Raw genomic sequence first — 57256 nt, 5'->3', positions numbered from 1 at the left:
GTCAGATAAGCCCGCTGCGCACGGTCATACAGCCAGACGCTGCCTTGGCCGATCAGCACAATGCTGAACAACATGATCAATAGCAGACCGCTGCCTAGCCGACGACCAATCGAATTCACGCGCCAGGCCCAACGAATACATAACCTTGGCCACGCCGGGTTTCGATAGAGCTACGGCCCAGTTTGCTGCGTAGATGGTTGATCTGCACCTCAATCACGTTGGAATCACGCTCATCTTCGTAATCATACAAGTGCTCCGAAAGCCGAGCTTTAGACAACACCTGCCCCGGGTTGAGCATCATATAGCGCAGCAATTTGAATTCAGTGGCAGAGAGCTCCACCACCGGTAACGAAGCCCCGCTCACCTGTTGCGTGCCCTCATTCAATGCCAGGCCGCCGGCATGCAACAACGCGCTGGGCTCGCGCCCGTGAGCACGACGCAGCAGCGCCTGAAGCCTCAGCAACAATTCTTCGTTATGGAAAGGTTTAGTAAGGTAGTCGTCAGCGCCTGCTTGCAAGCCTTCGACCCGCTCGGTCCAGGCACTACGCGCAGTAAGGATCAGAACAGGTAAACTCAATCCATGTTGACGCCACTGCCGCAGCACCTCCAGCCCACCCATGCCAGGCAGGCCAAGATCGAGAATCGCCAGGTCATAAGGCTCTTGTTCACCCAATATGGCCGCGTCTCGCCCATCAGCGCGCCAATCTACTGCGTAACCAGCGCGCTTTAAGGTCAATCCAAGGGAATCCGCCAGTGCTACGTTATCTTCGACCAGCAGTATCCGCATCAATCATCCTCTTCTATCTCGAGTAACTCGCCGCTAAGGGCGTCATACTCGAGCTCCATCACTACGCGCTGGCGAGTGATGATGTCAATTTCATAAACATAACGACCGTCCTCAGCTTCCAGCTCAGCACCCAGGAAGCGGCCGGGATAGCGTATTAGCGCATCATCAATAAACTGCTGGAGCGGCGCAATACGCCCCATTTCAACCAGTTCCAACACCTCGTCCTGGCCGATATCATCGGCAAGTGACCAAGGGCTGCACAGCGAAAAGCCCAGCACAAGAAGGCTGGGCCGTAGCAGCGCAGTATCAATCATCCTGCTTATGTTCAAGTACTTCACCATTGCTGGCGTCCAGATCAACATCCCACTCCTGGCCTTGGGCGTCTTTGATTTCGACCTGATAAACATAGCGACCGTAGTGCTTGTCCAGATCAGTATCGGTGATAGTGCCAGGCTGCACGCTTAAGGCTTTTTCGTTCAGTTCATCAAACTTCTTGATGGTACCCTGTTCGATCAAGGAATTGGCTTCGTCCAAGCGTACATCATCATCTGCCATTAGCGCCCCGCTGCCCAAGCCGAAAAACATTGCACTGGTCAGTAAAATGGCTTTATTCACCTTATTCATCTGAATTACCTCTATCGTTTTAGCGTGTAGATGAAGAGTATAGTCAGTAGCTGAAGCCAACCTTAAAATCATCGCCGCATCCATCCGTACCGCAAAGGAACCGCTCAGACATGCCTGCAATTCATGTTTCCGCTCCCGCATTAACGCTGCGCGCGGGCCATCGAGCCATTGAGCACATACGAAAAAATGGCCTACAACCAGCAGACGTGCATATGATTCCCGGGGCCGCCGGCGGGCCCAAAGCGCTAGGCATCCAGGGTCTGGATCTGGCCCTATTTGGTGAGTGGCTGCCACGCGCGCCACAAATGCGCAGCCTAATCGGCGCTTCCATCGGCAGTTGGCGCTTTGCCAGCGCCTGCATGCCCGACCCGGTCGCGGCGCTGCGCCAACTGGGCGAGCTGTATACCAACATGCGCTTTCCCAAAGGCGTGAGTATCCAACGCATCAGTGCGGCATGCGGTGAGATGTTGGATGAGCTACTCGGTGGCGAGTTCGACAGTATTCTCAGTAACCCGAATTACCATCTTAATATCGTAGTAGTAAAAAGCCTTGGGCTGCTGCAGCACGACTCGCGCACCCGACTCGGGCTTGGCTTGAGCGGCGTGATTGGCGCCAACTTGTTGGGCCGCCGCCACCTTGGTCGATTCTTTGAGCGCGTGATTCTGCACGACCCGCGCCAGCGTCCGCCACTGGATGACTTGCAGGACTTCAAAAGCAGTCACGTTAACCTCACGCCAGATAACCTGCGCGCCGCCCTGCTTGCCTCAGGCTCCATTCCCATGGTGATGGAAGCAGTACGAGAGATCCCCGGCACCGCGGCGGGTGTATACCGCGACGGAGGCCTGCTCGATTACCACCTGGACCTGCCCTACCAAGCCCCCGGAGTTGTGCTCTACCCGCACTTCCTAGACCGTGTTGTGCCAGGTTGGTTTGACAAAACACTACCCTGGCGCAAGGCCAACCCGCAGCAGCTGCGCGACGTGCTGCTGCTTGCGCCCTCACGCGAATATCTCGACAGCCTGCCCTATCGCAAGCTGCCTGATCGCAAGGATTTCAATCGCTTTGTGTACGATAACGATGGCCGGGAAAAGTACTGGCGCACGGCGATGAGCGAGAGCCAACGGCTAGGCGATGCGTTCCTGCAACTAGTCGAATCAGAAGATCTGATCAGCCACGTGCAGCCACTATGATCGAGACCCCAGCCTATTCTCGCTGCCCATTGTGTCAGGCCACGGCCGCGTGGTTCTACAGCGATGAAAAACGTCCCTACTATCAATGCAACGACTGCCTGATGGTTCACGTGCCAGCGCAATGGCATATGAGCCCAGCAGCCGAGCGCGCTGAATACGATCGTCACGAGAACCACCCGGACGATGCTGGCTATCGCCGTTTTCTTTCTCGGCTCGCCGAGCCTTTGCTAGAGCGGCTGCCCGCCGCCAGCCAAGGTTTGGATTTTGGTTGCGGCCCCGGCCCGGCGCTAGCCTGTATGCTGCGCGAACACGGCCACGATGTGGCTCTGCACGACCTCTACTATCACCCCAATCCGCAAGCGCTCAGTCAACGCTGGGGCTTCATTACCGCAACCGAGGTAGTCGAGCACTTGGCGCAGCCGCTGCTGGTATTGGATCAGCTATGGTCATGTTTGCTGCCGGGTGGCTGGCTGGGATTAATGACTAAGCGCGTCAGGGATCAAGAGTCTTTCAAAAACTGGCATTACAAAAGCGACCCTACGCATATCTGCTATTTCAGCGAACAGAGCTTTATATGGTTGGCACAGCGCTGGGGCGCCGAGCTGGAGGTTATCGGTGCCGATGTGGTGTTGCTGCGTAAGGCGCAGGACTAACCTGCTAGAAAGGAAGGTGTGGTGTTGCAGAGGTGACGCAAGCATCAGGGTGCGAATAGAGCTCACCCTGATGCTGTTAAAAACTAACTTACCACTTGGCACCACGCAGCTGATCGACACTCCACGCGCCGCCACCGGCAAAAAACAGATACAGAAACACGAAAGAAAACAGCGCTGCCAGCTCTCCACCGTTAGCCAATGGCCAAAGCGCCTGCGGCGCGTGGGCCAGGAAGTAGGCGAAAGCCATCAGGCCTGAAAGTAAAAAAGCCACCGGCCGTGTGAACAGACCAATCAGCACCAAAAAACCACCGACCAACTCCAGTGAGCCCGCCACACCGGACATGGAGAACAAATCAAACTCACCACGCTGCGCAACTGGAAACCCAAAGATCTTTTGCATGCCGTGCTGCATAAACAAAAAAGCAGTCACAATACGCAGCACGCTCAAAATGCGCGGCTGCCAAGTGGTTAAAATGGCGTCCATAGGGGGCTCTCCCGTTATTCTCGTTATGCAGCCTATCGAAGGCTGCTCAGCGCATATCATACGACCTCAGCATAAACTAAACGAGCCGCGACAAGCGGTTGACCACGCCCTCACCTCGCCTACACGCGCTTTATTCTACGTAGCCCAGGCAGGCACCGTGCCTAGCAGACCAAATAAGATCGCTCGCTTACTTATCGGCCATCCACTTGGCAACATCGTTACCCAAGGTATTGGTGCAGCGATACAGTACCGAGCAGGAGCCCTTGAAGCCTCCAGCGAAGCCGCCCGAAGAATTTCGCGTTTGACGGTAGGTATCTACCAACTGGCCATCTTCGTACAGCTCGGCAATGATCGAAACCGACTTTCGATGCCCGGTAAAGGCGTTACCCGCGCTAAAGGCATTGGCTACCTGCAACTTGAGCTGTTTACCCGTGCCTGCTGCTGGTTCACCGTTCAACGCCGACACCTGCCAGCCATTATCTCTAAGATACTTTTCTGTTGAAGATGAAAAACTGGATCCCAGTTGACCGCACTCAGAGAGGATGTTGCCCGGAATAATATCCTGATCTTGATAGTTGACTGTGCTGCTGACGGCTACGCTGCGGTCAGCAGCCATCGCACCAACACACGACAAGAACCCGATTAAACCCATACAAAAGACTGTGCGCTTCATATCAGTTACCCCTTTTTATAGTTATGCCACTCAGCGGAGTGGCCATTTCCTTATCGCTAGACTCTCCCGCTCAAGCATCTTACCGGCAGAACGCGAGGCTGTGCGCCACCGGCAACATTCTTTTGCCAAGAAGTGGATCAACGCCATTGCCAAAAGCGTCGTTTACCAGACCCTTTGATATTCCGAAGTGAGGGGCGTTGAGCTTTAGAGAAAGACGTCGGCAGATACGCGCAGCATGCGAGCCATTCCACCTCCACAACGTCGATAACTTGATTCACCGCTACCAAACCCAGAGGAGAATAAGCAGCCACCTGCCGATCAGCTACCGCAAGAATGCGCTCGCACAACCACTGTTCATCAAACCCGGCCCACTCACCCGCGACACTGCGCAGGTTGTCACACAACGCCGGAAAAACCTCGAGCCAGAGTATGTCTACCACCAGCTCGGGTGCCAGCTCAGAGGCCAATACTTGTCGGGCAATAAAGGTGTGCGTGCTAGTCGAGACTTCGGTATCCAGAAACAGCTCAGAGAAGGCCGACCAGAGTGGGATACGTTTCTCGATATCCATATCAGCCACGTCCAGGGTCAATACTGGTTGCTGTGCTCGCAGTCACAGCAAAAAACCCGAGTTACGTATGTTCTCGCTGAATAAGCCACCCACAAACCACAGACTACTAAAGAACCACATCACTACTGCAAATAACCTTATGCCTTCCGCGCTCCAGCGAGGTGCGAGAAAACTGATAAAAAACCAGGATCGCCAGCCTTCAAGCCACTGGGCTCCGCCCCAACTAATTACCCATTTCCAGAACAAGGAGCTGATGAGGTAGAGCAGAGTCCATTCTAAAAGCGTCATGATTTCTTAATGTGCGGTGTTCAGGATCACGGTTTTTTGCGGAAAAAAAACCATCAGGCTTCGTGCAGGAACGAGGGAATTGGGAAACGCGGAAAAACTAGCGGAGCGACTTGGGCACATAGCGCCAAGTTCAGTTACTACTGAGCACCCGGCGTGCGCCCTTAAACGTTCGTTGCCAAAAACTGGAACCCAACTCGTCCACCCTCACTACTCCACCTGTGCTGGGAGCGTGCAGGAAACGGCCTTCACCAATATAGATTCCAGCGTGATTAACCCGGCCGCCGTTCATAGCAAAAAGCAGTAAATCGCCCGGTACCAGTGCGCTTTCACTTGGATTGGCAGTGCGCATGGAAGTAAGGCCGGCGGTGGTACGCGGCAGGCTGACGCCAGCGGCTTCGCGGTAAACGTATTGAATCAGACCGCTGCAGTCAAAACCGGTATCGGGAGAACTGCCGCCGTACAGATAGGGAGTGCCAATCAGACTGAAAGCCTGAAACACCACATCGTTGCCGAGCACATCGGCGGAGTTGGAGCGAGCGATGTGCGGCAGTGGCGTGCGAACGTTAGGCTTCTGGATGGCTGCAGTTTCTACCGGCGCCCTCGGCGCACTGCTGCAACCTGCCAGCAGAGCAACAAAGATCAGCATCAGTAGAGCGCCTAACCGCATCCGCATACCTTTATATCGGTGACTTTGGTTTAAAAATGTACGTCTCAGCGCACGATGTCAAGATTCTACTTTAACTTGTTGCGCCAAGTCTCAGTGATTTACGGTAAAAGCCAACATTGCCGACAACTGGCACAATGGGCGACCACTCTCTTGCATCCATTGATTGAGCGCCGCCTGAGCCGCATTCTGATCGCGCTGACTGGTCGGCGCCTTATCAATAATGCCCTGAGCCTTAAGCGCGGCCACCACGTCTTCTGTGGCTACCCAGGTATCCTTACCGACCATACGCAAAAAGCGCGGTACCGATTGGCCGCCAAGCTGAGCACCGCGTTTAGCTAACATGCGCCATAAACCGACGATATTATCAGCGGGCCAATCGGCAATGAGCTGTCCCATGCTGCCGTGCTCTGCCCGCATGTCCAGCACCAGCTGCGCATTGCGAGGCACACTGCGCAGCTTACCGAGGTGGCGAATAATCCGTCTGTCGGTCATCAGCCGCTCAAGATGCTCGGCACTCATCAGCACGACTTTTTCTGGATCAAAGCCGAAAAATACCTCTTCAAACGCGGGCCATTTGGCATCTACAAGACTGTGTTTCAAGCCTGCACGAAATACTCGCAATGCCATGGTCGAGAGGTAGCGATCATCACTGATCTCGCGCAGAGCCGCGGGTGATCTTGGCGTAGGTAGGTGGGCCTCAAGCTCAGCCTTCGAACCAAAACGATTCAGGCAATAACTCTCCAACCAGCGATAATCCTGCACGGTCAAACTCCCCAGCAAACGCGAATCAGAGATTCATCACATTAAGAAAGCGCGGCGCGACAGTCTCGTCGATGCTCAGGCTGGCGAAATCAAATAGCTTGGTATCAGCCAATTGCGATGGCTGAACATGCTGCAGCGAACGAAACACGCTGTCGAGGCGACCGGGTGTCGCACGCTCCCAACCCTGCAGCATCTCTTTAACTACCTGGCGCTGCAGATTCTCCTGCGAACCACATAAATTACATGGAATGATCGGAAAGCCCTGCAGTTCAGAATAGGCGGTAATGTCCTTCTCATTGCAGTAAGCAAGCGGCCGGATCACCACGTTGCGGCCATCGTCTGAGCGCAGCTTGGGCGGCATCGCCTTGAGGTTGCCGCCGTAGAACATATTTAGAAAGAAGGTCTCAATAATATCGTCTCGGTGGTGACCGAGCGCCATCTTGGTAGCGCCGATTTCATCCGCAAAGGTATAGAGGTTGCCACGGCGTAGGCGCGAGCACAGTGAGCAGGTGGTCTTACCCTCTGGCACTTTCTCTTTAACAATGGAATACGTATCGCGTTCAAGGATGTGGTACGGCACACCCAGTTTACTTAGGTAAGCCGGCAGCACTTCTTCTGGGAAGCCCGGCTGCTTCTGGTCCATGTTAACGGCAACCAGTTCAAACTGGATGGGCGCCACTTTTTGCAGGTGAAGCAACACATCGAGCAAGGTGTAACTGTCTTTGCCGCCCGACAGGCAGACCATGATTTTGTCGCCGTCTTCAATCATGTTGTAGTCGGTCACCGCTTCGGCGGTTTGACGACGCAAACGTTTTTGCAGCTTGTTCTGATTAACGCTGAGACGGCTCATGGAGGGGTACACCGGTAGAGTAAAACGCGCATTTTACTGGAAACCGCCATACATAAAAACATCAGCCCCTGACGACTGAGCCGGCAGGGGCTGTTGATTGCTCTCAAACGCATTAGCGCAGGTACACAGGACCCACGCCAAAGCCCCAGAAAATAACCGATGTAGCCATCATGGCAACCAGCACCACCAAGCCAACGGCCATAATAGAACTTGAGAACAAAAAGCCTTCGTCGCTGGGAATGTCCATGAAAATCGGAATGCCCTGATATAACAGGTACACGGTATAGGCAGCGGCAGCAGTGCCTACCAGCATCCCCAGCCAGAGACTGGGGTAAAGCGCGGCCAAACCCGCGATGAACAGCGGTGTGGCGGTATAAGCGGCAAAAACCACGCAATCATTAAAGCTGGGGGTAGAGTCGTAGGTACGAGCCATCCAATGAATAAAAGCGCCCATCACAGCAACGCCGGCGAGCATCGCCAAATACGACAGCACTGTCATAGAGAGCGCGCTGGACTGAGTGAGCTTAACGGCCTCCTGCGTGCCAATGTACCAACCTACCTGAGTGGTGCCGATATAAGCAGAAACTACCGGGATGGCGGCAAGGATTAACACGTGGGTCAGATACATATGCCCAATGCTTTCGTCCTCGCCCTTGATTTCCTTCCATTCCTCGTCGGGATGGGTGAATAACCCCAATACATGGTGGATCATGGCCTGACCTCCTAATTATTATTCAGCCCCCGAGGATCGCTCGTGGAGCTACAGGCGCCAGAATCTCAGCACCCTGCACTGACTATAGCGAAAAATATAACGGACAAAACCGCTTTGCTTAGAGAGATTGGCGACTTCAAACTTTTCCGTAATAGCGTTGAAGAATTAGCATCGCCTGATTTAGCTCCTGCGCCCGTGCAGTATCACCGCCCCGGTCCGGGTGATGCACCCGTACTAGAGCCCGATAGCGTTGTTTTACTGCGCGTGCGTCAGTCGGTTCTTGCAGCTCCATTACAATCAATGCCTGTTGCAGCTCATCGGCAGTAACCATGCTCTTAGGCTGCCTACGCCAGAACCCATCGAGCAGACGTTGCACATCCTCGGCATGCGTTTCACGCCATTGCTGCCAATCGAGATAGTAGCGTCGCAGAGGGTCTTCTAATGCAATCCCTGGCGCAGATGCGTCGCGGGGAAGCAATCGAATATTCAGAGCATGAATGCTCAACGTCTGATCCAATTCCGCCAGCTGATCAGCCAGTTGGTACAGCATGTGAAACAGCAAAAAATGCAGCTGAAACAACCGCAGCGGATCTTGCAGCGCGCCTGGCTCAGCAAACAGCGAATCAGGGTAGCGTTCAGCCAGCTGGCGAATCAGTAAATACTCACCCAGCCCTTGCGGCGAGGCGTTCAACAATTCCAGCAGCGTTTCGCTAAACCCATTAGGGAGCAGCTCTTCAGGTTGTAGATCATCCATCACCGCAGTGTATCAGCACTTGCCGGCTGAACGACCCAAGCACAGGCGAGCCTCAGCAACTTGCGTAATCAAAGTGCAATCAAAGAGTAAGGGTCCTGTCACGAAATCTGCGTATCAATGTCACCTTCGTTCAATTCAGGAAAGGGATCATAAGATGAACAAGTGGATCATTGCCGCCACCAGCGCAGCCATGATGGCTGCGGTTGTCGGCTGTAAAAGCAGCAGTGATGACGACAGCAGCAGCCCGGAAACTCCGGAAGTAGTTACTCCCGAGACCCTCTCGCTAAGCTACCTTGGACGCTACAGCTCTGGTGTATTCGGGCAGAGCGCAGCGGAAATCCCCGCTTATGACCCGGCCAATCAACAAATATTCATCGTCAACGCGCAGAAAGGTGCGGTGGATGTGCTGGATGCCAGAGATATTGCCAACCCAGCATTGGTGAAGACGCTGACCGTCGAGAGCATTGCTGAAGGTGCCGTGGTCAACAGCATCGCATTTACAGCCGGCTATCTTGCCGTAGCAGTGGAAGCGGCCACCAAGACTGATCTGGGTTATGTTGCACTCTTTGATGCCACTACGCTGGAACTGCTTGGCTCCAAGCAAGTGGGCGCGCAACCAGACATGCTGACATTCACACCGGATGGCAAATACCTGCTGGTCGCCAACGAGGGTGAACCAAGCAACGATTACAGCGTTGACCCTGAAGGTTCCATCAGCATTCTGAGCATAAATGGTGACGAGCTGGTTGAGGTCAAAACAGCGGGTTTTGCTGCATTCAATAGTCAGGAAAGCCAACTAAAGGCCGCTGGCGTACGCATATTCGGACCTAATGCCAGCGTAGCTCAGGACATCGAGCCGGAGTACATAGCTGTTTCCGCTGACAGCAGCACCGCGTGGGTCAGTCTGCAGGAAAACAACGCCCTGGCCAAAGTGGATATCGCCAGCGCTACCGTTACCGACATTTTTCCGTTGGGCTACAAAGATCATGGCGGCGCGGGTAACGGCATCGATGCCAGCGACAAGGACGATGCCATCAATATTCGCACTTGGCCCGGCGTACTGGGAATGTATCAACCGGACGCTATTTATGCCTACGACGTAGCAGGCAGCACTTACCTGATCACCGCCAATGAGGGCGATGCGCGTGCCTGGGGCGAAGATGATGACGCCTACTGGGATGGCGATGTCAGCAAAGGCTTCGTTGAAGAATTCCGCATGAAAAGTCTGACCGATAGCCGAGGTTTTGCTCGCCGCGTGGGTGATGACCTTGCGCCGCAACTACATGCCCTGGCGGAGGGTGCGCTGATCAACCCGACGGTCTTCGGATATTGCGGCGCCACCATGACTGACCGTGGCGACTGCGGTGAAGACGAGAACCTCGGTCGTCTGACCGTTGCCTGGACCGACGGCTACCGCAAGGACGCCGACGGCAATCCGGTGATGTTTGATGCCACAGGGATTGAAAACCCCGCTGGCGATCGCCTGATGTACGACAACCTGTATGCCTACGGCGCACGTTCTTTTTCTATTCGAGATGAAGATGGCAATCTGGTTTGGGATTCTGCGGATCAGTTTGAGCAATATTTTGCCAGCGCCGACTGCATGCTGGGCAGCAACCGCGACATCCCCTGCGTCGATTACTTCAACGCGACTCACGATGAAGGCGACACCTTCGACAACCGCAGTGACAACAAGGGCCCTGAGCCAGAAGGCATCACTGTCGGCCATTTAGGCGACAAGACCTTTGCCTTTATCGGTTTGGAACGCATCGGCGGTGTAATGGCGTATGACATCACCGATCCAGCCGCGCCCTTCTTCGTCGATTACCTCAACACCCGCGAAGACTGGACCACCGAAGACCCTGAAGAGGTGCTCGCCAGCGTAGGTGATCTAGGCCCAGAAGGTTTGGTATTTATCAGCGCAGCAGACTCACCGAACGGTGAAGCCCTGTTGGTTATTGGTAACGAAGTCAGCGGTACAACTGCCGTCTTCCAAATCAATCAAGTAGTAGCAAAGTAGAGCAGGCCTCATCACAGCGGCTGGCCGTGCCAGCCGCTGTTTCTTGATCAAGCTACCTTTTCGGCCAAATGCTCCAACGCCAATACCCGCGCGTCTCGTACCCCCTGTAAAAACTCATCCCCCCAGCGCTTGATGTCGTTGTGCTGCACTATGCCAAACAATTCTTTAAGACGTGCCTCGCGCTCGGCCTTGCCCAGCGTCAGACCTATATAAAGCGTATCACGCAAATCGTGCGGATCATGTGGGTTGGTCAGCAATGCACCATGCAACTCAGCCGCCGCACCAGCAAACTCGGACAATACCAACGTACCCGTGCCTCCCAGCAGGCCCTGAGTCGCCACATACTCCTTGGCTACCAGGTTCAGGCCATCGCGCAATGGCGTAATCCACATCACATCCGCCATCAGGTAATAGGCAATCAGCTCCTTAAAGGGAACCGCACGGTAGAAAAACTGCACCGGCGTCCAACCGACCCTGGAGAAGCGACCATTGATGCGCCCCACTGCTTGCTCAATCTGGCCCAGCAACTCGTCGTAGATGGTCATCTCACGGGCTGCCGGCACGCAGATGTTGATCAGCGTGACCTTGCCGATCAGCTCGGGATGCGCCTCCAGCAGCGCTTCAAATGCCAGCAACTTGGCGTGGGTGCCCTTGGTGTAATCCAGGCGCTCCACCGAAAGAACGACACGCACGCTCTTCAACTGTTCACGCAGCTCATCAATTTGCTCTTGGCATTCGTCGGTTTGAGTGATGGCTTTAATCCGTCCAACATCCAGCCCTACCGGATGCGCGCCCAATCCAATCGGACGCCCGTGCACTGAAATCCTTGTGGTCATGCGATCCAAACCCACCGCGCAGCCGTAGGTCAGGTAACGGGGTGCACACCCCTTCTCTTCCAGCACCTCGACCGGCGCCACACCTCGCACCACGTCAACAAAGTTTTCCGACTGACGCGGAATATGAAAGCCGATGTAATCGCACTGCAGCAGGCTGCCAATGATTTCTCGCCGCCAGGGCAGCACGTTAAACACGTCCGCCGAGGGGAAGTAGGTGTGATGAAAGAAGGCAATATTCAAATCCGGGCGCAGGGGCCGCAGGAAGGCTGGCACCATCCACAGGTTGTAATCGTGCAGCCAGACCACTGCGCCATCTGCTGCTTCCGCTGCGGTACGCTCGGCAAACAGGCGGTTTACTTTGAGAAAGACAGCCCAGTCTTCCTCACGAAATATCGCGCGCTCCCAAAAAGTGTGCAGCGTCGGCCAAAAGGCTTCCTTGGAAAAGCGCTTGTAGAACACATCCACATCGTTCTTGCTCAGCGCCACCCGTGCCGCCACCAGGTTCGGATAGTGCTCCGCATCTACCTTGGTGTGCACTTCAAACGCTTCGCGCTTACGCGCATCATGAATCGACCATGCTAACCAGGAGCCCGGTTGGTCACCGCCGAAGAAGCTCAGCAAAGTGGGCAAAATGCCGTTAGGTGACGTAGGCGGGCGGCGCACCAGCTTGCCGTCCTCAATCACCTCCTCGTAGGGCAAGCGGTGGTAGACCATAACCAGATCAGCCTTGCCCTTGATTTGCAGATCACGCAGCTCTGAATCCACGCCCAGCGGGCCTAGAAATCCGAAGTGCGAGATCGCTTCGAGAATGCCGCCGCAACCACTCAAGCGGGCGTGCAATACCTTCGCGCGATCTCCGGTAGCCTCCAAAAGCGCGATTTCTGACTCACCGACGCACACGCCTTTGAAACCCTGTTCGTACATCGACAGGTCATTCAATGTGTCGCCCGCAACCAGCACCTCCTCCATCGCACCGCCAATATGATCGACCAAACGACGCAGGGTGGACCCTTTGTTGACGCCACGTGGCAGGCAATCCAGATACATACCAGCGGAGAAAAGCAGGTCACAACCCAAACCTTCCATCGCCTCGCGTACCTTATCGGTAACCGCGTCAGGCTCACAGAAATAGGAGCAGCGCCGCTGCTGCGGCACATCCTGTCGCTCCAGGCCGGGGAAGACTGACAGCCGTTGTGCGACCACCTGCTCGCCAGGCCAGTCGGCTTCTATATCGCTCTGTACCGGGTAAACCGGTTGTAGGGTTTCACCGTCGACTACCGTGGCACCAACATCGCAGATGATGTAATCAGGCCGCGGGATGGCTGGGTCTGACAACAGTGGCACCACTACTTCCAGCCCGCGCCCGGTAACAAATACCAGCGTAATACCGGGGTGCGCGTTGATCAGCTGATACAGCCGCTGACGGTTATCGGGGTCACCTCCAAGAAAGGTGCCGTCCAGGTCGGTTGCCAACATCATAGGTTCGTACTCCCTGTCACTACTGAATACATAGATAGCCTCCGACGCTCAGTTGCGCCCTGGCTGCTGTTCTTCATCATCCGTTGCGGGTTGCTGTACATCCGCGTGCAACGGATGTGCTGTCGATTCGTCTGCTCCAGAAGGTTCTAAGCCATCAACTTCTGAGTTACCTGCTTCTGCCCGCTCTCCGTCATGCCCTTCGTGCGTCGCATCTTCCAGCATCATTTCCAGTACAGCGTTAGAGGTACGCACCATGGGAATGTAATGCGCAGCCTCATCGACGATCCGGTCACGACCCTGGCGCAGCTGCCATAGGGCATAGAGCGCGCTGAGCGTAAACATCAGCGTAAAAAACAGCGGCAAGGCAATGGGGCTGGTCATGCTCATCAGCCAACCGGCCAACGCCGGGCCTATGGCTGCGCCCAGGCCGTGCAGCATCAACAGCGCTGCATTGCCGGACAAAATATCTTCTTGGTGTAAATGATCAATCAGGTGGGCCACCACTGCCGGGTAGACCGCGAAAGAGCCGGCACCGAACACCGCAGCGGCTACCAGCAACCACTGGCCAAAGGGCGCCAGCAACGCCATCAGCAAACCGCCACCTGCCGCTATTCCGCAGATCACCACCAGCGCTTTGCGTCTATCTATCTGGTCAGAAAGGCGGCCCATTGGCCATTGCGAAAGTGCGCCTGCGACGATCACCAGTGAAACGAAGCCCGCGATCTGCCCGGTATCCATACCCATACGCCCGGCATAGACCGCACCCAGCCCCCAGAAACCACCCATACCGAGACCGGAAAGCACGGCGCCAGCGCATGCCACTGGTGCAGCCTGCCAAAGACGCTTAAGCGATAGCGCAGGCGTATCGGAGATCACTGGCTGCACCAAGCGAGTAGCCGACACAGGCATCACCGCCACCATAATAAGAATGGCCGCGACCGCAAACAGGGTGAATGCCATGGGGCTGTCCCAACGCAGCAACTGTTGCGCCAGAGCCAAGGAGCCGAGGTTGACGGCCATATAGCAGGCAAATATCTGGCCGCGTCTTTCAGGCGGCGCCGTGGTGTTAAGCCAGCTTTCGATTACCGTATAAATACCGACGAGCGCAACGCCCGTCACTACCCTCAGTAGCAACCACATACCCGGGTTGACCCAAAGTACATGGATCAGCACACACGCCGCTTCTGCAGCCGCAAGAAAAGTAAACGCGCGCACATGCCCCATACGCCTAATCAAGCGTGGGCATAGCCAGGTACCAAGAATAAAGCCGGCAAAATAGGCCGAGCCAAGTAAGCCCAGCGTCTGGTCAGCAAAGCCTTCGGCACTGCCGCGCAAGGCCAGCAGGGTATTCAGCAGGCCGGTGCCCAACAACAACAGGGCGATACCGGTGAGCAGTGCCCCAATGGGCACAAGAAACTTGATCATGAAGCTGAAATCTCCCTTTGCAGGTGGTGGTCGATTTCAGGCAGGGTGGGTGTTAAATAACGTGCTTGTACATTTATAATTTATATTCAGCTGTAAACACCCTACCCCAGCTAGCCGCTGCTGACCAGCCTGCGCTTACACTGGCGACAGTTCAACTGCCCACCCGCAAGGCTTCTGTTGCTGATGCTTTAAGCGCTAAACTGAACCCAATTACCTTTTTACACAACGAACCGGTTTAACCCATGTCCAGCCTTAAAGAAGTCGCTCGTAAGCTTTGCGCTCCCTTGCTCAATCCGCTCGAAAACAGCGACGCGCCTTATCGCTACTTCCCAAAAAGCCGTGCCATTCTGGTGATCATGAGCTTGCTGTTCCTCGGCTTGGCAATCGGGCTGGCGGTATTCTTGCCATCGGGTATTGAGCTTACCTTCCTGATCCCCGTTACCGTGTTTGGCCTGATCGGCATATTGGGTTTGCTGGTTGCCTGGCTAGGTTCCGAGAGAGCCGTGGCGCGACTGTGGAGCAGCAAGTAGGGTTGAGCCCCCCAAAGGAGGCCGCATGACCGAAAAGAGATTATTGATAGTCGCGCACGCCCCTTCCGACAACACCCGTGCCTTGGTCGAGGCCGTGCTGCGCGGCGCGCGGCATAGCGACATTGAAGCCGTCGAGGTTATCTGCAAGCCGCCATTGGAAGCGGGTCCTGAGGATGTACTGCGCGCTGACGCCATCCTCCTCGGCACCACAGAAAATTTGGGATATATGAGCGGTGCCTTGAAGGACTTTTTTGACCGCAGCTACTATCCCGTATTGGAAGAAAAACAGGGCCTGCCTTGCGCGCTTTACATACGTGCCGGCATGGACGGCACCGGCACCCGCCGTGCGGTAGAGTCCATCGTCACCGGCTTACGCTGGAACTGGGTGCAGCCACCGCTGACGCTCAAGGGCGATTGGCAAGCAAGCTTCCTGCAACAGGCCGAAGAGCTCGGTCTGTATATGGCTGCCGGGCTAGACAACAACGTATTTTGACCCACTCTCACCCTCACGGGCGACAGTGCGAGGCTTCTGGCGCGGACTTTACGGCGGTATACTTTGAGCATGGACCGTATACTTGCCCGCCTTGAGGGCTGCTACCAGCTTGCTGAGCAGCACTTTTCCCGTGACTTTTCTCGCCCGGATATCGAACTGGATCTGCGCGGGCAGCGTGCTGGCGTGGCCTATTTGAATCAAAACCTACTGCGTTTCAACGGCCAGATGTACCGCGACAACAGTGAAGACTTCTTGCTACAGACGGTGCCCCACGAAGTAGCTCACCTGATCGCCCATCAAGTCTATGGCTCACGCATTCGTCCACACGGTCCAGAATGGCAAGCGGTGATGACCCAGTTGTTCAGACTACCGGCCAACCGCTGCCATAACTATGCGGTGTCCAAACGGCGCGGCACTCGCTACCTCTATCGCTGCGCTTGCCCAGAGCACATGCCCTTTACGCCACAGCGCCATGCCTGGGTCAGAAAGGGGCGCCAGTACCAGTGTCGGCGCTGCGGCGACCTGTTGCACTTCACCGGGCGACAACAGGCCTTGGCCGTTTAAAGGTATTTGAACGTCAGTGATCAGGGCGCGACTATTTCAGGCGCATCACCCGCACGACGTAACAATTCAATGTAGGGCCGTAGGGAGTATCCCAACTGTGGCTCAAGCGCATCTGCCCATTGCCGCATAGCGACGCGATCGAGCAGCAACTCGCCGGACTGCGGGATAAACAGAATGATGTTGCCCTCCTCCACTTCAACTTGCAGATAATTGGCCCCAAACAAACGGCGTAGGCGGCTGGCTGCATAGGGTTGACCGCTTTGCCCCAGCTGCCACTGGTTCACTACCAGAAGCCCACCCGGACGAAGCGCCGCTCGGCAGGCCGCAAAAAAATCGGCTTCAAGCTGTAGTCTTGCGATACCGCCCTCAAGATAAAGATCCAGAAACAGCAGATCGCAGCTGTGCTCTTGGCTGGCAATATAGGTTTCGGCACTGGCCACAACCACTTCAAGCCGAGAATCATTACTCAAGCCGAACCAACGCCGCGATAGCTCAACCACTTTTTCGCGCAACTCCACAGCGGTTATTTGCTGTGGCTGGACGTACTGCAACACCGCGTTTACTAAAGTGCCGCCGCCAAGGCCCATGGCTATCGCACGCGGCGCCTGGTGTTGCCAGAACCCTGCCAGCAACATGGCGCGGGTATAGTCATATTCCAACCAAGAAGGATTACTCACCAGCCCGCAGCTTTGCTCGGTTTCCGTGCCAAAATACAGGTAGCGCAACTCGCCCTGCTCGCTGACCCAGAGCGAACCAAAGTCATCTGTGCAGCGCTCAAGCTCTCTCTCGGCGCTGACCTTATTCCGACTCAAAACGTACTTATAAAAATTATTGATCCAGCCCATAGGCTGTTTAACCCCTATCACACGCGCTACCATTCGGCGGCACAAGCACATTGATTCCCACTTAAGTAGACCGCCCATGACCGCAATCTGGACACCCGACAGCTGGCGCAGTAAGCCCGTACTGCAACAACCCACCTACCCAGACCAGCAAGCGTTGCTGGCCGTGGAAGATACTCTGGCGAGTTATCCGCCGCTGGTGTTTGCTGGCGAGGCCCGCGAGCTGCGACGCCAGTTTGCTGAAGTGACACAAGGGCGCGCCTTTTTGCTGCAAGGTGGCGACTGCGCCGAAAGCTTTGCTGAGTTTTCCGCCCCCAAAATCCGCGACACCTTCAAAGTGCTGCTGCAGATGGCGGTAGTCATGACCTTCGCCGCTGGTTGCCCGGTGGTTAAGGTCGGTCGCATGGCGGGGCAGTTCGCCAAGCCACGTTCGGCTGACGACGAAACCCAGAACGGCGTGACTCTACCCGCTTACCGTGGCGACATCATCAACAATATCGCCTTCGAGGCGGCCGGCCGCGCACCTGACCCTCAACGGCTTTTGAGCGCCTATCACCAGGCCACCGCCACACTGAATCTGTTGCGCGCCTTTGCTCAGGGCGGCTTTGCCAGCCTCGATCAGGTACACCAATGGAATCTTGATTTCATCGCCAACTCCGCGATGGCCGATCGGTTCCAACTGCTGGCCGACCGCATCGATGAAAGCCTAGCCTTTATGCGTGCCTGCGGCTTCGACAACGCACACAGCCCGCAGTTGCGCGAAACCGCCTTCTTCACCGCGCACGAAGCCTTGCTGCTGAACTATGAGCAAGCTTTTACCCGTCGCGATAGCCTAACCGGCGATTGGTATGACTGTTCAGCGCACATGCTGTGGATCGGCGACCGGACACGTCAGCTGGATGGCGCCCACGTTGAATTCATGCGCGGTATCAATAACCCGATCGGCATCAAGGCCGGACCAACGACTGACCCAGACGATTTGTTGCGACTGATCGACCGCTTAAACCCGGATAACCGCGACGACCGCCTAAACGTGATAGTGCGGATGGGCGCCGACCAAGTAGAGCAGCACATGCCAGCGCTAGTGCGCGCGGTAGAGCGGGAAGGCAAGCACGTACTGTGGAGTTCCGACCCCATGCACGGCAATACCATGAAGGCCTCCAGCGGTTACAAAACCCGCGACTTTGCGCGCATTCTCACCGAGGTAGAACAGTTTTTTGCGGTACACCATGCCGAAGGCACATGGGCGGGTGGCATTCATATCGAGATGACCGGGCAAAACGTGACTGAGTGCATCGGTGGCGCTACACCGGTGACCGAGGACGGCCTATCTGATCGCTATCACACCCATTGTGACCCACGCCTGAATGCCGATCAGTCATTGGAGCTTGCCTTCCTGATTGCTGAAACCTTGAAAAAAGTTCGTCGCTGATCGTTTCGGCCCGACGTATCATTAAGCGACTGTAACAGGCCGCACGGCAACCCAAGGGTTGCTTGCGGCCGCCCTGTTCTGGACACCCTCATGCACGAACAAAGCAGCTTCCTGCTAGTCGCCGTGGTATTTCTGCTCGCCGCTGTAGTGGCTGTGCCGCTGGCCAAAAAATTACGTTTAGGCGCCGTTATTGGCTACCTCCTCGCCGGCGTGGTCATCGGTCCGTCAATGCTCAATTTGATTGATCACCCGGAGAACGTCAGTCATATCTCCGAGCTAGGCGTCGTATTACTGCTGTTCATCATAGGTCTGGAGCTATCGCCCCGCCGGTTGTGGCTCATGCGCAAAGCGGTCTTCGGTGTTGGGTTAGCGCAGGTCATGCTTTGCGCCAGCTTGATTGGCAGTCTTGCGTATGTGGGGCTCGATCAGCCCGTCAATACAGCTGTGGTACTTGGTTTAGGGCTGGCGTTGTCCTCTACGGCCTTTGGCCTGCAGATCATTGCCGAGCGCAAAGAGCTCAATAGCCCGCACGGCCGTTTGGCTTTCGCCATATTGTTGTTTCAAGACATCGCCGCCATTCCGCTGATTGCACTGATCCCCCTACTTGGCAGCGCGACCGGTGATGCGGGCGGCGAAAGCAATGTCGAGCAGGTCATCAAAGTTGTCGGCAGCATCGCCTTGATCGTGGTGGGTGGGCGTTATCTGCTGCGTCCGGTATTCCGGGTTGTTGCCAGAACCGGACTGCAGGAAGTCTCCACTGCCACCGCACTGCTGGTGGTCATAGGTACCGCTTGGTTGATGCAGAGCGTGGGGGTATCCATGGCACTCGGTGCCTTCCTCGCCGGACTACTGCTGGCAGACTCGGAGTACCGCCACGAGCTGGAATCCCAAATCGAACCCTTCAAGGGCCTGCTGCTCGGGCTGTTTTTTATCAGCGTGGGCATGACCGCCGACATAGGCCTGCTGATCACCAGTCCTGCTGCAGTACTTCTGCTGACCGCTCTGATTATCGGCTGCAAGCTACCTTTGATTTATCTCGTCGGCAGGGTCGCCGGCGGACTAAACCAGATAAGCGCTCTGCGACTAGGCGTCGTGCTAGCCGCTGGTGGCGAGTTTGCTTTCGTCGTATTCCAGATGGCCCGCGATCAACAATTATTCGACCAGCCAATGCACAGCATGCTGGTGCTCGCCATCACCCTATCGATGGCGGTCACGCCTTTAATCATTCTGGTGTTGTCGCAACTGATCAAACCCAAACCCACAACCGTTGAAGTACCCGAGGAGTATCAGCAAATTGATACCGATGAACCCCGGGTGGTCATTTCCGGCATGGGCCGCATGGGTCAGGTCATCGCCCGTGTGCTGCGCGCCCAAAGAATCCCCTACGTCGGCTTGGAGACTTCGGTAGACAGTATCGAAATGTCACGCAGCCTGAGTAGTGACATGCCCATTTTCTATGGCGACCCTATGCGCCCAGAAATACTGCGCGCAGCTCAGGTCGACAAAGCCCAGTTCTTCATCATTACCACAGATGATCCTGACGCCAACCTGAAAACCGCCGAATTGGTACGCCGCCTGTATCCGCACGTCACCATCTTGGCGCGCGCACGCAATCGACAGCACGTGCACCGGCTCATTGACTTGGGCGCATTAGCGGTTCGCGAGACCTTTCACTCCAGCCTGGAGATGAGTAAGCAGGTGCTGACCGGGCTAGGCCTGAGTGAGACACAGGCCAACTCACGCATAAAACGCTTTCGCCAGCACGATGAACAGGTTCTGGCAGCACAGCACAAGGTCTACGACGATGCCGCAGCGGTAATGCAGACTGCACGCGAAGCGCGCGCAGACCTGGAAAGGCTGTTTGACGCCGACCGGATTGAAGAAGACAGTATTGATGAGTTGTTGCAGCCAAAGTAGCCGTAATCTGCTCTGCGATGCGGCGGCCCCGCCTGCTACAATGGCCGCTCATCGTATTCAGGAATTCCAGCATGGCCGATATCGGACGTTACAATAGACTGCAAGTCGTCAAGCACACCGGTTTCGGCCTCTATCTCAACGGCGGCAATGATGGCGACATTTTGCTGCCCAATCGCTACATCCCCAAGGATGAACCCAGCGAGGTTGGTGATTGGCTGGATGTATTCATCTATTTCGATAGCGAAGACAAGATCATCGCGACCACCGAGCAACCAAAAGCCCAAGTAGGTGATTTTGCCAGCCTCAAGGTGGTTGCCAAAAACAACGTCGGACTGTTTCTCGATTGGGGCTTACCCAAAGACGTGCTGTTGCCCTACTCCGAGCAGAAAAAACCGCTGGAAGAAGGCAGTTATGCGGTGGTGCATTTGTACCTCGACAAGCACACCAGTCGCGTGATCGCCACCAGCCGACTTGACCGTTATCTAGACAAAACACCAGCTCGCTACAAGGCCGGAGAACAAGTCGAACTGCTGGTGGTAGAGCGCACCGACCTGGGCCACAAGGCAATCATTAATGGTCTGCATTGGGGTCTGATTCACAAAAACGAAGCCTTCAAGTATCTACGCGGTGGCCAGCATGAAACCGGTTACATTCGGGAGATGCGCGCGGATGGCAAAATCAGCCTCAGCCTGCAACCGATAGGCGCCGCAGCGGGCGACCAACTGCAGGACCAGATACTGCAGAAACTACTGGATAATGACGGCACTCTGGCACTCAGCGACAAAAGCACGCCCGAAGCCATCAGCCGTATGTTTGGCGTCAGCAAGGGCAACTTCAAGAAGGCCATCGGCGGATTGCTGAAGCAGGAAAAGATCAGCATTCATTGCGACCATATAGAACTGCTCTGAACCTCAGGCTGCCCGATAGAAAGCCCGGTACTGGCCGGGCGTCAGTGCCATACGCAGTTTGAAATGACGCTGGAAATGCGCCTGATCTGCAAAGCCCAAATCCAATGCCAACGCATTCAAACTGCATTCATTGCGGCGCAACTGCACCCGCGCCTGTTTGATCCGGGCATCCAATTGATAAGCATGCGGCGCCTGTCCGAATTCACGCTTAAAGCCACGGATCAGCTGATAGCGGTTTAGCCCCGCCACTTCCGCCAAAGTCTCCAGCTGCAAGTTGCTATCCAGCTGATCCATGATTAATTCTCGCGCCTGCGCTACGCCCGGATGCTTCGCTTGCACGGCAGACGAGCCACCCGCAAACAGCGGCTGCATTAACTCAATCAGCTGGGTCTCGGCCGCCAAGGCGGTATCTGCGTTGAGTAAATTGGCAAACATCGCGTTAAAGCGTTCATTCGCCCCCGGCGTCCCATTAGTTGCAGCGGGAAAGCACTGGTAATCATCGCCGCCGCCGAGCATTTCACGCTGTAAAACACCTAACCAGGCCGCGTTTAAGAACACCATGCGATACGACCATAGCCCTGCTGCGGGGTTGCACGAATGCACCTCCCCCGGATTAACCGTGACCATACTGCCAACGCCAATACGCTGTAATTGCTGCCGGTTACGGTAGACCGTGTGACCCTGATCGATCACACCAAAGGAAAACTCATCGTGAGTGTGCTGCTGATAACAGGCACTGGAACGGTCCGCCTGACGCAGCTCGATAAAGGGCAGCGCCGGGCTGCGCTGGAGAAACTGTGACGCTGGCTCTGCCATGCTTACTCCCCTCATCAGTGCATCAGAATAAGTGCCACACTGCCAGCCAGCAGCAACCCCATCAAACGGTTGAACCACAGCATGGCACGGGGGCTCGGCAGACGCCGACCAAACAGCTGACCCGCCAACACCCAGCTACCGACGCCCAGCATGCACATCAGTAGCGACAGAATACAGAAGATCAGTAGCATGCGCCCACTGGAGTCGCTGCTACTGACGAACATGCCGATGCCCGATACCGAGAACAGCCACGCCTTAGGATTCAACCACTGTGCCAGCGCGCCGGCCCAAAAACCTGGCACGCTCGACAGTTCAGGCTTCCCTAACGCCACAGCGCCTGCGGTGCCTATGCGCCAGGCCAGATACAACAGATACGCCGCGCCCGCCCACGTGAGCCACAGCATCACATCTGGCTGTTGCTGCAAACTGCCAACTAACCCCAGGCCCACTAGCAACACCATCAACGTGTAGCCAATGGAGGCGCCCAGTACAAACCCCAGCGCACGAGAGAACCCTGCCTGCGCCCCAGAGGTCACTGCGATAACGCAAACCGGCCCCGGCGCAATGGAGCCAACCAAAGCAAAAGCCAACATTGAGAAAACTACAGAGAGCATGAACAGACATCCGCTTGGCGAGGCAAGCTGCCCCAAACCAGCGCATGTTGGGCGAAAGACCAAAGTGTGTATTGAACGAAATTGCGCGCACTAGGCAGTACAGCGGATTAACCAGAAAGAGATACAAAAGCGTGTGAACTGCGAGTTATGCGACTGAGCTTTTTAACGTTATTGGTACCCACGACGAGTGCAGCATATGCAGAAGTACGCGGATGGTGATGGAAGGTCGAGTTCCATCTCGACCAGCGAGGCTAACCCCACCTCCGCTGGCCTGGATAGAACCAGGCCTTCCATGACACCCAATGCATTAAGACCCGTCGTTAAGAAAGCGTCTAATTAATGCCTTCCGCCCAGCGGCCGAGCTCAACCGGCAGGCCGACCTTGATCCGCCGCTGAGTAATCACAGACACCCTGCGGGAATATCGCATTCAGCTGATTGATCTCGTCACTGGACGGTACCCACGTGCCGTAGGTTCCATCACCCAGTGCAGTGCTCACCGGTTTAAGTGCACACTTAAAGACACTACCTTCAATTGGGCCACCGGCCACCATCCGGGAGGTGGTGTAGGTCGGAAACTCATCGGTGCAGGCGCCAGAGGTCTGACCATCAATGATGCCATTCCATACCTCAGCGCCTTCTGCGATCAAACTGCCGTCTGTATTAAAGCAACTATCGACCGCGCCGTCTGGCCGATTATCACCAATACTCTGGTCCGGGTTTTCCCGAATATTAGCTAACCACTCGTCCAGCACTTCTAGCGCTTGCCAAGTCTGATCGAAGTTTTTCTGCGCTCTAGGGCGCGCAGGATCGCTGGTATTGGTCGGCCGTGTATCGGTAAACCAAATGACCTGGTTATCCGCGTTGCCCATCTTATTCAACACCCGCTGACGCACCGAGAAGGACTGATGGCTATTGTGCATATCCAGCACCTCTTCCAGATAATGCCGCCAGTCAATTACCGGGATATTCAACTGACCATCAAACACGATGCCCTTTTCGTAAGCCGCGTTCATCGCCAGCAGATCACCCTCGGTGCGTGGTGCAGGTGCTATGCCGTCCGGGCTCAGGTTCATATTGCGGCTGCTCCATGGGTCAAAGTTCTCAGCCGTATTGGGTGGCAGGAAAGGCGCACCTTCTTGCACCATTTCACTGGGCTGCTTCCAGCCGCCAATCAAGCGATTCAGCTTGAGAAACTCAGTCGGTGTGATCTTGCTCTGCCGCATTGAGCTAAGACCATATTGCACACCGATGTTGTCAAACAAAGTGCGCGGTTGGCCATCGTCGTCTAAGCCATACACATTGCGTAAATCATCAAAATGCGTCCATTGCACGCTGTCCATAATACCCGGGGGATACATCTTTTCTTGATTATCCACCTGCCCATAATGTGGGTTCATTGTCAAAGGCGTGAGGCCGCGCCAAGCTGGAATACATTCGGTCATGCCTGGGGCGCTTGAATAACCCAGCGCTAACTTGGTGTCATACAGAGGATCAGCGTAGGCGTCAGTCGCGTTTAAGCCAACCAGCAAGCTCCTGTTAGTCGTAGTGCGCCAGCGTGCGTTGGTCCGATCGGTGGCATCCATGTAGTGCTCGAGCAACTCACAGTCACCTATGTGGATGGTCTGGGTCACCATATCCGGATAGGAATATTGCGGCACGCCCGCATCGATGAGACCGGGATGATTCTGCGAGTACACATACTGCTGAATCGCACCGCCAGATCCACCAATTGCCACCGTATACTCAGGCACACCAAAGCGCTTGACGAAGTGCTCCTTCACCATCAAAGCCGTCTCGCCGCCCACCTGCAGATTGTAGTGAGTATTGGCCCGCGTACCCGTGGAATAGATCACCGCGTAACCCTTACCTAATACCTCTGGGGTTAATGCATCACCGCTAAGTTTGCCTTGGGTATGACCAATGGCAACGCCACCCTCAAAGTGGAAAAGCAGGCGGCCGTTCCAGTTGGCGGTACTGGCCGCATCTGCCGCGTCACCGCGGGTAGCCAGAGTCGCGAAACTGTAGATGAAACGGTTCAGGGTCCCAACTTCGCGGCGCACTACAAAATCGACGTCACGGCCGTCAGTCAGCGTAGTGGTCGCCATATCGGCAGGCCGGGAACCATCACTGGGTAGCGCAGCATAGGCGCCACCCGTGGTGCGATAAAGGAAGTCAATGCGCGGCTCAATAGTACAATCTCGGCTGTAACCCGCCACGCTTTCGCCTTCATAAACCGGGTAGCCTTCCTCCTGGCTATCCACCAGCGGCTGAATACCCAACTGGGTATCCACGGTGCAGACAAAGGGATACTGCTGAGGACCGGAGAACACCGGGCCGGTTTCTGGGTAACTGGTGAGGGTCATGCTGTAGAGCTGGCCATGCTGGCTGTGATGCAGCTCCAGCTGGTTCTCGCCAAGCTGCAGACCATCGAGCAGTATTTCCAGCCTGCCATTGCGCTGCAGCATGCGAACGGGCTCTACCTCCTTGTCGTTCAGCCAGAGCTCGAGATTGTCCATCTCATCTTCTGCGAGTTGAACATTACCTTCGACTGTCAGCAGCACTTCGCTGCCGGTCACTTGATCTGCAGCACTGGACAACACACCGAGCTGAAGGTCAGGCCGAGCGGTGCTGTCCGAGTCGGAGCTATCGCTGTCGCTAAGGCAGCCGCCCAGCGCCAGACTCAATAAGGTGACAGAAAAAACAGGTGCAAACTTTCTTGAAATATCCATGACAGATCCCTCTTATCCAATGGGCTTCTTGTTGTTGTGCTTACCAATTCTGGTTACTACGCCTTGCCATCCTAGGTAGGCGCCGTGAAGCAAAACAGACACAGATCCGTGGATTACGCTGACACAGATGATCAAACGCTCTACAGCTGACTCGCCAGCTCACCCAGACGGCGCAGTTTGGTCTCAATTTCTGACGTAACCGGGCTGCCCGCATTCAGTCTGAGGAAGTCGTAATGATTGGAGCCGGCTGAGAAGACACTGCCGGGGAAGACGTGAATACCGCATTTAAGTGCATGTTCGAAAAGCTTTCGTGCATCGCGTTTGTCCGGCAGACGTACCCAGAGCACACAACCGCCTTGCGGTTCATGCACCAGCGTTCCGAGCGGAAAGCTTTGCCGCACAATTTCCATCATCGCCTGAACCTGCGCCTGTAGTCGGGCACGCAGCTGTTGCAAGTGCTGCGCATAGGCACCGCTTTCCATTAACCGCCCCATCACCAACTGCGGCGCGGCAGCGGTAGTAATACTGCTGATCTGTTTAAGCTCACGCAGCCGGCTATGGAAACGGCCCGCAGCGACCCAACCAAGCCGCAGGCCCGGCATCAACGACTTTGAGAAGGAGCTGCAGTAAATAACCATGCCGGCACTATCGAAAGCCTTAGCCGGCAGACTGTCTGCGCTATACACGGTATCGCCCCATATATCGTTTTCGATCAACGGCACCGCGTAATGGCTGGCCAGTTCAACCAGCTTACGTTTGCGCTCGACCGACATGCTGAACCCCAGCGGATTTTGCGCATTGCAGGACACCAAACACGCCTTGACCTGACCCCGTTTAAAAGCCTGCTCCAACGAATACAGACAGAGGCCGTCACGATGATGTGTGGGTATCTCAAGTGCACGCCTCTGCAGCACCTCAAGCGCCAGCAATGAGCCGTAATAAGTAGGGGTTTCAACCGCGACCACATCACCGCGCCGGGTGACGGTACGCAGCGCCAGCTCAATGGCCTCCATACAGCCATTGGTTACCAGGATGTCATTTTCGGCCAGAGGCGTGTCGTGGTTAAGGCTACGATGCGATAGCTGTCGAGCGAAGCTTGCCACGCCGTTAGGGTGCGAATAATCCCATACTGCCTGCGGGTGGCGACGCGTCAATTCGCGGTAAAGTCGCATGATTTTTTGTACGGGCATTAACTCAGCCGCAGGCAGTGCAATGCCTAAATGCAGGGTGGTTTCGCTGGTATGCGGCTCCATATAGCGGAGAATATCTTCGCTCAAAGACACGTCCACCGGCAGCATGGGAAAATGCGCTACAGCTGGGCTGGTGCGGTCTGGGGGCAGAGTGCTACGAACAAAAGCACCGGAGCGATCACGGAGCTCAATATAAGCGTCCATTTCCAGCTTGCGCAGCGACTGAATCACCGTATTTACACTAACGCCAAACAGCTTGCTCAGCGCGCGCACCGAGGGCAGGCGTTCACCTTCGCGATAGTTGCCACGCCGTATATGCGCCGCCAACTGCTCGCTGATGTTCTCGTATAGAAAGGCATGCTGCGCCATCACATCCTGCCTCGACGCCCCTTAAGCGTAGGAACAGTCTTATTGTTATGTTTTTAATAGCCTGGAGTGTAGTCACTCACCGGCAAATGCGCCAATTCAGTGCACCTGCGATAAGTGCACCGGCTTGGCGGAAGATACGCCGCAGGCCACAGTGCAGTAACATCCACCTAGACCTTCCAAAAAAACCACTGATAGTGAACCTTGTAAACCATGAGCGAGCGGCCTCCGACTCACCTCTCAACACTCCCGGCTGACGACGAGGTGACCGGCAATGCTGAGTACGGCAATACCTGGATAAAACAAGGCACGCGTGAATATCACCGTGCGTGTGTCGCCCTGTTTCTGGCCGGTTTCGCCAGTTTTTCGTTGATTTATTGCGTGCAGCCGCTGCTACCCGAATTCGCTACCAGTTTTGCAGTGAGCCCGGCAGAAAGCTCATTGGCACTGTCTCTGACTACCGCACTATTGGCGTTCTCGATTTTGCTGGCCAGCGCCTTCTCGCAGGCATTGGGCCGACGCGGCTTGATGTTTGGCTCCATGGCGTTGGCAGCCATGCTGAATATCATTGCCGCCGTAGTACCCAGCTGGCATGCGCTGCTAATAGCCCGTGCCCTGGAAGGAATCGTACTGGGTGGTGTACCTGCAGTAGCCATGGCCTGGTTAGCCGAAGAAATAGAACCTGCGCACCTGGGTCGCGCCATGGGGCTGTATGTCGGTGGTACCGCCTTTGGCGGCATGATGGGCCGGGTTGGCATGGGACTGCTGACCGAGGTAGCCTCTTGGCAGGTAGCACTCGCGGTACTCGGCGCTCTGTGCTTGTTAGCCGCCATGGGATTTTTCTGGCTACTCCCGCGCTCGCGCAACTTTGTTCCCGCGCCAGGCTTCAACATAACGTTTCATTTGGCAGCGTGGGCGAAACACCTTCGCAATCCACAGCTGCTAAAGCTGTATGCGCTGGCTTTCGTGCTCATGAGCATATTCGTCGTCATTTTCAACTACGCAACTTTCCGCTTATCCGGCTCGCCCTATGAGTTAGGACAAACCCAGGTCAGCCTGATTTTTCTGGCCTACGGCTTTGGGATCATCGCTTCATCGGTCGCCGGGGGTTTGGCTGACCGCCTTGGTCGCCAACCGCTGTTGATAGCGGGTTTCGTATTGATACTGGCAGGCGTGCTGCTGACATTGTTCATGCCTTTGTATCTGGTGGTGCTGGGCATAGTACTGGTCACCATCGGCTTCTTCATTGGCCACTCGGTCGCCAGCGGTGCGGTAGGGCCAGCCGCCAGCACCGCCAAAGGTCACGCAGCTTCACTTTATCTATTGTTCTACTACTTGGGCTCCAGCGTCACAGGCACCGCCGGCGGCTGGGTCTGGCAGCACGGCAACTGGCATGCGATTGTCATGCTGACCTCTGGCATAGCAGCAGCGGGCATGCTGCTGGTTTGGTTATGGTCAAAACCCAAAACGGCGGCCTGACCTTTACCCTCCTCCCTCAATTGAACCGGCAAAACCCGCCCGCTCTCGGCAGATGCTCTCCTCCCATGCTTTTGCTGGTAGACACCTGAGACGCGTCTCACATTCCTGACCCAAACCCACCCAACTCGCCTATTTGGGTGCTTGTAACAAATTAATACAAAACTACTATCAATGAGCCAATTAGAATTAATGTCTCAAGCCTGATTTACACAGCAGCGCTCAGAGGCATCCGGCACACAAAAACAAATTCAAGGAAAACGCCATGTTTGCGCTCAAAAAATTATTCAAAGGCGGTATCGCCGTCGTCGCCTTAACCACCCTGATCGCCGGTTCCGCCAGCGCCACCAACCCGGGTTCCAGCAGCCCAGACAAGCTGATTCTCGGTGACTCGATCTTCGCCCTGTCCGGTGATATCCATGAGTACCTGGAAGCGGACCTAGACGAAAATATCAATACTTCTGCGCGCTCCGGCTGTCAGCTGAGTGGCGGCAACATCCTCTGCTCACGCACCTACTCGGTCGAGCGCCAATACGCCCGCGCTAGCAAAAACGGCATCAAGACTGTGATCTTCAATGGTGGAGGTAACGACATTCAATTGAACAGCTGCCGTCCGTCGTTGAGCCGCTGCATGCCGCTGCTCAACGAGCTGGAAGACAAGATCGCCGCACTGGTAGAAGACATGCGCGATGACGGCATCGAAGAGATTATTTTCCTCGGCTATTACAACGCCACCGGTGGTGCCGAAGAGCTCCGCGAAATCAACAACTACAGCATGAACTACAAGGCTGCTGCCTATCCGGGCATGAACGTGAAGTTCGTTGACGTGCGCGCCGCGTTCGCAGGCAACGAAGCCCGATACATCACCAGCGACGGGATTCACCCAACCGCTGCTGGCTCCCGTGTACTTGCCGACCTGTTACTGCAAGCGATAGACCAGTAAGTAGTACTGCAGGCCACGGACCTGAGCCGTGGCCTGACCCTCACCTTCGGTTACCAATCTTCCCTTGAGAGCCGCAGTCGAGCGCCTCATAATGCACGGCCTGCCCATCTAGCCACAGGCCCTTCGCATGTTTCGCTGGTTTGAAAACCGCCTTGATCCCTTCCCTGTTGCCGAACTGACCGAGCCACCGCGCAAGTTGTTGCCGTTCTGTCTGCATTTCACCCGTGGTGCCTGGCCCTATATTATTTTGGCTGCCATTCTGACCGCCTGCATCGCGCTGACTGAAGTTTGGTTATTCGCCTTCCTAGGCAACATAGTTGACTGGCTGTCAGGTCAGAGCCGCGAGACCTTCTTGCAAAACGAAGGCTGGAAGCTGATCGGCATGGCCCTTATGGCGCTGATCGTACTGCCGCTCCTGGTTTTCAGTAGTAGCCTGCTGACCCATCAGACACTCATGGGCAACTACCCCATGCGTATCCGCTGGCTGGTACACCGCTACCTGCTCAAGCAGTCGATGGCCTTCTATCAAGACGAGTTTGCCGGACGCATCGCCACCAAGCTGATGCAAACCGCGCTCTCGGTACGTGAATGCGTCATCAAGCTGATCGACGTACTCAACTACATCTGCGTCTACTTTATCGGCACCTTGTTGTTGGTTGGCATGGCCGACTGGCGCCTTACGCTGCCGATGTTCGCCTGGTTGTTAGGTTATGTACTGCTCATGCGCCATTACGTGCCCATACTGGGGAAAGTCGCGGAGGTGCAGGCGGACGCCCGTTCGGTAATGACCGGGCGCATTGTCGACAGCTATACCAATATTCAAACCGTTAAGCTGTTTTCCCATGCAAAGCGCGAATCGAGTTACGCCCGTGAAGGCATGGACGGCTTCATGGTCACCGTGCATCAACAGATGCGTCTGGTTACCACCCTCTACAGCTTGCTATATCTGCTCAACGCACTGCTGTTGCTGGGTGTTGCCGGAACCGCTATCTGGCTTTGGACACAGGGTTCAATCAGCGTCGGCGCAGTAGCTGTGGCGGTTGGTATTGTGCTGCGGCTCTCAGGTATGTCGCAGTGGATCATGTGGGAGCTGTCTGCCCTGTTTGAGAATATCGGCACCGTACAGGACGGCATCAACTCGATTTCACGTCCGCAACTAGTGGATGACAAGCCAGAAGCCAAACCGCTACAGGTAACCCAAGGCGAGATTCGTTTTGATCAGGTGCACTTTCACTACGGCAAAGGCCATGGCGTGATGGGTGACCTGAATCTGCACATCAAGCCCGGTGAAAAAATCGGCTTGGTGGGCCGCTCTGGCGCAGGCAAATCAACGCTGGTGAATCTGCTGCTGCGTTTCTACGACGTGGAATCCGGCAAGGTGGTGATCGATGGGCAGAACATTGCCGATGTTGAGCAAGACAGCTTGCGCGCCCAGATCGGCATGGTCACGCAAGACACCTCGCTACTGCACCGCTCGGTCCGCGACAACATTCTTTATGGGCGTCCGGATGCGGACGAGCAGCTTATGCTGGATGCGGCACGCAATGCGGAAGCCGATCAGTTCATCGCCGAACTTGAAGACGCTAAAGGCCGCCGGGGCTTTGATGCCCACGTGGGTGAGCGCGGGGTCAAATTATCCGGTGGTCAACGCCAGCGTATCGCCATCGCCCGCGTGATGCTTAAAGACGCCCCCATCCTGATTCTCGACGAAGCCACCTCAGCACTGGACTCCGAAGTGGAAGCCGCGATTCAGGAAACCCTGAATAAACTGATGCAAGGCAAAACCGTCATCGCCATTGCCCACCGGCTCTCGACTATCGCCGAAATGGATCGGCTGATCGTGATGGATCAGGGCCACATCATCGAGGACGGTAGCCACGCGGAATTAGTCGCGCGCGGCGGGCTCTATGCCAAGCTGTGGGCACGGCAGTCTGGTGGCTTTCTGGGTGAAGAGCTGGACGAGCCGGTTGAGCAAAAATTAAATTTACCCTAGGCACATGGAGCAAATCTACGCCAATCCAATACCTTACTGTACGCTGTCGACCATAACGAGGCTGTAGAAAAACCCATTTCGGGCTCATCCCTCGGCCTTTTTCTTGTTCATCCCTGACCCCGAGTCATCGAGGTCGTATTTTTGGCCTGCCCTTGAAGAGAGCATGTTCGTACCGATAGCTCATCGCCAGACTGCGCTATAGCAACGCTATCAGCCACATTGTCCGTAATTCGCCAGCTTCTCCAGATTGTGTACCAGGCAATACAGCTGCCATTGCCCCTGCACCTTTCTGCGACCACGCAAACTAAAGCGGTTCAACCGCTTGTTTGTACCTATATTCCCAAACACCGGCTCCACCACCGACATTCTGTGGCTGTAAATCGCTTTACCCTCGGGGCTGTCTACCCGATGTTTCATCCAGTCGGTGTAGCTCGGTGGGCGGTTGGCTTCCAATCGAAATGAGACCTGCCGCCCAGCGCCCTTTCGGTGGTCTGCAGACTGAGGGTTGTGCATACAGGATTCGCGCTTGGGACAACGTCGGCATTGCAGCAAGCGCCCTTCAAAATAGGCCACCGGCACACCAAGGTCATTCGTCCGCACTCCTCGGTGGTTAAGTTGCTGGCCGGCGGGACAGGTGCAGGTCATCTGTATCGGGTCAAAAGCAAAGGCACTGGCAGGGATCACAGCCTTGCGGGTGTGCCTATCAGCTGGCTGATGACGTTTGCCGTACTTGTCTTTTTGCAGAGCAAAACGCGGATCACGGCTACGAAAGCGGTTATCCGGGATGTAACCGTTGATCTTCCGGTCGTGCAGGTACTGCATGTTGGCTTCGTTGGCGAAGCCGGTATCGGCTGTGACCACCACTCCTTGCTGATAAATAGCATCGGCAATCTTCAGCCGCGCATAGCGCTGCTCCAGGGTCTCCAGCATGGGCTTGAGGGTGTGGTGTTCCTGTCCTTCGCCGAACGCTTGGGCTTCAATGATGATCTGGTGCTTGCGGTCTACCATCGCAACACCGTTATAACCCTGGATGGTCCCCTTGCTGGTGGTCATCTTCGCGCTGTCGTTATCGGTGATATTGCTCTTCACTTCCTTGCGGCGCTTACCCTGGCCCATCCTTGGGCTCTGGGTCTTTAAAAAGCGATCAACCTTTTCCATGGCCTGATCCAGTGACAGGATCATGTTGCCGTGGCGGATCGCACGTTCCATGTCCACCTCGGTCTCAGCAGCGTCATGCTGGCGATGCTCATTCAAGTGATGGCGTATCAGTTTGCGCAACTTGTCGCGCTTGCCCTTGAGCTCCTTAAAGGTGCCGGACCACTCCTTGGCCGCATTGGATGAAGTCTTGCAGCCGTCGATAGCAAACAGCTCATTACCCAACAAACCCTGCTGATGACAGACCAGCAGCACCTGCTCAAATACCGCTTCGATGGCTGTGGCGTTCTCGCTGACAAAGCTGGCCAGGGTGGTGAAATGCGGGACCGTATCGCAGGAGAGTGCCTTGAACAGAATGTTGGTCTCGCAGCACCACTGGATCTGGCGGCTGGAGGTAATGCCTTTGGAATAGGCGAACAGAATGATCTTCAGCAAGATGGCCGGATCGTAGGCCAACCGGCCTGTGGCGTCGTTGCTATAACGCGGGTGGAAGACCGAGAGGTCCAGCTTGTGCTCAATCAAATAATGAACAGCGTACTCAAACGTACCGGGCTGGAGCTGCTCCTGGTAGTTGATCACTACCATGCTGTGCTGGCTGTAGTCGTAGGGCTTGAAGCGTGGCATGCAACACTCCTTTGTTGGTCTGGTGCCAGACTACCAAATCAGGGGTTTTTCTACAGCCTCAACGCATGCAGTATCTGCGTTTGGTGAAGGATTTAGTTGTTCCCAAACTAAGGAATATATAAATGGCGATGCACATGCCGCAGCAGAATCATCTGCTTGCGGCCCTCTCCGAGGACGTTCAAAGCCGTCTTTTTTGCCACCTGGAAGGTGTCGAATTGCCGCTGGGCAAGGTGCTTTATGAGTCTGGCGACAGCATGCGCCATGTCTACTTTCCAACCGATTCGATTGTTTCACTACTCTATGTAATGGAAAACGGATCTTCCGCAGAAATATCAGTTGTGGGCAACGAGGGGTTGGTGGGTATCGCCCTATTTATGGGCGGTGAAAGCACCCCCAGTCGCGCCATCGTGCAGAGCGGTGGTTATGCTTACCGCTTACTTGGCCAACGCCTGAAAGATGAGTTTAATCGCCACGGCGAGCTACTGCTGCTGATGTTGCGCTATACCCAAGCACTGATCACGCAAATGTCACAAACGGCGGTATGCAACCGTCACCATTCGATTGACCAGCAGCTGTGCCGCTGGCTGCTTCTGTCACTTGACCGCTTATCCAGCAACCAACTCACCATGACCCATGAGCTGATCGCAAACATGCTCGGCGTGCGCCGTGAAGGTGTCACAGAGGCCGCGGGCAAATTGCAACGCCAAGGAGCAATTGAGTACAGTCGCGGACATATTACGGTGCTCGATCGACACAAGCTCGAGGAGCTGAGTTGTGAGTGCTACGCGGTGGTGAAGAAAGAAACTGACCGCTTATTGCCCTACAGCACCTTCCATCACTCTAGATAGACGTATTACAGCAAATATATTTTCTGCGTGCAGTAACGAACAGATAGCGCCTCGGAACATCGGCAGAATGCGCTAACGGGACTGCCAGGCACAACTCCCGTGCCCTTATCGGCTTGCCCGTGCCGCAGGACATCCATTCATGCCGCTACATGTCGTCAATCACCTGTTGAGCTCTCTACCTCGCAAAGAACGCGCCAACGTCATGGCGCATTGCGAACCGGTAGAGCTGCTCTTTGGCAATGTCCTCTGTGAGTCTGGCCGACCTTTCCGCTACCTGTATTTCCCTATCAACAGCCTGATCTCTTTGGTTGCAATCTCAGGTACGCATCGGCAATTAGAGCTAGCGCTTATCGGCAGTGAAGGCATGTTGGGCGCCACAGAAGCTCTTGGTCTCAACACTGCGCCCAGCCGCGCTGTAGTACAAGCTAGCGGCAGTGCCCTACGCATCGAGCCGTTGCAATTACGGCATATTTTGCACGAAAGCCCGCAGCTGCTAAATACCCTCAACCAATACCTTTATGTGCTGATGAAACAACTGGCGCAAAACATTGTTTGTGGACACTTCCATGAAGTCGAGCCTCGACTTGCGCGCTGCCTGCTGATGAGCCACGACCGGGCCCACAGCGATCATTTACAACTGACCCATGAACTGCTCGCGGACATGCTCGGCGTGCGTCGCAGTGGCATTACCATTGCTGCAGGAGCGTTACAGGCGCGCAACTTGATTCACTACAGTCGTGGGCGTATCACCATCCTCGACCGCCAAGGCCTTCAAGCGGCCGCCTGCGAGTGCTATACAAAATTGAACGAGCATTCGGCTTAACCCTTATCCTTGCCTGAATGAGAGCTTCACCAATCTCCCATTACTCGCGCTTTATCGATTGCCACTGCGCATCCACCCGCACCACCTTGCATTGCGAGATACAGCAGCAACAAGACGGTACCGAGGTCGATACTCCCGCGTACTGCCTTAGCAGCCTCGACTGAGTCTTTTGTCTCTCCGGAACCTTGCCTTGTGTTCGCTAGCGCACGGTGTTGGGCGCGAGTTGCAGGCACGCTAACGGGGTAACGGTTCGCTGCATACTTTAGCGGCGAGACCGTGCTCCTTACACGCAAACTTGATGAGGTATCCGGGTGACGGAAAGCCGAATAGAAACGCCAGCGGCTGTGACCAGTGTCGGCACAGTCGTTGCGGTTCGCGGCAGTGTCATCGACATGCGCTTCGACGTGGCGCTGCCGCCCGTTCATACCCTGCTGCGCGCCGGTGAAGGTGGTCGAGTAGCCATTGAGGTATTGGCCCAGCAGGACGCGCATCACGTGCGCGGCATTGCACTGACGCCCACCCAAGGTTTAGCGCGTGGTATGCCCGTGCAGACCACAGGTGGGCCGCTGCAAGCTCCGGTCGGCAAACTTATCCTCTCGCGCATGTTCGACGTTTTCGGTAACACCATCGACCGTGAGCTCCCACTGAAAGACGTGCAATGGCGCTCAGTACACAACCTGCCGCCGCCCCTGGTTAGCCGCATCACTAAATCCGAGATCTTTGAAACCGGCATCAAAGCTATAGACGTGCTCACCCCGCTGGAGCGCGGCGGCAAAGCCGGCCTATTTGGCGGCGCGGGCGTCGGCAAAACAGTACTGCTAACCGAAATGATCCACAACATGGTTGGCCATCAGCAGGGCGTGAGTATTTTCTGCGGCATCGGCGAGCGCTCGCGCGAAGGCGAAGAGCTGTACCGCGAGATGGAGGCTGCCGGCGTGTTGCCTAATATGGTGATGATCTTCGCGCAGATGAATGAGCCACCAGGCGCCCGTTTTCGCGTCGGCCATGCGGCGTTAACCATGGCCGAGTATTTCCGAGACGACGAGCACCGCGATGTGCTGCTGCTGATCGACAACATTTTCCGTTTCATTCAGGCCGGCTCGGAAGTGTCAGGTCTGATGGGGCAGATGCCGTCGCGCCTGGGCTATCAGCCAACCATGGGCACTGAGCTGGCGGCACTCGAGGAGCGCATAGCTAACACCGACAGCGGCGCGATTACCTCTATCCAGGCGGTGTACGTACCGGCTGATGACTTTACCGACCCAGCAGCGGTGCACACCTTCTCCCACCTGTCGGCCTCCATAGTGCTGTCTAGAAAGCGCGCCAGCGAAGGCCTATTCCCAGCGATCGACCCATTGCAATCGAGCTCGAAGATGATCACGCCGGGCATTGTCGGCGAGCGTCACTACCGGCTGGCTCAGGCCATCCGCCGCACGCTCGCGCAGTACGCCGAACTGAAGGACATCATCGCTATGCTTGGCTTGGAGCAATTGTCGCCTGAGGACCGTAAAGTGGTGGCGCGGGCACGCCGCCTGGAGCGTTTTCTTACCCAGCCATTCTTCACCACAGAACAGTTCACAAATATGAATGGCAAGCTGGTCAGCCTCGCAGACGCGCTGGATGGTTGCGAGCGGATCCTTGCGGATGAGTTCAAGGACCTGCCCGAGAGCGCCCTTTACATGATCGGCGCGGTAGATGAAGCCACGGCCAAGGCCAAGTCAAGTACAGCGATAAAACCAGAGTTGGACCCACAATCTGAAACAGAGAAGAAGCCTGATAGTCAGCCCAGTGAGGAGCAATCACATGTCGTTGATGACGCTTAAGGTGCTGCTGCCGTTCGAGGTTTTTGCCGAGGAAACTCGGGTATCGCGCATGGTCGTCGAGACGGCCCACGGCTCGTTCGGGTTGTTACCGCAGCGCCTGGATTGTGTAGCGTCCCTAGTGCCCGGCATCCTCAGCTTTGAGCTCCAAGCACAGGGCGAAGTGTTCCTCGCATTGGACGCAGGCGTGCTGGTTAAAACCGGCCCGAATGTGGTGATTTCAGTACGGCATGCGCTACGCGGTACTGATCTGGCTCACCTGCGTGATGCGGTCGAGCAAGAGTTCCTCGCACTGGATGAGCAGGAACAAGCAGTGCGAGCAGCGATGGCCAAACTCGAAACGGGATTTATGCGGCGCTTCGCCTCACTGCACGAGCGTTCCTCATGAAGCAGGAACCAAAACAACCACCGAAGACCACGCCGTTAACCACCCCAGGACTCGCCGAACAGGTCGGTGCCAAGGCGACGCGCAAACTTAAAGCCCGGCGCAACGGCGCACCTGGCGTGTGGTTTGGTCTCGGCATGATGGGCTTGATCGGCTGGTCTGTGGCCGTACCCACGCTATTGGGCGCGGCGCTGGGCCTATGGCTCGACCAGCATTATCCCGGTGACCGCCCATGGACCTTGGCGCTGCTGATGGCGGGCCTGACCGTAGGCTGCCTGAACGCCTGGCATTGGGTATCCCAAGAAGATCGAGCCATGCACGCAGAACAGGAGGATGACGATGATCAACCCTAGCTGGCTGGGCTGGATTGCTGCGCTGCTGGCCGGTGGCGTACTGGGCACAGTTTTTTTCGCCGGTTTGTGGTGGACAGTGCGGCGGGCTGCCGGATCTTCGGCACCGGTGCGCTGGTTCCTCGTCAGCCTGATTGCACGCACCGCCATCGTCCTCGCCGGTTTCTATGCTGTGGGTGCGTCGCAACCGTTTCGACTGGGGTTGTGTCTGTTGGGGTTTGTGCTAGCGCGGACACTCGTCTTACGTTTCACCCGTCCTAGCCCCGCACTTCCCTCGCCATCGCCGCTGCACGCCTCAGGAAAGCCACCATGCGCTTAACTCCTGACGCCTGGATTTTCTGGGAATACGGCTTTATCAATCTGAATGCCACCATTCTCTTCACTTGGGCGCTGATGGCCGTGTTGGTAGTGGGTTCCGCGCTGATCACCCGGCGACTCGCCACAGGCCATGAGCGCTCGCGCTGGCAAAACCTGCTGGAAATTCTGGTCACTGCGATCATGGGTCAAATCAAGGATGTTGGCCTGCAGAGCCCACGTCGGTACTTGGGCTTTCTCGGCACATTATTTCTGTTTGTCGCCATTGCCGCCTTGGCCACCGTAATACCCGGCTACGAGCCCCCCACCGCCTCGCTATCGACCACTGCTGCCTTGGCCCTCTGTGTTCTTGTCGCGGTTCCGCTGTTTGGTATCTCCAGTCAAGGGCTGCTGAGCTATCTGAAGTCCTACATGCAGCCGACGCCCATCATGCTGCCGTTCAACCTGATCAGCGAAGTCTCGCGCACCATGGCCCTAGCCGTGCGCCTGTTTGGCAACATGATGAGCGGCGCCATGATCATCGCCATTCTGTTGTCCATCACGCCCTTTGTGTTCCCCATTGTAATGACCCTGCTGGGCCTACTGACCGGCATGGTACAGGCCTACATCTTTACCATTCTGGCAGCGGTCTACATTGCGGCGGCCACTCGCAGCAGCAAGGCAGCGTCGGAACCAAAGACATGAACCCTCGCTCTTCTCCCAATCAACCACCACAAAGGCACCGCTTATGGACGCTCTCACCTGGATCGCAGTCGCATCCATCATCATGGCAGGCTTGACCACAGGTTTTGGCACCATGGGACCCGCCCTGGCTGAAGGCCGCGCGGTCGCGGTTGCGCTCACCTCGCTGGCGCAGCAGCCCGACGCTTCTGCGACCATCACACGTACTTTGTTCGTGGGCTTGGCGATGATCGAGTCCACCGCGATTTACTGCTTCGTGGTGTCGATGATTCTCATCTTTGCCAACCCATTCTGGAACGCCGCACTGGCTGCGGCCACTCAGGCAGCGGGCCAATAGCCCATGCTTATCGACTGGTTTACCGTCGGCGCGCAGGTGCTGAACTTCATAATTCTGGTATGGCTGATGAAGCGCTATCTGTACCAGCCGGTGCTGAACGCTATTGCAGCGCGTGAGCAGAAGATCGCTGACGAGCTTGCAGATGCCGCAGATACCAAGGCGCAGGCGCACCAGCAACAAAGCGAGTTCGAGGAAAAGAACCAAGCTTTCGACCAGCAACGTGCAGAGTTGTTGCAGCAAGCGACCGAGGCAGCTTCAGCTGAAGCCGAGCGCCTGCGCGTTGCCGCAGCCGAAGCCGCTGAGCAGGCGAAAGCCAAACGCGCAACAGCGCTGGCATCCGAGACGCAGCAGCTGCATGCCGAGATAGTGCGGCAAACCCAGCAGCAGGTATTCGACATTGCCCGTAAGGTCCTGGGTGACCTGGCAGACACCGGCCTGGAGCAACGCGCCTGTGATGTATTCATTCACCGACTGCAGATCATCGACGACAAAACCTTGGCCAATCTAAGCGACGCGCTCAAGACCACTTCAGACGCCAATCCCGCCCTGTTACGCAGCGCTTTTGAGCTACCCGAATTACAGCGCGAGGCGATTCAAAGTGCGGTAAAAGAAAAGCTCGGGCAATCAGTTGTGCTCAGATACGAAACCAAACCTGACCTGGTTGCCGGCATTGAACTCAGCGCCAATGGGCAAAAGCTCGCCTGGAGTATCGCCGATTACCTGCGCGCGATGGCCATCAGCACGCAACCGGGGACCGACGAACCCAATGCAACGGAGGCGGCGTGACTGCAGCAATGGCTGACAGCCCCGTCCTCCAATACGTCTATGGCAGCGCGTTCGCAGACCTTCAGCAGCGAATTCAGGTTTTCAAACCACAACTGCTGCCGCGCGAGGTGGGCATCATCGCCAGCGTCTCTACCGGCATCGCACAGGTGCGCGGGCTGCAATACGTCACCTCGGAAGAGCTACTGCTATTTCCCGGCGGGCTGTCCGGTATCGCCTTCAATCTCAACGAAGACAGTATCGACGTGGTACTGCTAGGCGACTACGCGCATCTGCATGCCGGCGACGAGGTGGAGCGCACCGGTCGGGTCATGGATGTGGCCGTGGGAGATGCTTTGCTGGGGCGTATGATCGATCCGCTGGGGCGGCCGCTGGATGGTTTGGGGCCGATCGCCACGCAGCAACGCCTGCCTATCGAGCGACCCGCCGCGGCCATCATGGATCGCGCGCCAGTAACCGAACCGCTACAGACGGGTCTGAAAGTGCTGGACGCGCTGATTCCCATCGGTCACGGCCAGCGTGAGCTGATTCTCGGCGACCGGCAGACTGGTAAGACCGCCATCGCCATCGACACCATTTTCAATCAGCGCGGCAAAGATGTGCTCTGCGTTTATTGCGCCATCGGCCAACGGGCCTCAGCTGTGGCCAAGACTGTCGCCAAGCTGCGGGAGAAACAGGCGTTAGCCTACACCGTCGTGATGGTGGCCGAAGGTAACGAAGCTCCGGGGCTGTCCTACATCGCGCCCTACGCCGCCACCAGCATCGCCGAGCATTTTATGGAACAAGGCCGCGATGTACTTATTGTGTATGACGATCTTACCCACCACGCGCGGGCCTACCGCGAACTGTCACTGCTGCTGCGCCGTCCGCCCGGTCGCGAGGCTTTCCCCGGCGACATCTTTTATATTCATTCGCGCATGCTTGAACGCGCGACTCATCTGAATGAAGAGCGCGGCGGCGGTTCTCTGACTGCCCTGCCGATCATCGAGACCGAGGCGCAAAATATCTCGGCTTACATCCCAACCAACCTGATTTCCATCACCGACGGCCAAATTGTGCTATCGCCGTCGCTCTTTGAGCTTGGCGTGTTGCCGGCGATAGCGGTAGGCCAGTCGGTATCACGGGTAGGCGGCAAAGCGCAGCGCGTTGCCTACCGTTCCGTGGCCGGAGACCTCAAGCTGGCCTACGCACAATTCGAGGAGCTGGAGACCTTCGCCCGCTTCGGAGCGCGGCTGGACGACGATACGCGGCAATCCATAGAACACGGCAAACGCATCCGCGCCTGCCTGGGCCAAGCCGAGTTCTCTCCGGTCTCAGTCCCCGCGCAGATCGCCATCCTGCTCGCACTCAACGCAGGTTTGTTTGATCCCGTGCCCCTTGAACGCATGAGTGCCGCGCAACAGGCAGTGGAAAACACCACCAATGATCTACCTGATGACCTGGGCGCACGACTCACCGCGGGCGACAAGCTCACCGACGAAGATCGCCAACAGGTAACCCATGCCGCTCGCAAGGCACTCGAAAGCTTCCAACCACTAACAGAAAACCCGCACGATAAAACGGCCGCCCCGACACAGAAACTAGAGAAACCCCATGAAAATCCAGATCAACACCGGTAGTCACACCAACGGCGACGAAGCACATGCTGCCGCCTACAGCGCCCTAATCGAAAAAGCACTGAAACGCTTCAGCGATCACGTCACCCGCGTCGAAGTACACCTCAGTGACGAGAACGGCGACAAAGATGGGCAACACGACCAGCGCTGTATGCTCGAGGCACGCCTGGAAGGCCAACAACCGGTCGCGGTAACCGACCACGCTGCCACTCTCAGGCAGGCCGTACAAGGCGCAGCAGCCAAGATGGTGCATCTGCTGGACAGCAAGCTGGGGCGCCTGAACGAGCATCGCGACAAGCACGCAGCCGCCATGCCATTGCCTGATAACGATCCCGAGTAATCCACCATGGCCACCACCCTGACTGGCCTGCGCCGTCAAATAGAAAGTGCCGGCGATCTCAAGTCCGTTGTGCGAACTATGAAGGCATCAGCGGCCTCGGCCATTGGGCAATATGAAAGGTCGGTAGCGGCCTTAGGCGATTATGCACACGCAGTCGAGCTTGGGCTCGGCGTATGTCTGCGTGCAGTCGAGCAGCGACGCCCGGAGACGCAGGGTTCGCTTGACGCTCCGCCCTTGATGCACGCGGTGGTATTTGGCTCGGACCAGGGCCTAGTTGGCCGCTTCAACGAAGTTATAGTTGAACATGCCATGACAACCCTAGCGCAGACCCAATGCAGGGTCTGGGCCGTGGGTGAGCGCACCCATGCGCGAATGGTAGACGCCGGCATTACGCCAGAGGGATGCTTTGCAGTACCTGGATCAGTGGAGCTGATCACCCATTTGGTAGGCAATATTTTACTGCAGGTGCAGGACCCGTATGCCGCTGCTCTGGGTGATGAGCTTGCCGAAACCCAGGGCACAGCGCTGACCCTTTTTTATAACCGGCCAACCGCTGGTGGCTATACACCGGTGAGCCAGCGGCTCCTACCCTTGGATGCGCATTGGCAACGCGGGCTCGCCAACCGGCCGTGGCCCAACGCCCAATTACCCGAAGTATTGGGCGCCAGCGCGCGCACCTTGCGCGCCTTTATTAGCGAACATCTTTTCGTTTCGCTGTTTCGTGCCAGCGCCGAATCCCTGGCCAGTGAAAATGCCAGTCGCCTAGCCGCGATGCAGCGCGCCGACCGCAACATTGGTGAGCTGCTGCAGGAGCTGCAGGCTCACTTTCACCAACTGCGCCAGGCCGGCATCGACGAGGAGTTGTTCGATGTCATCTCCGGCTTCGACGCACTCAGCACTGACGATGAGGAAAACCCCACCCCCTGACAGTTATGCGTGCGCTGTCGAACAGACAGGCCACAGCCGAGGGAAGAGACTGGCAGTGTCCCTGCCAGCCCGCATACAAGCGCTGCGGCTGGCAATAACCTGCACAGGTATCTGCCCCATGAACCAGCCCCAGTCCGACGTTTACCGCTACATCGTCAGGGAGCTTGCACCAACCGACCATACGCCCGAGCAAGCGCCTATCACTATCGTCTGCGAACCGCAGAACGTGCCTGGGCAAGATCCACCCAACGGCACCGTCTTTTTGCATATGCTGCCGGGCACCACCACAGAAGAAGCACAGAGCATAGCGGACACACTGCAGGCCAAGGTCAAGGGGCTGTGCCACCTGCAGACTCCTGCGGACGCAACCGCATGAACAAGCCAGACGCAGTAGCTGCCAACAAAACCATCGTCGCCAGCGACGCTGCCACCACCAAGCCTCCTGCCAAGCTGGGCCTCAGCCTGCTGGTAGCGTTGGTGGTGGGCTCGATCATCGGCAGCGGTATCTTTGGCCTGCCGCAAAACATGGCCGCAGGCGCAGGCGCAGGCGCTATTCTGATTGGCTGGACCATTACCGGTATCGGCATGCTTTTGCTGGTGCGGGTTTATCAGATGCTCTCCCTGCGCAAGCCCGAACTCGATAACGGCGTTTACGCTTACGCCCGCGCTCTGTCTGGCGAGTACGTGGGCTTCAACTCGGCCTGGGGTTACTGGGTCAGCGCCTGGATCGGCAATGTCGGCTATCTGGTTGCGGCCTTCAGTGCGCTCGGTTATTTTTTCCCGATCTTCGGCAGCGGTAACTCGCCTGCCGCCATCGCGGGCGCGTCTATCGTGCTCTGGGTTGTCCACCTGCTGGTGCTGCGTGGTATCCAGGGTGCAGCCGTGCTTAATGCCGTGGTCACGCTGGCCAAGATAGTGCCATTGCTGCTGTTCATCGCGCTGGTGGCAATGGCCTTTCAGATTGATACCTTCCGCCTCGATTTCTGGGGCGCCAACGAGCTCGGTTCGGTGCTCGATCAGGTCAAGAGCACCATGCTGGTCACGGTCTGGGTCTTCATTGGTATTGAAGGCGCTAGTGTCTACTCAGCACGAGCCCGCAAGCGTGAGGACGTTGGCCGCGCCACTATTATCGGCTTCCTCATCTGTCTGTTACTGCTGATGGCGGTGTCGTTGCTGTCGCTCGGTGTGCTCAACCAGCCCACCCTGGCTGGCTTGAAAAACCCCTCAATGGCAGGCGTACTGGAAGACGCAGTGGGCACCTGGGGCGCCGTACTCATCTACGTAGGCTTAATAGTATCGGTCGGTGGAGGCTTCCTCGCTTGGATGCTGCTCGCCGCTGAGTCGCTGTTCACCCCCGCCGGTGGCGGAGTGATGCCGAAATGGCTCGGACAAACCAACAAGAAGGGTGTGCCCGCCAACGCCATGTGGCTGACCAACGGCATGGTCCAGCTGTTCCTTATCTTCACGCTGTTCTCAAAGGCTTCCTACCTAGCACTGATCTCACTGTCGACCGCGATGATCCTGCTGCCCTATCTGTTCAGCGCCGCCTATGGTCTGTCGCTGGCGTGGCGTGGTGAAGGGGTTAAGGCTGCGTTCCAGCGCGCCGATGTGCCGGTCGCTGCGCTGGCCACGGTGTACTGCTTGTGGCTGCTTTACGCCGCTGGATTCAAGTATCTGCTACTCAGCGCGATGCTCTATGCGCCGGGAGTATTGCTATATGCGTGGGCCAAGCGCCAGCGCCAGGAACGGGTTTTCAATACCGCGGAATGGGTGCTACTGGCGGTCTTGGTGGTACTCGCTGGCGTCGCCGGCACACTACTGGCCATGGGGCGACTGAGCCTGTGAGCCCTTCTCTATTTTTGATTCTTGACTATATGAACAGGAGATTGTTGCCATGACGACCCAAGGCTTGCACTCTGAAGTTGGCCGCCTGCGCCGCGTACTGGTGTGCCGTCCCGGCCTGGCGCAACAGCGCCTGACACCGGCCAACTGCCGCGAACTGCTATTTGATGACGTCATCTGGGTGGAGCAGGCGCGTAATGACCACGACGCCTTTACCAACGCCATGCTGAGTCACGATGTCGAGGTGTTGGAGCTACACGATTTGCTAGCTACCACAGTAGCTGACCCTGTCGCTCGAGCCTGGCTTCTGGACCGCAAATTGGGCGCCGGTACCGTCGATGTTGAACTGGCGCAGCAGCTGCGACCCTGGCTGGAAGATCTGCCGCCAATGCGCCTGGCAGAACACCTGATCGGGGGCCTAGCACGCGCAGAACTGCCGTTCGAGCCCGAGGGCCTTCTGGCACGCTACGCTGCCGCGAACGACTTTCTACTACCACCACTGCCCAACACCCTATTCAGCCGCGACAGTAGTTGCTGGATTGGCAATGGCGTCGTGCTGTGTTCTATGTTTTGGCCCGCACGCCGGCAGGAAACGCTGCTGACCGCTGCGGTGTATCGCTTCCACCCACTGTTCGCCGGCAAAACCACCACATGGTGGGGGGATCCCGACGAAGATCACGGCGGCGCAACTATGGAAGGCGGCGATGTGATGCCGCTGGGTAATGGCGTGGTACTGATCGGCATGGGCGAACGCACCTCACCGCAAGCCGTCAGCCAGTTGGCACGCTCCCTGTTTGCACAGGGCGCTGCGACCCGTGTGCTAGCCGCGCAGATACCCAAGTCACGAGGCGCCATGCACCTGGACACCGTGTTTACTTTCTGCGATGTGGATCTGGTCACTAGCTTCCCCGAGATGGCCGACACAATCCGCGTACACAGCCTGCGGCCGGGCGAGCGTGAAGGCAGCCTCGACGTGCGTACCGAGAGCAAACCCTTCCTGGAAGTGGTGGCCGAAGCACTCGGGCTGAAAAAACTGCGCTCGGTGGCCACCGGCGGCGACGCTTGGCAGTCCGAGCGCGAGCAGTGGGACGACGGCAACAACCTGCTGGCGCTAGCACCAGGCGTGGTTATGGGCTATTCGCGGAACACCCACACCAACACGCTGCTGCGCAAAGCTGGCGTCGAGGTGATCACCGTTTCCGGTTCCGAACTGGGCCGCGGTCGCGGTGGCAGTCACTGCATGTCATGCCCGATTGAGCGCGACCCGATCTGATCCCTTTAAAAAGCGAGAGCACCCTATGAGCTTTAACCTGCACAACCGCAGCCTGCTGGCGCTAAAGGACTTTACCCCGGATGAAATCCGCTATTTGCTGGATCTGTCTGCCGAACTAAAACGCTCAAAAGCAGTGGGTAACGAAGTACCACGATTAAAGGGCAAGAACATTGCCCTAATCTTCGAGAAGCCTTCAACCCGCACGCGCTGCGCCTTTGAAGTCGCCGTGCACGATCAGGGCGGCCACGTCACTTGCCTGGATTCCGGCAGCTCGCAACTGGGTCACAAGGAATCACTGAAAGATACCGCCCGCGTACTCGGGCGCTTCTACGATGGCATCGAGTATCGTGGCTTCCATCAGAGTGTGGTCGAGGAGCTGGCGCAGTATGCCAAGGTGCCCGTGTGGAACGGTCTGACCGATGAGATGCATCCCACTCAGATACTCGCTGACCTGCTGACCATGCAAGAGTTCGGCGAAAAGCCGCTGCACGAATTGAGCTTCTGCTACCTCGGCGATGCCAGCTTCAACATGGGCAGCTCGCTGCTGGTCGGCGGCACGCAGATGGGCATGGATGTTCGCATCTGCTCACCCGCTGATCTGCAGCCGCCAGCTGAGCTAGTGGCCGAGATGCGCGAACTGGCAAAGACCACTGGCGCGCGTATCACATTGGAGACAGACCCGGTCAAAGCGGTAGTCGGCGCAGATTTTCTGTATACCGATGTGTGGGTGTCCATGGGCCAGGACGATGAAGTCTGGAAGCAACGTATCGAACAGTTATTACCCTACCAAGTCACCACCGCCCTGATGCAGGCGACAGGTAAACGCAGAGTCAAGTTCATGCATTGCCTGCCAGCCTTTCACAACCTGGAAACCGAAGTTGGGCGCCAAGTGCATGAGAAGTACGGCCTTAGCGAAATTGAGGTGACCGACGACGTATTCGAGTCTGATGCTTCAGTGGTGTTCACCCAGGCCGAAAACCGCATGCACACCATCAAAGCCGTGCTGGTGGCGACCCTAGGATGATCTCTCGCGGAGCTGACGTATGAAAGTCGTCGTTGCCCTGGGTGGCAATGCGCTGCTGCGCCGCGATCAGCCGCCGACAGCGGAAAATCAGCTGGCGAATATACGCATTGCCGCTGCCCAACTGGCCCGCGTGGCCGAACATCACGACTTGGTGCTGACCCATGGAAACGGCCCGCAGGTTGGGCTATTGGCACTGCAAGCGGCGGCTTACATTGATGTGGACGCCTATCCCCTAGACGTATTAGGTGCTCAGACCGATGGCATGATCGGCTATCTGCTTGAGCAAGAGCTAGCCAATCTGCTCCCAGCAACGCGGGCGATAACAACGCTGATCACCCGCGTGGAAGTGGATGCGCTTGACCCAGCCTTTGGCCATCCCAGCAAACCAATCGGGCCAATTTACACCCAAGCGGAGTCGGCGAGAGTCGCTACCGCAAAGGGTTGGAGCATGGCAGCGGACGGTGCTTCGTTCCGGCGCGTGGTGGCTTCACCACGGCCGCTGCGTGTACTTGGGATACAGGCAATCCAATGGTTACTAGAGCGTGGGGCACTGGTGATCGCGGCCGGAGGCGGCGGTATACCGGTAGCGAGGAATAGCGAGAAAAAAGACCTGCATGGTGTTGAGGCGGTCATCGATAAGGATTTATGCAGCAGCCTACTCGCACGCGAACTGCACGCCGACGTACTGGTCATCGCCACCGATGTGGCGGCGGTCTACCTCGACTGGGGTCAGCCCACACAGCGCGCGCTCGGCGAGGTCACTCCACAAGATCTCAGCGGACACGATTTCGCAGCGGGCTCGATGGGACCTAAGGTGGAAGCCGCGCAAGCCTTTGTCTTGGCTACAGGCAAGCGCGCCGTGATTGGCTCGCTTGAACAGATCGAAGAGATGCTCGCCGGAACAGCAGGTACTCAAGTATGCCCGGCCATAGCCGGTGCTATGAGCCAAAACCCTGATCTCTGACATAACACCTTGCGCCTCGTAGGCGTATAAAAGTCTCGAAATGCAATGGTGAGCTGACACTGGTTTTAGCGCGGTTATGAGCGGCAAACCTGAAAGCTCCGGCTTCGCCGAGTCACTGCTTGGTGAATCGCCCCCAGTATTCTAGACACTCGCCAGACTCTGGTAATGACGCTTTTCGAACTCGACAGGTGACAGGTCACCACTCGTGCCGTGCCGGCGCTTTGGGTTATAAAACATCTCAATGTAATTGAACACGTCCTGCCTCGCAGCGTCACGTGTTGGATAGATCTGACGTTTAATCCTCTCCCGTTTGAGTAATTGAAAGAAGCTTTCAGCGACGGCGTTATCATGGCAGTTACCGCGGCGACTCATGCTACCCATCAGATGATTCGCTTTCAGGAAGCTCTGCCAGTCACCGCTACTAAACTGACTGCCCTGGTCCGAATGAACCATGACACATCCTTGCGGCTTACGCCTCCAGACCGCCGCTAACAGTGCATCTAGCGCTAAGTCAGACGTCATACGCGGCTTCATCGACCAGCCTACCACCTGACGAGAGAACAGGTCGATAACCACGGCCAAATACAGCCAGCCTTCGTAGGTACGGATGTAGGTTATATCAGTCACCCAGGCAACATTGGGCGCCGCCACTTCGAACTGACGAGCTAAGTGGTTGGGTGAGACCACCGCAGGCTTACCACTGTAATGACCTGGACGGCGGCGATAGCCGGTCTGTGAGCGCAACCCCTCACAGCGCATGAGACGGGCTACCCTGTGCTTACCGCAAGCCTCGCCAGCTTCACGAAGATCCAGATGAATTTTGCGATAACCATATACACCGCCGCTTTCGAGCCATGAATGTTTAATCTGGCCCAACAGGCGCTGGTCTTCTCGTGCACGATCAGACAGCTTGTTGCAACACCACGCATAGTAGCCACTGGGGTGCACAGTCATCATCTTGCACAGGCGGCGCACGGGATACAGGTCCACTTGGCTCTGAATAAACGCGTACCTCAATCGGACTCTCTGGCGAAGTACGCGGTGGCCTTTTTTAATATATCTCGCTCTTCCGATACGCGCTTTAATTCGGACTTCAGTCGACGAATCTCGTCCTGAAGCTCATCGTCCTGCTGCCGCTGCTCCGTGGGCTTGGAGTAGCGCTTGATCCACTGATAAAGGCTGTGGCCTGACACTCCCAATCGAGCGGCGACCTCAGCAACGGAATGGCCTCTGTCAGCTACCTGCTTGACGGCTTCAATTTTGAATTCTTCGGTGTAACGTGAGTTGCTCATTGGACCTCCTGGGTGCCTTGATTATAAGGCCTGGAGGTGTCTACTAAACTAGGGGCGATTCACATTGATCAGCTACTTGCACGCTCGGCGTTACTAGAGGACCGCCTTGCTAATTTCCTCGCACTACCTCTACTCGAAGGTACCAGTCGCCTCCGGGCGTCCAGGTCCCTTGCTAGTCTTGGGTTTGAGCACGCACAAAGCATTAAATATTTGGTGGCAGCAGGCTTGTGCACATCCGCGGCGGCTCTCCTCCGGGTTCAGTATGAATCTCTTGTTCGCGCGCTATGGACTCTTTATGTGGCAACAGATGGGCAAGCTGAGTTAATGCTTCAGGAGCTCACTGAGAAAAGCGCCAAGAAGGCCAGCAAAATTCCGATGCTAAGCCAAATGCTAATGGAAATTGAGGATAAGGCGCCGCATGCTCCCGTGTCGCAGCTGAAGGAGTTCAAACACTACTCGTGGCGGCCGCTAAGTTCATTCGTACACGGAGGTATACATGCGGTAAGTCGCCACGGAAAAGGTTTCCCACTAGAGCTGATCTTGATGGAAATACGGCACTCGAATGGGTTGCTCGGGATTGCGGGGAACCTACTTCTGATCCTTGCAGGTGTTCCACCAGAGGCTGGAAAAATGGCTGGTATTTACGCAGAGTTCAAAGATTGTTTCCCACCTGTTGATCCTCCTTTCAAACGGAGATCTGAACCAGCGCATTGATCTCTTTGAGAATATCCTCTTCCGCTACCGGGAGTCCGCTTTTGGCTGATGGCCACCTGTCACAATAGTTAGGTATCGGCCAAAAGCAACCATTGAGGACGTATGCTGAGGCGGCGGAGATTTATGGTGTAATTGCGTCTGGGCCAAAAGCTTTGGCCTTAACAAGCACACTAAGGATGGCGATGAGCAAAAGTACGGTCCGTTTTGCACCGTGGGTTGGCCCCCACTACGAGCGAGGCATTCATGGTCTACGCATCCTTGTGGTCTGCGAGTCGCACTACGGTGCCAAGGAGCATGAACGCCCGACAGTTACACCCGAGATATTGAAGGCCCTGGCCTTAGGTCAGAAACACCCTCAAGCCACAGCTAAGCTTCGGCGACATGCACATTTCACCAAAATAATGGCTTCTATCCTGAATTCTAGGAAGAGCTTTTCCAAAATAGATAGGAGTGAGTTTTGGCATAGCGTGGCCTACTATAACTTCATCCAAGAGTTCTTACCCAGCATCCGCAAAGCACCTTCTGACGCAGTTTGGGAGAGAGGTAAGCGACCATTCATTGAAATCTTGAGCGTGTTGGAGCCAGAGTTGATCGTTTGCTACAGCAAACGAAACGGTATTAGGGTCACCGCACTAGCGGGTGGTGTGCCTGTGGCAGTGGTTAATCATCCCTCTTCGCACTTTGCTTATTCCATTATGAATCCAATTATTGCTGAGCAGCTCGAGGTAGCGTTGGCGCGCAAGGCGCAGGTTGCAGATCTTGTTAATTCTAGCGGTCTGTATTCACGTTGGTGCGAGGCGACATCTATTGCTTTGCCCACACCAGGAAAATATCTTTCGGTTTCGGACAGACTTACGCTCATTGCGAAACGAATGGAATTGATGGCGGCGCTCGACGAATCTTCGCTTAATTGCTGAATCGCCCCTGGTTTCATAGTCACCAGATGACCGCTGGGTTCTACCCCGTTACTGCGGACACTCTTGAAAAGAGGCACAATGTGCCAAAGGAGTGTTCATGTCCAAACGCAGAAAATACAGCCCTGAATTCAAGCGCGAAGCCATCGCGCTATCTCGCCAGCCTGGTACCAACTGTCGTCAGGTGGCCTTAGAGATTGGCATTAACCCCAATTTGTTGTCGCGGTGGGTCCGTGAAGCGGACGATGTGCCAAGCAAAGCGTTCAAGGGCTCTGGTACGCCTCGTGACGAGGAGCTTGCCAATCTGAAACGCGAACTGGCGCGGGTAAAAAAGGAGCGCGATTTTTTGCGCGAAGCGGCAGTGTTCTTTGCAAAGGAGTCGTCCTGAGGTATCAGGCGATTCAACGCTGTCGCAGTCTTTTCCCGATACGCCTTATGTGTCGATGCCTGAAGGTCTCGGCCAGCGGTTATTACGCCTGGGCATCTCGACCTCTATCCAGCAGGGCTATGGCTAATCAGCATCTGTTGTCGCGAATCAGAGAGATTCATGATGATAGTGGTGGCATGATTGGTTCGCCCCGGATGCATGAAGACCTGGCTGCCGAAGGCACTTCTACGAGCCTGAATCGGGTTGCAAGGCTAATGGCTAAGCACGGTATCCAGGGGTGGCCTCGCAAAAAGCGGGGACGAATGGGGCGAGCGTCGAGTCGGCCACAGGGTATTCAAAACCATCTACAGCGGGACTTCTCAGCGCTTGAGCCTGATACCAAGTGGGTCACGGATATTACGGAGATCTCCACTCAGGAAGGAAAACTGTATCTATGCGTGGTCCTGGATCTGTTCAGTAAGCTGATTGTGGGCTGGTCCATGCATCACAGACAGGATCGGCAGATGGTAATCAGAGCTGTTCAAATGGCTGTGTGGCAACGCCAGGGCGAAACCCCGGTGATACTGCACTCAGACAGGGGTACGCAGTTCACCAGCGGCGATTACCAGCGTTATCTGGGCAGCAATCGGTTAGTCAGCAGCATGAGTGCCGTTGGCCACTGTGGCGATAATGCCGCCTGTGAGGGCTTCTTTGGGATGCTGAAGCGAGAGCGAGTACATCACCGACGTTACCGTACTCAAGACGAGGCAAGAGCAGACCTATTTGAATACATCGAGCGGTTCCATAATCCTAGGATGCGACGTAGAGTTGCTGCGCAGGATCAAAAGCTCTTAGCTGTTTTATAACCGTCCGTGGAAACGGGGTAGAACCCGCTTCTGGCCGATACCTGCAAGTGGTGAAGGACGGCTAACGGCCCAGAGTGTGTAAAAACGCTATCTCAGACCCTTGCTATAATTTCTGAGAATCTCATTGCAAGGGAAATCAATGAAACGGTTTATCCAGGGTGAACACCGAGGTCAAAGCACCTTGCTTCCCGAAAGCCTCGACGACTACGTCAGCGATATCAATCCAGTGCGCGTGGTCGATGTCTTCGTCGATGAACTCGACCTAGCCAAACTGGGTTTCGATGGTGTGATTCCAGCCGAAACCGGCAGGCCTGCTTATCACCCTGCGATCCTGCTGAAGATCTATATCTACGGCTACCTGAACCGCATTCAATCCAGCCGTCGTCTGGAGCGTGAAGCCCAGCGCAACGTAGAGCTGATGTGGTTAACAGGTCGCTTGATGCCCGACTTCAAGACCATCGCCAACTTCCGAAAAGACAACAGCAAAGCTATTCGCGGCGTCTGCCGTCAGTTCGTTTTGCTCTGCCAGCAGTTGGGGCTGTTTAGCGAAAACCTGGTTGCCATTGACGGCAGTAAATTCAAGGCGGTTAACAACCGCGACCGGAACTTCACTAGTGCGAAGCTGAAGCGGCGCATGGAAGAAATCGAGGCGAGCATCAGCCGTTATTTGGCCTCACTCGATGCGGCTGATCGCCAGATACCTAGCGCCTCTAAACCAGATACGGTGAGCTTGGAAGATAAAATCGCCAAGCTCAAAGCACAGATGAAAGAGCTTCAGGGGATTGAGTCACAGCTCAACGAATCGCCAGATAAACAGGTTTCGCTGACCGACCCGGATGCCCGTTCGATGATGACGCGCGGCAGCGGGATCGTTGGCTACAACGTACAGACGGCTGTCGACACGCAGCACCATTTGATCGTTGCTCACGAGGTCACCAACCGAGGTTCTGACCGTGACCAACTCAGTTCAATGGCGAAGCAGGCTCGTGAAGCCATCGGCGTAGAAACGCTGTCGGTAGTTGCCGACCGAGGCTATTTCAAAGGCGAAGAAATCCTGGCTTGTTACGACGCAAACGTCACCGCCTACGTGCCGAAGCCGATGACTTCAAGCGCCAAAGCTGATGGCCGATTCAACAAAGATGCCTTCGTGTATGACGCGACTAGAAACGAATACACGTGCCCGGCGGGAGAGGCCCTGATCTGGCGATTTTCCAGCGTTGAGAAAGGCATGAATATGCATTGCTACTGGAGTTCAAAGTGTCAGAGTTGCACGCTGAAAAGCCAGTGCACACCAAGCACAAATCGTCGAGTAAAGCGTTGGGAGCATGAAGCTGTGCTTGAGGAAATGCAGCGACGGCTGACCAGAGCACCAGAGATGATGAAGGTTCGAAAGCGGACTGTTGAGCATCCCTTCGGGACGCTCAAGCAATGGATGGGGGCGACACACTTCCTGACTCGAAAACTGAACGGGGTGAGTGCGGAGATGAGCTTGAATGTGCTCGCCTATAACATGAAGCGGGTTATGAAAATCATCGGTACAGAAGGCTTGCTGAAGGCGATGGCGGCGTAAAAGCCTCAGCTTTTACTGCTCCAGGAGGTGCCGAAGAGCTCCATACACGTTCTGACGCGCTATCGACACTGATCTTGGCAAATGTCCGGAAAATCGCCTCGCCCAAGAGCACTGGGCTTAGTCATCCAACATGCGAAAAGTGTTTTTACACACTCTGGGCCAGGAGCGGACTGCCTGTTCTATAATAAATGATAGCCCTTTTAGCTAAAGTTAAATGATTAGGTGTTTGGCCGAGCTCTCAAAATATCATTGCGTGGGTGTCGAGCTACTGGCTGCTACCCATTACGTGGAATTCGCTGCATACTCAACATCATTCGGATGCGTAATTAAGGTAGAGGATCGACAACCATGAGTTTATGGAGCTGGGACCCATTTAACGAATATTTGGAGAGTAAACATTATGGGATTGAGCCCAGCCCATTGTTACCCCCTCAAATTACAAACGTATCTCTAGGGCGCGTAAACGATCATAAATTAATTCTGACTATTGAATCTCCGTCGATTGCGCAGCCGCGCAAAGAAGTTGCGTTAGGACAGGTTTACATAAACGATACCAAGATTGAATTAACTTCGCCTGTGGGAAGTGGAAGGCTAATCGGAGTCACACAAGTAAGCGCGAAAACTGATCTAATAGCAAGTCGAAACTACTCCACATCTACAAAATATGAAATTGATTCTGTCGAGTTTAAGAATGATACGACCCGCGATTGTACGCAGATTGTCGAATACGTAGCGAATCTACCTACACATCTTATTTGGCCCACAGGATTTACTCAGAATAGAGCTAGCTCGATTACTAGGGTGTACCAAGGTAGCCCACCTCTTGAATTTCAAAGCGAGACTAAGGGTGAGCTACATTCACGGACAGCTGTTCGTATCAGGGTCGGTAGTTCGGACGTAATCCTAGGAAAGTACGAGGGCAACGATACCGAGACAAAGAGCCCTGGCTATATCCTCTTCACCGGAGCGCCAGACGATGATGAGCGTCGAAAAATTCGCGACTGTCTATCACTCGCGCTCGGATTGCCACTGGTCTATTTCGGTCATTCCTGTTTCTGCGCTGAAGGACAGCTAATCGAGTTTAAAGCCGTGTCACCGCATACCGTCAGCGGCCGAGCGTGGGACATAGTTAGCATGCCGCCTGCGCCCATTACTGAGCAGGACGGTCTTACCAACTTAATGTGCGCCGAGCTTGTTGAACGTGTAGTTCAAGGGGCATACAAAAATTATGATCGGTATCATCTTAATGTTTTGCCTTGGCGGGTATGGTACGCAGAATCTGCTGCGTATTTCATGAAGCCTGTATATTATGCCTCTCTAATTGAAGGGATTCAAAAGGCATACATCGACGATGAACAAAACAACGTAAGCCACACCGTCGTTGACAAGTTAGAGTATAAGCGCATCAGGAAAACGCTAGAGCGATATTTGAGCCGCTTGAAGATCGATGGGACGGCAAAAGATTTGCTTCAGAATAAGTTAAATAACGGAAACTCAGCGCCTCAGAAGGTTATTGCTGAACGGTTTTATAGCAGTCTTGGTCTAAGGTTAAGTGACTTGGAGAACTCTGCATGGAGTAAACGGAATGATGCTGCACATGGAAACCCTATACCTTCCGAAGAAAAAATTAAATATATCAAGCACACTAAGGTTCTCAAGGTCATGCTTAATAGGATTGTGCTGTGTATCACGGGGGGTAGTGATAAATACATCGACTATTACTCTATCGGTCATCCGGTTCGATTGCTTCCAGAGCCAATTCCCGACGACTAACGGGCAGTGAGGTAACTGGGGTCAGATGAGCATTTCAAGTACGTTCATCTGACCTCAATTAAATGGTTAATTAGCTCCGGCTCTGGAGCGTGAACCTTCGACTTTGCTAATTTTTAGGGCAGTGGTCGCAACGAATTTCCTTGTTGATGTAGTTCTTGTGTTGATGGGGATCTAGAATACTGGGGGGGTGGTAATGGCCCTTGATACACTCTGCTGGGATGTCCGAATGCACGACATAACATGTTGATAAGGACATTCCTAGAGGTCGTCTTGTCCGGAGCTGTCCCCACTTAGACAATATCATCTTCGCGACTGCCAGTTTCTGCGCTGGCGGAATCAGATCAACAGGGATGTCGACTTCTATAATTGTAGGGATACCAATTGTTCGTAAACGGAGACGGTGGTCTTCGGAGTAATTGCCCCTCTCTAGATTTGCTGCTAGCGCTAAAAGGTATTCACTGCCATTAATCAGGTAGTGACCAAATTGATCGAGCATCTCACCGTCATCCCCTGACAACCAAATTTTGCCCTTCTCGCTGGATTCCCGGCGCTTCATATTCTCGATGGCTTGCTCAATGTCTGTCTTGGGCAGGTCAGCAAAAAGAGCACGAAACTTCTGAACGATTGATTCCGCGTTCTGTCCTCTTATCCCTTGTTCGTAATAACTGCTCAAAGACTCTGGGCGACAGCCATGGAACGCTTTGAAGTGGGTATAAAACGAAGACATCTGATCACAGAAATAAGGCACGACATCATCATGATTTGGTAGCCAATCCATGACGTCAGACCAGCACTCTGGCCGGTCTCGCTCCAATGCGGCTACAAGCTCAGGTGTAAGCACCCTATGTGCGTACGAGCGGATATTTCGGAGCCACGAGCGCCTATTGCGCCAATCCAAGACCTTCTGAGGCATGCATTCTCCATTTATGAGGTTCCGTGTAACAACGGCGGCTGTGCCGTCGTGTTCGCAGTAACCGCTCCCGTGTCCCAGCCCCGAGGCTTTTGAAAGGGCCTCCAATTGAAACTGGGGTGTGTGATGCATATCGGGGTGAGTCCAAGCTAGCTCAGAGTCAAAGCGCGCTCTGATTTCTGGATATCGGCTCCGGGCATTGCCATGCGTAGACTTTCGCGATACTGCTCCGCTGGCGCTGCGTGTGTAACCTCCACGACGGCGTCGTAGTTTTCTCGGATAACAGACTCGATCTCAGCAATGTCGGCACGGAAGAATTCCTTGCGTCCATTTACCTTGTTCAACCGACCGATTGCAAAGCGCTCGTGCAGTTTCGCTTCCAATGCAGGAGCGTTATCTGAAAAGACCATCGCATGCACGTCAAACCAGAATGGCACTGATGCGTCGCCCAGTTCGTCGACGCGGTCCATCGGCTCCAGGCGGCGGGTCATGCCGATCTTGTATACCCCTTCGCCGAATGCTCCTACATTGGATATAACGTAGACATAACCAGCCTTCGCATTAAGCTCGCGATAGTCGATAAGCTTTTCTTCGCTCTCTAAGTCAGCTCGTGCTGCTTCAATTTCAGCTAGCTTCGCCAAAAGCGGGGCACGCTCCTCTTCGGACTCTACTTTTTCTAGACGAACCTGAAGGTCGCGCATGGCAGCCGTGAAGTGCTTGCGCTCCTTAGCGATTTTTTCCCGAGCTGCACGAATCTCTTTCTCAAGTTTTTGCTGCTCCCTCAGTTCCTCTCGAGCTCGCTTCGCCTCTTCCTTTTCCTCCCGCTTTTTGATCTGAAACTCGTGGGCAAGATGCAGCTCATCGAGCTTGAGGCTCAGGTATTTGCGCGAGATTTCTACGTCCATAATCTTGCCTAGACGGTTGCAGGCTTCGAACGACTTGAGAATTCTTTTCTCACCAAGCTCGACATTGTCGAACTTAACGTTGTCCACGCAATAATCTGCTTCGTTGTTGAACGAACGGATTACCAGTTTGATCATATCTGTGACGAGCTTGCGTCCTTGGGCCTGGCTGCCACTAACTGTCCAAGCCATATTCCCGGTAGCCGCTGTTCCTGCCTTCACCATCGCCTTCTGAAGGTCACGGACACTGTCCA

57 protein-coding genes (2 of these 57 running past the window's edge) are annotated in these 57256 nt (G+C 55.7%); 34 read left to right on the top strand and 23 right to left on the bottom strand.

Annotated features, from left to right (window positions below):
* The 4 genes in view from AC1XYH_RS05185 to AC1XYH_RS05170 are tightly spaced (each overlapping or abutting the next) and all read right to left on the bottom strand, a layout consistent with a single transcriptional unit that may run on beyond the window.
* Positions 1-119: the start of an ATP-binding protein gene (locus tag AC1XYH_RS05185; protein ID WP_483325593.1), read on the bottom strand. Its footprint begins 1189 nt before the window's first position; 119 of the gene's 1308 nt are visible here — the first part of the coding sequence; the start codon lies at positions 117-119; its stop codon lies beyond the left edge, outside the window.
* On the bottom strand, positions 116-787 hold the full coding sequence (locus AC1XYH_RS05180) for a response regulator transcription factor (protein ID WP_483325592.1): 672 nt from the start codon (positions 785-787) through the stop codon (positions 116-118). Before AC1XYH_RS05180 ends, AC1XYH_RS05185 begins: the two co-directional genes overlap by 4 nt.
* Entirely contained in the window at positions 787-1116 is a 330-nt protein-coding gene (locus tag AC1XYH_RS05175) for a PepSY domain-containing protein (RefSeq protein ID WP_483325591.1), read from the bottom strand. The genes AC1XYH_RS05180 and AC1XYH_RS05175 overlap by 1 nt, the downstream gene beginning before the upstream one ends.
* Positions 1094-1411, bottom strand: a complete 318-nt coding sequence (locus AC1XYH_RS05170; protein WP_483325590.1) for a PepSY domain-containing protein — start codon at positions 1409-1411, stop codon at positions 1094-1096. The genes AC1XYH_RS05175 and AC1XYH_RS05170 overlap by 23 nt, the downstream gene beginning before the upstream one ends.
* Before the next feature lie 110 nt (positions 1412-1521).
* Between AC1XYH_RS05170 and AC1XYH_RS05165 the strand changes: the two genes are divergently transcribed.
* Positions 1522-2601 carry a patatin-like phospholipase family protein gene (locus AC1XYH_RS05165; RefSeq protein ID WP_483325589.1) on the top strand — a complete coding sequence of 360 codons (1080 nt, stop codon included), beginning with the start codon at positions 1522-1524 and terminating at the stop codon, positions 2599-2601.
* Entirely contained in the window at positions 2598-3254 is a 657-nt protein-coding gene (locus AC1XYH_RS05160) for a class I SAM-dependent methyltransferase (protein ID WP_483325588.1), read from the top strand. The genes AC1XYH_RS05165 and AC1XYH_RS05160 overlap by 4 nt, the downstream gene beginning before the upstream one ends.
* Before the next feature lie 88 nt (positions 3255-3342).
* On the opposite strand, the gene AC1XYH_RS05155 is transcribed toward AC1XYH_RS05160, so the two are convergent.
* The 8 genes from AC1XYH_RS05155 to AC1XYH_RS05120 all read right to left on the bottom strand — a co-directional run bounded on the left by AC1XYH_RS05155 (position 3343) and on the right by AC1XYH_RS05120 (position 9013).
* Complete coding sequence (locus tag AC1XYH_RS05155) at positions 3343-3738, bottom strand: DoxX family protein (protein ID WP_483325587.1); 396 nt, start codon at positions 3736-3738, stop codon at positions 3343-3345.
* 187 nt (positions 3739-3925) lie between these two features.
* Positions 3926-4411: a hypothetical protein gene (locus AC1XYH_RS05150; RefSeq protein WP_483325586.1), complete on the bottom strand. Its 486-nt coding sequence runs from the start codon at positions 4409-4411 to the stop codon at positions 3926-3928.
* A 137-nt stretch (positions 4412-4548) separates the two neighbouring features.
* Positions 4549-4980, bottom strand: a complete 432-nt coding sequence (locus AC1XYH_RS05145; protein WP_483325585.1) for a DUF7079 family protein — start codon at positions 4978-4980, stop codon at positions 4549-4551.
* A gap of 418 nt (positions 4981-5398) precedes the next feature.
* Complete coding sequence (locus tag AC1XYH_RS05140) at positions 5399-5935, bottom strand: C40 family peptidase (protein ID WP_483325584.1); 537 nt, start codon at positions 5933-5935, stop codon at positions 5399-5401.
* A 90-nt stretch (positions 5936-6025) separates the two neighbouring features.
* Positions 6026-6697, bottom strand: a complete 672-nt coding sequence (locus tag AC1XYH_RS05135) for a DNA-3-methyladenine glycosylase I (RefSeq protein WP_483325583.1) — start codon at positions 6695-6697, stop codon at positions 6026-6028.
* Between the two features lie 25 nt (positions 6698-6722).
* Positions 6723-7547 (bottom strand): tRNA 2-thiocytidine(32) synthetase TtcA, encoded by an 825-nt coding sequence (ttcA, locus tag AC1XYH_RS05130; protein WP_483325582.1) that lies wholly within the window; start codon positions 7545-7547, stop codon positions 6723-6725.
* Positions 7548-7659: 112 nt separating this feature from the next.
* On the bottom strand, positions 7660-8259 hold the full coding sequence (locus AC1XYH_RS05125; RefSeq protein ID WP_483325581.1) for a Yip1 family protein: 600 nt from the start codon (positions 8257-8259) through the stop codon (positions 7660-7662).
* A gap of 136 nt (positions 8260-8395) precedes the next feature.
* Entirely contained in the window at positions 8396-9013 is a 618-nt protein-coding gene (locus AC1XYH_RS05120; RefSeq protein WP_483325580.1) for a DNA-J related domain-containing protein, read from the bottom strand.
* Positions 9014-9167: 154 nt separating this feature from the next.
* Between AC1XYH_RS05120 and AC1XYH_RS05115 the strand changes: the two genes are divergently transcribed.
* Positions 9168-11033: a choice-of-anchor I family protein gene (locus AC1XYH_RS05115; protein ID WP_483325579.1), complete on the top strand. Its 1866-nt coding sequence runs from the start codon at positions 9168-9170 to the stop codon at positions 11031-11033.
* A gap of 47 nt (positions 11034-11080) precedes the next feature.
* On the opposite strand, the gene ggpS is transcribed toward AC1XYH_RS05115, so the two are convergent.
* Positions 11081-13348 carry a glucosylglycerol-phosphate synthase gene (ggpS, locus tag AC1XYH_RS05110; RefSeq protein ID WP_483325578.1) on the bottom strand — a complete coding sequence of 756 codons (2268 nt, stop codon included), beginning with the start codon at positions 13346-13348 and terminating at the stop codon, positions 11081-11083.
* A gap of 48 nt (positions 13349-13396) precedes the next feature.
* Positions 13397-14773 carry an MFS transporter gene (locus tag AC1XYH_RS05105; RefSeq protein WP_483325577.1) on the bottom strand — a complete coding sequence of 459 codons (1377 nt, stop codon included), beginning with the start codon at positions 14771-14773 and terminating at the stop codon, positions 13397-13399.
* A 242-nt stretch (positions 14774-15015) separates the two neighbouring features.
* Here AC1XYH_RS05105 and AC1XYH_RS05100 point away from each other — a divergent pair, with 242 nt between their 5' ends.
* The 3 genes from AC1XYH_RS05100 (at position 15016) to AC1XYH_RS05090 (ending at position 16360) form a co-directional block, all read left to right on the top strand.
* Positions 15016-15303: a hypothetical protein gene (locus AC1XYH_RS05100; protein WP_483325576.1), complete on the top strand. Its 288-nt coding sequence runs from the start codon at positions 15016-15018 to the stop codon at positions 15301-15303.
* Positions 15304-15328: 25 nt separating this feature from the next.
* Positions 15329-15796 (top strand): flavodoxin family protein, encoded by a 468-nt coding sequence (locus AC1XYH_RS05095; protein WP_483325575.1) that lies wholly within the window; start codon positions 15329-15331, stop codon positions 15794-15796.
* Positions 15797-15865: 69 nt separating this feature from the next.
* On the top strand, positions 15866-16360 hold the full coding sequence (locus AC1XYH_RS05090) for a SprT family zinc-dependent metalloprotease (protein ID WP_483325574.1): 495 nt from the start codon (positions 15866-15868) through the stop codon (positions 16358-16360).
* A 20-nt stretch (positions 16361-16380) separates the two neighbouring features.
* Here AC1XYH_RS05090 and AC1XYH_RS05085 read toward each other — a convergent pair whose 3' ends face one another.
* Positions 16381-17205: a spermine/spermidine synthase domain-containing protein gene (locus tag AC1XYH_RS05085; protein WP_483325573.1), complete on the bottom strand. Its 825-nt coding sequence runs from the start codon at positions 17203-17205 to the stop codon at positions 16381-16383.
* Between the two features lie 76 nt (positions 17206-17281).
* On the opposite strand from AC1XYH_RS05085, the gene AC1XYH_RS05080 reads away from it, so the two are divergent.
* From AC1XYH_RS05080 to AC1XYH_RS05070, 3 genes are all read left to right on the top strand, one after another.
* Complete coding sequence (locus tag AC1XYH_RS05080; protein ID WP_483325572.1) at positions 17282-18634, top strand: class II 3-deoxy-7-phosphoheptulonate synthase; 1353 nt, start codon at positions 17282-17284, stop codon at positions 18632-18634.
* Positions 18635-18724: 90 nt separating this feature from the next.
* The gene (locus AC1XYH_RS05075; RefSeq protein ID WP_483325571.1) at positions 18725-20551 is read left to right on the top strand and encodes a monovalent cation:proton antiporter-2 (CPA2) family protein; all 1827 of its coding nucleotides are present in this window, start codon (positions 18725-18727) and stop codon (positions 20549-20551) included.
* Positions 20552-20622: 71 nt separating this feature from the next.
* On the top strand, positions 20623-21459 hold the full coding sequence (locus AC1XYH_RS05070; RefSeq protein ID WP_483325570.1) for a CvfB family protein: 837 nt from the start codon (positions 20623-20625) through the stop codon (positions 21457-21459).
* Positions 21460-21462: 3 nt separating this feature from the next.
* Here the strand turns inward: AC1XYH_RS05070 and AC1XYH_RS05065 are convergent, their stop codons facing one another.
* From AC1XYH_RS05065 to AC1XYH_RS05050, 4 genes are all read right to left on the bottom strand, one after another.
* Positions 21463-22275: a helix-turn-helix domain-containing protein gene (locus AC1XYH_RS05065; protein WP_483325569.1), complete on the bottom strand. Its 813-nt coding sequence runs from the start codon at positions 22273-22275 to the stop codon at positions 21463-21465.
* Positions 22276-22289: 14 nt separating this feature from the next.
* Positions 22290-22889, bottom strand: a complete 600-nt coding sequence (locus tag AC1XYH_RS05060) for a LysE family translocator (RefSeq protein WP_483325568.1) — start codon at positions 22887-22889, stop codon at positions 22290-22292.
* 363 nt (positions 22890-23252) lie between these two features.
* Complete coding sequence (locus AC1XYH_RS05055) at positions 23253-25619, bottom strand: DUF6351 family protein (RefSeq protein ID WP_483325567.1); 2367 nt, start codon at positions 25617-25619, stop codon at positions 23253-23255.
* Between the two features lie 140 nt (positions 25620-25759).
* Positions 25760-27178, bottom strand: coding sequence for an aminotransferase-like domain-containing protein (locus tag AC1XYH_RS05050; protein WP_483325566.1), 1419 nt, complete (start codon positions 27176-27178; stop codon positions 25760-25762).
* Between the two features lie 210 nt (positions 27179-27388).
* Here AC1XYH_RS05050 and AC1XYH_RS05045 point away from each other — a divergent pair, with 210 nt between their 5' ends.
* From AC1XYH_RS05045 to AC1XYH_RS05035, 3 genes are all read left to right on the top strand, one after another.
* Complete coding sequence (locus AC1XYH_RS05045; RefSeq protein ID WP_483325565.1) at positions 27389-28654, top strand: MFS transporter; 1266 nt, start codon at positions 27389-27391, stop codon at positions 28652-28654.
* A gap of 262 nt (positions 28655-28916) precedes the next feature.
* On the top strand, positions 28917-29594 hold the full coding sequence (locus AC1XYH_RS05040; protein ID WP_483325564.1) for an SGNH/GDSL hydrolase family protein: 678 nt from the start codon (positions 28917-28919) through the stop codon (positions 29592-29594).
* A 127-nt stretch (positions 29595-29721) separates the two neighbouring features.
* Entirely contained in the window at positions 29722-31587 is a 1866-nt protein-coding gene (locus AC1XYH_RS05035) for an ABC transporter ATP-binding protein (protein ID WP_483325563.1), read from the top strand.
* 210 nt (positions 31588-31797) lie between these two features.
* On the opposite strand, the gene AC1XYH_RS05030 is transcribed toward AC1XYH_RS05035, so the two are convergent.
* Positions 31798-33366, bottom strand: coding sequence for a transposase (locus tag AC1XYH_RS05030; RefSeq protein ID WP_483323044.1), 1569 nt, complete (start codon positions 33364-33366; stop codon positions 31798-31800).
* Between the two features lie 122 nt (positions 33367-33488).
* Here AC1XYH_RS05030 and AC1XYH_RS05025 point away from each other — a divergent pair, with 122 nt between their 5' ends.
* The 17 genes from AC1XYH_RS05025 to arcC all read left to right on the top strand — a co-directional run bounded on the left by AC1XYH_RS05025 (position 33489) and on the right by arcC (position 47694).
* Positions 33489-34214, top strand: coding sequence for a Crp/Fnr family transcriptional regulator (locus AC1XYH_RS05025; protein WP_483325562.1), 726 nt, complete (start codon positions 33489-33491; stop codon positions 34212-34214).
* A 139-nt stretch (positions 34215-34353) separates the two neighbouring features.
* Positions 34354-35037, top strand: a complete 684-nt coding sequence (locus tag AC1XYH_RS05020) for a Crp/Fnr family transcriptional regulator (protein ID WP_483325561.1) — start codon at positions 34354-34356, stop codon at positions 35035-35037.
* A gap of 311 nt (positions 35038-35348) precedes the next feature.
* Positions 35349-36860 (top strand): F0F1 ATP synthase subunit beta, encoded by a 1512-nt coding sequence (atpD, locus tag AC1XYH_RS05015; protein WP_483325560.1) that lies wholly within the window; start codon positions 35349-35351, stop codon positions 36858-36860.
* Positions 36841-37245, top strand: coding sequence for a F0F1 ATP synthase subunit epsilon (locus AC1XYH_RS05010; protein ID WP_483325559.1), 405 nt, complete (start codon positions 36841-36843; stop codon positions 37243-37245). Before atpD ends, AC1XYH_RS05010 begins: the two co-directional genes overlap by 20 nt.
* Entirely contained in the window at positions 37242-37595 is a 354-nt protein-coding gene (locus tag AC1XYH_RS05005) for an AtpZ/AtpI family protein (RefSeq protein ID WP_483325558.1), read from the top strand. The genes AC1XYH_RS05010 and AC1XYH_RS05005 overlap by 4 nt, the downstream gene beginning before the upstream one ends.
* Positions 37582-37911, top strand: coding sequence for an N-ATPase subunit AtpR (locus AC1XYH_RS05000; RefSeq protein WP_483325557.1), 330 nt, complete (start codon positions 37582-37584; stop codon positions 37909-37911). Before AC1XYH_RS05005 ends, AC1XYH_RS05000 begins: the two co-directional genes overlap by 14 nt.
* The gene (locus tag AC1XYH_RS04995) at positions 37902-38591 is read left to right on the top strand and encodes a F0F1 ATP synthase subunit A (RefSeq protein WP_483325556.1); all 690 of its coding nucleotides are present in this window, start codon (positions 37902-37904) and stop codon (positions 38589-38591) included. The genes AC1XYH_RS05000 and AC1XYH_RS04995 overlap by 10 nt, the downstream gene beginning before the upstream one ends.
* A gap of 43 nt (positions 38592-38634) precedes the next feature.
* Positions 38635-38925: a F0F1 ATP synthase subunit C gene (locus AC1XYH_RS04990; RefSeq protein ID WP_483325555.1), complete on the top strand. Its 291-nt coding sequence runs from the start codon at positions 38635-38637 to the stop codon at positions 38923-38925.
* 3 nt (positions 38926-38928) lie between these two features.
* Positions 38929-39711, top strand: coding sequence for a F0F1 ATP synthase subunit B family protein (locus AC1XYH_RS04985; RefSeq protein WP_483325554.1), 783 nt, complete (start codon positions 38929-38931; stop codon positions 39709-39711).
* Entirely contained in the window at positions 39708-41327 is a 1620-nt protein-coding gene (locus tag AC1XYH_RS04980) for an alternate F1F0 ATPase, F1 subunit alpha (RefSeq protein ID WP_483325553.1), read from the top strand. The genes AC1XYH_RS04985 and AC1XYH_RS04980 overlap by 4 nt, the downstream gene beginning before the upstream one ends.
* Positions 41302-41664 (top strand): HPF/RaiA family ribosome-associated protein, encoded by a 363-nt coding sequence (locus AC1XYH_RS04975; RefSeq protein ID WP_483325552.1) that lies wholly within the window; start codon positions 41302-41304, stop codon positions 41662-41664. The genes AC1XYH_RS04980 and AC1XYH_RS04975 overlap by 26 nt, the downstream gene beginning before the upstream one ends.
* Before the next feature lie 6 nt (positions 41665-41670).
* The gene (locus AC1XYH_RS04970) at positions 41671-42591 is read left to right on the top strand and encodes a F0F1 ATP synthase subunit gamma (RefSeq protein WP_483325551.1); all 921 of its coding nucleotides are present in this window, start codon (positions 41671-41673) and stop codon (positions 42589-42591) included.
* Positions 42592-42709: 118 nt separating this feature from the next.
* A complete protein-coding gene (locus tag AC1XYH_RS04965) occupies positions 42710-42967 on the top strand; it encodes a hypothetical protein (protein WP_483325550.1) in 258 nt (85 codons plus the stop codon).
* Entirely contained in the window at positions 42964-44436 is a 1473-nt protein-coding gene (arcD, locus tag AC1XYH_RS04960; RefSeq protein WP_483325549.1) for an arginine-ornithine antiporter, read from the top strand. Before AC1XYH_RS04965 ends, arcD begins: the two co-directional genes overlap by 4 nt.
* A 49-nt stretch (positions 44437-44485) precedes the next feature.
* Positions 44486-45706: an arginine deiminase gene (gene arcA, locus AC1XYH_RS04955; RefSeq protein WP_483325548.1), complete on the top strand. Its 1221-nt coding sequence runs from the start codon at positions 44486-44488 to the stop codon at positions 45704-45706.
* Positions 45707-45731: 25 nt separating this feature from the next.
* Positions 45732-46730 carry an ornithine carbamoyltransferase gene (gene argF, locus AC1XYH_RS04950; protein WP_483325547.1) on the top strand — a complete coding sequence of 333 codons (999 nt, stop codon included), beginning with the start codon at positions 45732-45734 and terminating at the stop codon, positions 46728-46730.
* 19 nt (positions 46731-46749) lie between these two features.
* A complete protein-coding gene (arcC, locus tag AC1XYH_RS04945; protein ID WP_483325546.1) occupies positions 46750-47694 on the top strand; it encodes a carbamate kinase in 945 nt (314 codons plus the stop codon).
* 141 nt (positions 47695-47835) lie between these two features.
* On the opposite strand, the gene AC1XYH_RS04940 is transcribed toward arcC, so the two are convergent.
* Positions 47836-48986 (bottom strand): IS3 family transposase gene (locus AC1XYH_RS04940; RefSeq protein ID WP_483325545.1). Its coding sequence is split into 2 segments (ribosomal slippage): positions 47836-48743 and positions 48743-48986, totalling 1152 coding nucleotides; the frame shifts between segments, so codons are not numbered across the junction.
* Between the two features lie 36 nt (positions 48987-49022).
* Here AC1XYH_RS04940 and AC1XYH_RS04935 point away from each other — a divergent pair.
* From AC1XYH_RS04935 to AC1XYH_RS04915, 5 genes are all read left to right on the top strand, one after another.
* The gene (locus tag AC1XYH_RS04935) at positions 49023-49700 is read left to right on the top strand and encodes a DUF6988 family protein (RefSeq protein WP_483325544.1); all 678 of its coding nucleotides are present in this window, start codon (positions 49023-49025) and stop codon (positions 49698-49700) included.
* A gap of 182 nt (positions 49701-49882) precedes the next feature.
* Positions 49883-50617 (top strand): hypothetical protein, encoded by a 735-nt coding sequence (locus AC1XYH_RS04930; protein ID WP_483325543.1) that lies wholly within the window; start codon positions 49883-49885, stop codon positions 50615-50617.
* Between the two features lie 97 nt (positions 50618-50714).
* A protein-coding gene (locus AC1XYH_RS04925) for an IS3 family transposase (protein ID WP_123891117.1) occupies positions 50715-51847 on the top strand; the annotation gives its coding sequence in 2 pieces (ribosomal slippage) (positions 50715-50955 and positions 50955-51847; 1134 coding nt in all).
* Positions 51848-51986: 139 nt separating this feature from the next.
* Positions 51987-53417 (top strand): IS1182 family transposase, encoded by a 1431-nt coding sequence (locus AC1XYH_RS04920; RefSeq protein WP_096344619.1) that lies wholly within the window; start codon positions 51987-51989, stop codon positions 53415-53417.
* Between the two features lie 348 nt (positions 53418-53765).
* Positions 53766-55190 carry a hypothetical protein gene (locus tag AC1XYH_RS04915; protein ID WP_483325542.1) on the top strand — a complete coding sequence of 475 codons (1425 nt, stop codon included), beginning with the start codon at positions 53766-53768 and terminating at the stop codon, positions 55188-55190.
* A 106-nt stretch (positions 55191-55296) separates the two neighbouring features.
* Here AC1XYH_RS04915 and AC1XYH_RS04910 read toward each other — a convergent pair whose 3' ends face one another.
* Both AC1XYH_RS04910 and AC1XYH_RS04905 read right to left on the bottom strand, forming a co-directional pair.
* Positions 55297-55968 carry a hypothetical protein gene (locus tag AC1XYH_RS04910; RefSeq protein WP_483325541.1) on the bottom strand — a complete coding sequence of 224 codons (672 nt, stop codon included), beginning with the start codon at positions 55966-55968 and terminating at the stop codon, positions 55297-55299.
* Positions 55969-56249: 281 nt separating this feature from the next.
* A protein-coding gene (locus AC1XYH_RS04905; protein ID WP_483325540.1) for an SNIPE associated domain-containing protein crosses the window boundary here: on the bottom strand, positions 56250-57256 show its 3' portion. The gene runs 352 nt beyond the window's last position; only the last 1007 of its 1359 coding nucleotides appear in the window; its start codon lies off the right edge, out of view — the gene reads right to left on this strand; it ends in the stop codon at positions 56250-56252.

The sequence above is a fragment of the Pseudomonas sp. GW-45 genome (genome assembly GCF_056896675.1).
This window is presented reverse-complemented; position numbering and strand designations above follow the sequence as displayed.

Bases quoted from the DNA above. Each gene is read 5' to 3' on its own strand.
- AC1XYH_RS05180 (WP_483325592.1), bottom strand. From the start codon at position 787: ATGCGGATACTGCTGGTCGAAGATAACGTAGCACTGGCGGATTCCCTT.
- AC1XYH_RS05170 (WP_483325590.1), bottom strand. From the start codon at position 1,411: ATGAATAAGGTGAATAAAGCCATTTTACTGACCAGTGCAATGTTTTTC.
- AC1XYH_RS05165 (WP_483325589.1), top strand. From the start codon at position 1,522: ATGCCTGCAATTCATGTTTCCGCTCCCGCATTAACGCTGCGCGCGGGC.
- AC1XYH_RS05160 (WP_483325588.1), top strand. From the start codon at position 2,598: ATGATCGAGACCCCAGCCTATTCTCGCTGCCCATTGTGTCAGGCCACG.
- AC1XYH_RS05155 (WP_483325587.1), bottom strand. From the start codon at position 3,738: ATGGACGCCATTTTAACCACTTGGCAGCCGCGCATTTTGAGCGTGCTG.
- AC1XYH_RS05150 (WP_483325586.1), bottom strand. From the start codon at position 4,411: ATGAAGCGCACAGTCTTTTGTATGGGTTTAATCGGGTTCTTGTCGTGT.
- AC1XYH_RS05145 (WP_483325585.1), bottom strand. From the start codon at position 4,980: ATGGATATCGAGAAACGTATCCCACTCTGGTCGGCCTTCTCTGAGCTG.
- AC1XYH_RS05140 (WP_483325584.1), bottom strand. From the start codon at position 5,935: ATGCGGTTAGGCGCTCTACTGATGCTGATCTTTGTTGCTCTGCTGGCA.
- ttcA (WP_483325582.1), bottom strand. From the start codon at position 7,547: ATGAGCCGTCTCAGCGTTAATCAGAACAAGCTGCAAAAACGTTTGCGT.
- AC1XYH_RS05125 (WP_483325581.1), bottom strand. From the start codon at position 8,259: ATGATCCACCATGTATTGGGGTTATTCACCCATCCCGACGAGGAATGG.
- AC1XYH_RS05120 (WP_483325580.1), bottom strand. From the start codon at position 9,013: ATGGATGATCTACAACCTGAAGAGCTGCTCCCTAATGGGTTTAGCGAA.
- AC1XYH_RS05115 (WP_483325579.1), top strand. From the start codon at position 9,168: ATGAACAAGTGGATCATTGCCGCCACCAGCGCAGCCATGATGGCTGCG.
- ggpS (WP_483325578.1), bottom strand. From the start codon at position 13,348: ATGATGTTGGCAACCGACCTGGACGGCACCTTTCTTGGAGGTGACCCC.
- AC1XYH_RS05105 (WP_483325577.1), bottom strand. From the start codon at position 14,773: ATGATCAAGTTTCTTGTGCCCATTGGGGCACTGCTCACCGGTATCGCC.
- AC1XYH_RS05100 (WP_483325576.1), top strand. From the start codon at position 15,016: ATGTCCAGCCTTAAAGAAGTCGCTCGTAAGCTTTGCGCTCCCTTGCTC.
- AC1XYH_RS05095 (WP_483325575.1), top strand. From the start codon at position 15,329: ATGACCGAAAAGAGATTATTGATAGTCGCGCACGCCCCTTCCGACAAC.
- AC1XYH_RS05090 (WP_483325574.1), top strand. From the start codon at position 15,866: ATGGACCGTATACTTGCCCGCCTTGAGGGCTGCTACCAGCTTGCTGAG.
- AC1XYH_RS05085 (WP_483325573.1), bottom strand. From the start codon at position 17,205: ATGGGCTGGATCAATAATTTTTATAAGTACGTTTTGAGTCGGAATAAG.
- AC1XYH_RS05080 (WP_483325572.1), top strand. From the start codon at position 17,282: ATGACCGCAATCTGGACACCCGACAGCTGGCGCAGTAAGCCCGTACTG.
- AC1XYH_RS05075 (WP_483325571.1), top strand. From the start codon at position 18,725: ATGCACGAACAAAGCAGCTTCCTGCTAGTCGCCGTGGTATTTCTGCTC.
- AC1XYH_RS05070 (WP_483325570.1), top strand. From the start codon at position 20,623: ATGGCCGATATCGGACGTTACAATAGACTGCAAGTCGTCAAGCACACC.
- AC1XYH_RS05065 (WP_483325569.1), bottom strand. From the start codon at position 22,275: ATGGCAGAGCCAGCGTCACAGTTTCTCCAGCGCAGCCCGGCGCTGCCC.
- AC1XYH_RS05060 (WP_483325568.1), bottom strand. From the start codon at position 22,889: ATGCTCTCTGTAGTTTTCTCAATGTTGGCTTTTGCTTTGGTTGGCTCC.
- AC1XYH_RS05055 (WP_483325567.1), bottom strand. From the start codon at position 25,619: ATGGATATTTCAAGAAAGTTTGCACCTGTTTTTTCTGTCACCTTATTG.
- AC1XYH_RS05050 (WP_483325566.1), bottom strand. From the start codon at position 27,178: ATGGCGCAGCATGCCTTTCTATACGAGAACATCAGCGAGCAGTTGGCG.
- AC1XYH_RS05045 (WP_483325565.1), top strand. From the start codon at position 27,389: ATGAGCGAGCGGCCTCCGACTCACCTCTCAACACTCCCGGCTGACGAC.
- AC1XYH_RS05040 (WP_483325564.1), top strand. From the start codon at position 28,917: ATGTTTGCGCTCAAAAAATTATTCAAAGGCGGTATCGCCGTCGTCGCC.
- AC1XYH_RS05035 (WP_483325563.1), top strand. From the start codon at position 29,722: ATGTTTCGCTGGTTTGAAAACCGCCTTGATCCCTTCCCTGTTGCCGAA.
- AC1XYH_RS05030 (WP_483323044.1), bottom strand. From the start codon at position 33,366: ATGCCACGCTTCAAGCCCTACGACTACAGCCAGCACAGCATGGTAGTG.
- AC1XYH_RS05025 (WP_483325562.1), top strand. From the start codon at position 33,489: ATGGCGATGCACATGCCGCAGCAGAATCATCTGCTTGCGGCCCTCTCC.
- AC1XYH_RS05020 (WP_483325561.1), top strand. From the start codon at position 34,354: ATGCCGCTACATGTCGTCAATCACCTGTTGAGCTCTCTACCTCGCAAA.
- AC1XYH_RS05010 (WP_483325559.1), top strand. From the start codon at position 36,841: ATGTCGTTGATGACGCTTAAGGTGCTGCTGCCGTTCGAGGTTTTTGCC.
- AC1XYH_RS05005 (WP_483325558.1), top strand. From the start codon at position 37,242: ATGAAGCAGGAACCAAAACAACCACCGAAGACCACGCCGTTAACCACC.
- AC1XYH_RS05000 (WP_483325557.1), top strand. From the start codon at position 37,582: ATGATCAACCCTAGCTGGCTGGGCTGGATTGCTGCGCTGCTGGCCGGT.
- AC1XYH_RS04995 (WP_483325556.1), top strand. From the start codon at position 37,902: ATGCGCTTAACTCCTGACGCCTGGATTTTCTGGGAATACGGCTTTATC.
- AC1XYH_RS04990 (WP_483325555.1), top strand. From the start codon at position 38,635: ATGGACGCTCTCACCTGGATCGCAGTCGCATCCATCATCATGGCAGGC.
- AC1XYH_RS04985 (WP_483325554.1), top strand. From the start codon at position 38,929: ATGCTTATCGACTGGTTTACCGTCGGCGCGCAGGTGCTGAACTTCATA.
- AC1XYH_RS04975 (WP_483325552.1), top strand. From the start codon at position 41,302: ATGAAAATCCAGATCAACACCGGTAGTCACACCAACGGCGACGAAGCA.
- AC1XYH_RS04970 (WP_483325551.1), top strand. From the start codon at position 41,671: ATGGCCACCACCCTGACTGGCCTGCGCCGTCAAATAGAAAGTGCCGGC.
- AC1XYH_RS04965 (WP_483325550.1), top strand. From the start codon at position 42,710: ATGAACCAGCCCCAGTCCGACGTTTACCGCTACATCGTCAGGGAGCTT.
- arcD (WP_483325549.1), top strand. From the start codon at position 42,964: ATGAACAAGCCAGACGCAGTAGCTGCCAACAAAACCATCGTCGCCAGC.
- arcA (WP_483325548.1), top strand. From the start codon at position 44,486: ATGACGACCCAAGGCTTGCACTCTGAAGTTGGCCGCCTGCGCCGCGTA.
- argF (WP_483325547.1), top strand. From the start codon at position 45,732: ATGAGCTTTAACCTGCACAACCGCAGCCTGCTGGCGCTAAAGGACTTT.
- arcC (WP_483325546.1), top strand. From the start codon at position 46,750: ATGAAAGTCGTCGTTGCCCTGGGTGGCAATGCGCTGCTGCGCCGCGAT.
- AC1XYH_RS04930 (WP_483325543.1), top strand. From the start codon at position 49,883: ATGAGCAAAAGTACGGTCCGTTTTGCACCGTGGGTTGGCCCCCACTAC.
- AC1XYH_RS04920 (WP_096344619.1), top strand. From the start codon at position 51,987: ATGAAACGGTTTATCCAGGGTGAACACCGAGGTCAAAGCACCTTGCTT.
- AC1XYH_RS04915 (WP_483325542.1), top strand. From the start codon at position 53,766: ATGAGTTTATGGAGCTGGGACCCATTTAACGAATATTTGGAGAGTAAA.
- AC1XYH_RS04910 (WP_483325541.1), bottom strand. From the start codon at position 55,968: ATGGATTGGCTACCAAATCATGATGATGTCGTGCCTTATTTCTGTGAT.